The sequence below is a fragment of the Chromobacterium haemolyticum genome (genome assembly GCF_002081825.1).
Lineage (GTDB): Bacteria > Pseudomonadota > Gammaproteobacteria > Burkholderiales > Chromobacteriaceae > Chromobacterium > Chromobacterium fluminis.
On the sequence record NZ_MUKU01000004.1, the window covers coordinates 1 to 57,671 of the forward strand.

General features: G+C 64.2%; 51 protein-coding genes (1 of these 51 running past the window's edge). 29 read left to right on the top strand and 22 right to left on the bottom strand.

Features of this window, described 5'->3' with window-relative positions:
• The 8 genes from B0T39_RS03410 to B0T39_RS03445 all read right to left on the bottom strand — a co-directional run.
• Positions 1-500, bottom strand: a 500-nt coding sequence (locus B0T39_RS03410; protein WP_176219472.1) for a transposase domain-containing protein, incomplete at its 3' end; no start/stop codon positions are given.
• 131 nt (positions 501-631) lie between these two features.
• The gene (locus B0T39_RS03415; protein WP_081544820.1) at positions 632-1,375 is read right to left on the bottom strand and encodes a M48 family metallopeptidase; all 744 of its coding nucleotides are present in this window, start codon (positions 1,373-1,375) and stop codon (positions 632-634) included.
• A 176-nt stretch (positions 1,376-1,551) separates the two neighbouring features.
• Positions 1,552-2,409: a CDP-diacylglycerol diphosphatase gene (locus tag B0T39_RS03420; RefSeq protein WP_081544821.1), complete on the bottom strand. Its 858-nt coding sequence runs from the start codon at positions 2,407-2,409 to the stop codon at positions 1,552-1,554.
• 103 nt (positions 2,410-2,512) lie between these two features.
• Entirely contained in the window at positions 2,513-3,505 is a 993-nt protein-coding gene (gene oppF, locus B0T39_RS03425) for a murein tripeptide/oligopeptide ABC transporter ATP binding protein OppF (protein ID WP_081544822.1), read from the bottom strand.
• Entirely contained in the window at positions 3,498-4,499 is a 1,002-nt protein-coding gene (locus B0T39_RS03430; RefSeq protein WP_081544823.1) for an ABC transporter ATP-binding protein, read from the bottom strand. Before B0T39_RS03430 ends, oppF begins: the two co-directional genes overlap by 8 nt.
• Before the next feature lie 18 nt (positions 4,500-4,517).
• A complete protein-coding gene (locus tag B0T39_RS03435) occupies positions 4,518-5,432 on the bottom strand; it encodes an ABC transporter permease subunit (RefSeq protein ID WP_081544824.1) in 915 nt (304 codons plus the stop codon).
• A gap of 25 nt (positions 5,433-5,457) precedes the next feature.
• Complete coding sequence (oppB, locus tag B0T39_RS03440) at positions 5,458-6,378, bottom strand: oligopeptide ABC transporter permease OppB (RefSeq protein WP_043589643.1); 921 nt, start codon at positions 6,376-6,378, stop codon at positions 5,458-5,460.
• A gap of 234 nt (positions 6,379-6,612) precedes the next feature.
• Positions 6,613-8,229 (bottom strand): peptide ABC transporter substrate-binding protein, encoded by a 1,617-nt coding sequence (locus tag B0T39_RS03445; protein WP_081544825.1) that lies wholly within the window; start codon positions 8,227-8,229, stop codon positions 6,613-6,615.
• Positions 8,230-8,948: 719 nt separating this feature from the next.
• On the opposite strand from B0T39_RS03445, the gene B0T39_RS03450 reads away from it, so the two are divergent.
• Both B0T39_RS03450 and B0T39_RS03455 read left to right on the top strand, forming a co-directional pair.
• The gene (locus tag B0T39_RS03450; RefSeq protein WP_081544826.1) at positions 8,949-10,082 is read left to right on the top strand and encodes an efflux RND transporter periplasmic adaptor subunit; all 1,134 of its coding nucleotides are present in this window, start codon (positions 8,949-8,951) and stop codon (positions 10,080-10,082) included.
• Complete coding sequence (locus tag B0T39_RS03455; RefSeq protein WP_254894481.1) at positions 10,079-13,168, top strand: efflux RND transporter permease subunit; 3,090 nt, start codon at positions 10,079-10,081, stop codon at positions 13,166-13,168. The genes B0T39_RS03450 and B0T39_RS03455 overlap by 4 nt, the downstream gene beginning before the upstream one ends.
• 54 nt (positions 13,169-13,222) lie before the next feature.
• On the opposite strand, the gene B0T39_RS03460 is transcribed toward B0T39_RS03455, so the two are convergent.
• Together B0T39_RS03460 and B0T39_RS03465 are read right to left on the bottom strand one after the other, a co-directional pair.
• The gene (locus B0T39_RS03460) at positions 13,223-13,720 is read right to left on the bottom strand and encodes a CNP1-like family protein (protein WP_081544828.1); all 498 of its coding nucleotides are present in this window, start codon (positions 13,718-13,720) and stop codon (positions 13,223-13,225) included.
• Positions 13,721-13,735: 15 nt separating this feature from the next.
• Positions 13,736-14,515, bottom strand: a complete 780-nt coding sequence (locus tag B0T39_RS03465) for an NRDE family protein (protein ID WP_081544829.1) — start codon at positions 14,513-14,515, stop codon at positions 13,736-13,738.
• A 189-nt stretch (positions 14,516-14,704) separates the two neighbouring features.
• Between B0T39_RS03465 and B0T39_RS03470 the strand changes: the two genes are divergently transcribed.
• Positions 14,705-14,935 (top strand): sulfurtransferase TusA family protein, encoded by a 231-nt coding sequence (locus B0T39_RS03470; RefSeq protein ID WP_043589636.1) that lies wholly within the window; start codon positions 14,705-14,707, stop codon positions 14,933-14,935.
• Positions 14,936-15,134: 199 nt separating this feature from the next.
• Positions 15,135-16,172, top strand: coding sequence for a dihydroorotase (gene pyrC, locus B0T39_RS03475; RefSeq protein WP_081544830.1), 1,038 nt, complete (start codon positions 15,135-15,137; stop codon positions 16,170-16,172).
• Between the two features lie 57 nt (positions 16,173-16,229).
• Here the strand turns inward: pyrC and B0T39_RS03480 are convergent, their stop codons facing one another.
• On the bottom strand, positions 16,230-16,571 hold the full coding sequence (locus B0T39_RS03480; RefSeq protein ID WP_081544831.1) for an FKBP-type peptidyl-prolyl cis-trans isomerase: 342 nt from the start codon (positions 16,569-16,571) through the stop codon (positions 16,230-16,232).
• A 309-nt stretch (positions 16,572-16,880) separates the two neighbouring features.
• On the opposite strand from B0T39_RS03480, the gene B0T39_RS03485 reads away from it, so the two are divergent.
• From B0T39_RS03485 to B0T39_RS03535, 11 genes are all read left to right on the top strand, one after another.
• Complete coding sequence (locus B0T39_RS03485; protein ID WP_081544832.1) at positions 16,881-17,630, top strand: sulfite exporter TauE/SafE family protein; 750 nt, start codon at positions 16,881-16,883, stop codon at positions 17,628-17,630.
• Positions 17,631-17,792: 162 nt separating this feature from the next.
• Positions 17,793-19,319 (top strand): 4-hydroxyphenylacetate 3-hydroxylase family protein, encoded by a 1,527-nt coding sequence (locus B0T39_RS03490; protein ID WP_217806188.1) that lies wholly within the window; start codon positions 17,793-17,795, stop codon positions 19,317-19,319.
• Between the two features lie 23 nt (positions 19,320-19,342).
• Positions 19,343-20,389, top strand: coding sequence for an aromatic ring-hydroxylating dioxygenase subunit alpha (locus tag B0T39_RS03495; RefSeq protein WP_081544834.1), 1,047 nt, complete (start codon positions 19,343-19,345; stop codon positions 20,387-20,389).
• A gap of 13 nt (positions 20,390-20,402) precedes the next feature.
• On the top strand, positions 20,403-21,707 hold the full coding sequence (locus tag B0T39_RS03500) for an aminotransferase class III-fold pyridoxal phosphate-dependent enzyme (protein WP_217806189.1): 1,305 nt from the start codon (positions 20,403-20,405) through the stop codon (positions 21,705-21,707).
• A gap of 85 nt (positions 21,708-21,792) precedes the next feature.
• Positions 21,793-23,109, top strand: a complete 1,317-nt coding sequence (locus B0T39_RS03505; protein ID WP_081544835.1) for a lysine N(6)-hydroxylase/L-ornithine N(5)-oxygenase family protein — start codon at positions 21,793-21,795, stop codon at positions 23,107-23,109.
• Positions 23,090-24,391, top strand: a complete 1,302-nt coding sequence (locus B0T39_RS03510) for an NAD(P)/FAD-dependent oxidoreductase (protein WP_081544836.1) — start codon at positions 23,090-23,092, stop codon at positions 24,389-24,391. The genes B0T39_RS03505 and B0T39_RS03510 overlap by 20 nt, the downstream gene beginning before the upstream one ends.
• A complete protein-coding gene (locus B0T39_RS03515; protein WP_141111066.1) occupies positions 24,388-25,020 on the top strand; it encodes an FMN-binding negative transcriptional regulator in 633 nt (210 codons plus the stop codon). The genes B0T39_RS03510 and B0T39_RS03515 overlap by 4 nt, the downstream gene beginning before the upstream one ends.
• Complete coding sequence (gene zapE / locus B0T39_RS03520) at positions 25,013-26,089, top strand: cell division protein ZapE (RefSeq protein ID WP_176219473.1); 1,077 nt, start codon at positions 25,013-25,015, stop codon at positions 26,087-26,089. Before B0T39_RS03515 ends, zapE begins: the two co-directional genes overlap by 8 nt.
• Entirely contained in the window at positions 26,080-26,469 is a 390-nt protein-coding gene (locus tag B0T39_RS03525) for a tautomerase family protein (protein WP_081544839.1), read from the top strand. The genes zapE and B0T39_RS03525 overlap by 10 nt, the downstream gene beginning before the upstream one ends.
• Entirely contained in the window at positions 26,469-26,660 is a 192-nt protein-coding gene (locus B0T39_RS03530) for a hypothetical protein (RefSeq protein ID WP_081544840.1), read from the top strand. Before B0T39_RS03525 ends, B0T39_RS03530 begins: the two co-directional genes overlap by 1 nt.
• A gap of 19 nt (positions 26,661-26,679) precedes the next feature.
• Positions 26,680-27,561 (top strand): isocitrate lyase/PEP mutase family protein, encoded by an 882-nt coding sequence (locus B0T39_RS03535; RefSeq protein ID WP_081544841.1) that lies wholly within the window; start codon positions 26,680-26,682, stop codon positions 27,559-27,561.
• Positions 27,562-27,597: 36 nt separating this feature from the next.
• On the opposite strand, the gene B0T39_RS03540 is transcribed toward B0T39_RS03535, so the two are convergent.
• Positions 27,598-28,281, bottom strand: coding sequence for a response regulator transcription factor (locus tag B0T39_RS03540; protein WP_081544842.1), 684 nt, complete (start codon positions 28,279-28,281; stop codon positions 27,598-27,600).
• A gap of 602 nt (positions 28,282-28,883) precedes the next feature.
• On the opposite strand from B0T39_RS03540, the gene B0T39_RS03545 reads away from it, so the two are divergent.
• The gene (locus tag B0T39_RS03545; protein ID WP_081544843.1) at positions 28,884-31,346 is read left to right on the top strand and encodes an ATP-binding protein; all 2,463 of its coding nucleotides are present in this window, start codon (positions 28,884-28,886) and stop codon (positions 31,344-31,346) included.
• 447 nt (positions 31,347-31,793) lie between these two features.
• On the opposite strand, the gene B0T39_RS03555 is transcribed toward B0T39_RS03545, so the two are convergent.
• The 6 genes from B0T39_RS03555 to B0T39_RS03580 all read right to left on the bottom strand — a co-directional run bounded on the left by B0T39_RS03555 (position 31,794) and on the right by B0T39_RS03580 (position 42,106).
• The gene (locus B0T39_RS03555) at positions 31,794-32,465 is read right to left on the bottom strand and encodes a fimbria/pilus periplasmic chaperone (RefSeq protein WP_176219474.1); all 672 of its coding nucleotides are present in this window, start codon (positions 32,463-32,465) and stop codon (positions 31,794-31,796) included.
• A gap of 61 nt (positions 32,466-32,526) precedes the next feature.
• On the bottom strand, positions 32,527-37,224 hold the full coding sequence (locus B0T39_RS03560; RefSeq protein ID WP_141111068.1) for a hypothetical protein: 4,698 nt from the start codon (positions 37,222-37,224) through the stop codon (positions 32,527-32,529).
• Between the two features lie 65 nt (positions 37,225-37,289).
• Positions 37,290-39,794, bottom strand: a complete 2,505-nt coding sequence (locus B0T39_RS03565; protein ID WP_141111069.1) for a CS1-pili formation C-terminal domain-containing protein — start codon at positions 39,792-39,794, stop codon at positions 37,290-37,292.
• A gap of 73 nt (positions 39,795-39,867) precedes the next feature.
• Complete coding sequence (locus tag B0T39_RS03570; protein WP_081544848.1) at positions 39,868-40,563, bottom strand: fimbria/pilus periplasmic chaperone; 696 nt, start codon at positions 40,561-40,563, stop codon at positions 39,868-39,870.
• 63 nt (positions 40,564-40,626) lie between these two features.
• Positions 40,627-41,262 carry a hypothetical protein gene (locus tag B0T39_RS03575; RefSeq protein WP_081544849.1) on the bottom strand — a complete coding sequence of 212 codons (636 nt, stop codon included), beginning with the start codon at positions 41,260-41,262 and terminating at the stop codon, positions 40,627-40,629.
• A 319-nt stretch (positions 41,263-41,581) separates the two neighbouring features.
• Entirely contained in the window at positions 41,582-42,106 is a 525-nt protein-coding gene (locus tag B0T39_RS03580; protein WP_081544850.1) for a hypothetical protein, read from the bottom strand.
• A gap of 798 nt (positions 42,107-42,904) precedes the next feature.
• On the opposite strand from B0T39_RS03580, the gene B0T39_RS03585 reads away from it, so the two are divergent.
• Positions 42,905-43,108: a cold-shock protein gene (locus tag B0T39_RS03585; RefSeq protein ID WP_081544851.1), complete on the top strand. Its 204-nt coding sequence runs from the start codon at positions 42,905-42,907 to the stop codon at positions 43,106-43,108.
• A gap of 83 nt (positions 43,109-43,191) precedes the next feature.
• Here the strand turns inward: B0T39_RS03585 and B0T39_RS24795 are convergent, their stop codons facing one another.
• The 4 genes from B0T39_RS24795 to B0T39_RS03600 all read right to left on the bottom strand — a co-directional run bounded on the left by B0T39_RS24795 (position 43,192) and on the right by B0T39_RS03600 (position 48,041).
• The gene (locus B0T39_RS24795) at positions 43,192-43,374 is read right to left on the bottom strand and encodes a hypothetical protein (RefSeq protein WP_141111070.1); all 183 of its coding nucleotides are present in this window, start codon (positions 43,372-43,374) and stop codon (positions 43,192-43,194) included.
• Positions 43,375-44,040: 666 nt separating this feature from the next.
• Positions 44,041-45,870 (bottom strand): glutamine--fructose-6-phosphate transaminase (isomerizing), encoded by a 1,830-nt coding sequence (glmS, locus tag B0T39_RS03590; protein WP_081544852.1) that lies wholly within the window; start codon positions 45,868-45,870, stop codon positions 44,041-44,043.
• Positions 45,870-46,661, bottom strand: coding sequence for a DeoR/GlpR family DNA-binding transcription regulator (locus B0T39_RS03595; protein ID WP_081544983.1), 792 nt, complete (start codon positions 46,659-46,661; stop codon positions 45,870-45,872). Before B0T39_RS03595 ends, glmS begins: the two co-directional genes overlap by 1 nt.
• 45 nt (positions 46,662-46,706) lie before the next feature.
• Positions 46,707-48,041, bottom strand: coding sequence for a sigma-54 interaction domain-containing protein (locus tag B0T39_RS03600; protein WP_254894482.1), 1,335 nt, complete (start codon positions 48,039-48,041; stop codon positions 46,707-46,709).
• A 330-nt stretch (positions 48,042-48,371) separates the two neighbouring features.
• Here B0T39_RS03600 and ddaH point away from each other — a divergent pair, with 330 nt between their 5' ends.
• From ddaH to B0T39_RS03660, 12 genes are all read left to right on the top strand, one after another.
• A complete protein-coding gene (ddaH, locus tag B0T39_RS03605; RefSeq protein ID WP_081544854.1) occupies positions 48,372-49,133 on the top strand; it encodes a dimethylargininase in 762 nt (253 codons plus the stop codon).
• A 63-nt stretch (positions 49,134-49,196) separates the two neighbouring features.
• Positions 49,197-50,606 (top strand): basic amino acid/polyamine antiporter, encoded by a 1,410-nt coding sequence (locus B0T39_RS03610; protein WP_081544855.1) that lies wholly within the window; start codon positions 49,197-49,199, stop codon positions 50,604-50,606.
• Between the two features lie 272 nt (positions 50,607-50,878).
• Positions 50,879-51,214, top strand: coding sequence for an ethanolamine utilization microcompartment protein EutS (gene eutS, locus B0T39_RS03615; RefSeq protein WP_081544856.1), 336 nt, complete (start codon positions 50,879-50,881; stop codon positions 51,212-51,214).
• Between the two features lie 10 nt (positions 51,215-51,224).
• Positions 51,225-51,701, top strand: a complete 477-nt coding sequence (locus B0T39_RS03620; RefSeq protein ID WP_081544857.1) for a EutP/PduV family microcompartment system protein — start codon at positions 51,225-51,227, stop codon at positions 51,699-51,701.
• Between the two features lie 13 nt (positions 51,702-51,714).
• On the top strand, positions 51,715-52,401 hold the full coding sequence (eutQ, locus tag B0T39_RS03625) for an ethanolamine utilization acetate kinase EutQ (protein WP_081544858.1): 687 nt from the start codon (positions 51,715-51,717) through the stop codon (positions 52,399-52,401).
• A 7-nt stretch (positions 52,402-52,408) separates the two neighbouring features.
• Positions 52,409-53,221 (top strand): ethanolamine utilization cob(I)yrinic acid a,c-diamide adenosyltransferase EutT, encoded by an 813-nt coding sequence (gene eutT / locus B0T39_RS03630; protein WP_081544859.1) that lies wholly within the window; start codon positions 52,409-52,411, stop codon positions 53,219-53,221.
• Positions 53,218-54,369, top strand: coding sequence for a phosphate acetyltransferase (gene pta / locus B0T39_RS03635; protein WP_081544860.1), 1,152 nt, complete (start codon positions 53,218-53,220; stop codon positions 54,367-54,369). The genes eutT and pta overlap by 4 nt, the downstream gene beginning before the upstream one ends.
• Positions 54,370-54,419: 50 nt before the next feature.
• Positions 54,420-54,713: an ethanolamine utilization microcompartment protein EutM gene (eutM, locus tag B0T39_RS03640; RefSeq protein ID WP_048410037.1), complete on the top strand. Its 294-nt coding sequence runs from the start codon at positions 54,420-54,422 to the stop codon at positions 54,711-54,713.
• 131 nt (positions 54,714-54,844) lie between these two features.
• Positions 54,845-55,129 carry an ethanolamine utilization microcompartment protein EutN gene (gene eutN / locus B0T39_RS03645; RefSeq protein WP_048413033.1) on the top strand — a complete coding sequence of 95 codons (285 nt, stop codon included), beginning with the start codon at positions 54,845-54,847 and terminating at the stop codon, positions 55,127-55,129.
• A 49-nt stretch (positions 55,130-55,178) separates the two neighbouring features.
• Positions 55,179-56,600: an aldehyde dehydrogenase family protein gene (locus tag B0T39_RS03650; protein WP_081544861.1), complete on the top strand. Its 1,422-nt coding sequence runs from the start codon at positions 55,179-55,181 to the stop codon at positions 56,598-56,600.
• 11 nt (positions 56,601-56,611) lie between these two features.
• Positions 56,612-57,463 carry an ethanolamine utilization protein EutJ gene (gene eutJ, locus B0T39_RS03655; RefSeq protein ID WP_081544862.1) on the top strand — a complete coding sequence of 284 codons (852 nt, stop codon included), beginning with the start codon at positions 56,612-56,614 and terminating at the stop codon, positions 57,461-57,463.
• A protein-coding gene (locus tag B0T39_RS03660; protein WP_081544863.1) for an iron-containing alcohol dehydrogenase family protein crosses the window boundary here: on the top strand, positions 57,450-57,671 show its beginning. Its footprint extends 993 nt past the window's final position; 222 of the gene's 1,215 nt are visible here — the first part of the coding sequence; it begins with the start codon at positions 57,450-57,452; its stop codon lies beyond the right edge, outside the window. The genes eutJ and B0T39_RS03660 overlap by 14 nt, the downstream gene beginning before the upstream one ends.

The window sequence follows — 57,671 nt, forward strand, 5'->3', positions numbered from 1 at the left end:
GCCAATGCCGTTAGCGTCAGCAGCCGCAACTGGGGGTAGCTTGCCACAACGCCCGAGGCATAGACCTGAGCACCAAAGTGCTGGCGATTTTCCGGCGTGTCGGAGGTTCGGAGGGTGCTGCCATCGATGGCATAACGGGCTAACCCACGCCAAGTGCGTCCGCGTCGCTGCCGTTCATCCCAAGCCCCGGCGCAGAGAGTGAAGAGTTGAGCCAATGGTTCTTCTCCGAGCCGCTGTCGTGCCTGGGTCAAGGCGCTTTTGGCGATGTCGGGGTTAGCCTCGTCGGGCAGCACCAAATCGAGATGGGCAGCGACTTCCGGGATGGATTGATGCCGGAACATAGCCAGCGCGATCAGAAGCCAGACGACCTGCTCGGCCGGCAATTTACGCCGTCGCACGCTGGCTTTGCCGGTCACTGCAAGGGCGTGGACGATCCATTGAGGATCAATTTTCTGAGAAAGAGCAGAGAAATCAGGGTGTTTGTGAGCCTTGCCAACCATAGGGACGGAAATGAGTGAGTCAACATGAGCGAAGTATCAGCAGGATTCGCACCATGAAAAATGCCGTTCACTTGCTTAAGTGAACGGCATTACCGCCTCGGCGGTGCTTTTTGCTTGCGAGCGAATGCCGCTTACATGCTCTGGATCTGCTTTTCCAGTTTCACCGCGCGGTCGCCCGGCGCCGGGTGGCTGGACAGCAGGCTGCTGTCGTTGCCGTACAGGTCCGCCAGCTTGCGCAAGGCGGCCGGACCGCCTTGAACGTTGTAGTTGTGGCGCTTGAGGAAGCCCACCGAGTAGCCGTCGGCGTCGCTTTCCTGAGATTGGGAGAACTGCGCGTTCACCACAGCTTCGGCGAAGCCGCCGAGCTCGGACTCGGACAAGCTGCTGGCGACGCTGTTGCCGCTGCCGGCCGCGCCCTTGCGCGCAGCGGAAGTGGCGTAGGCCAGTTGCATGGCTTTCTTGGTGTGGCCCAGTTTCACGTGGCCGATTTCATGGCCGATGACGAAGCGCACTTCATCGTCGTTCATCTTGTCCATCAGGCCGCTGTACACGCGCACGGTGCCGTCGGCCATGGCGAAGGCGTTGACTTCCTTGGTCAGATAAACCTTGAAGTTCAGCTTGGTGCCGTCTTCGCTGTCCAGGCCTTTGACCATCTTGGCCAGGCGCTTGGAATAGGCGTTGGAGGCCGGAGCCACTTTGTTCTTCTTGTCCATCACCACACTGGATTCGGCCGCCATGGCTTTGACGTCGGCGTCGCTGAGCGTGGCGGATTTCACCAGGTCGGAACCGGCGCTGATCATGGAGCCCAGATCGAAAGCGTGCGCCGGAGCGGAGAAGCAAGCAGCAGCCAGAACTGTCAGAGCGAATTTTTTCATGTTATCAGTCTCATTTAATTTACAAATTCAATTTACAAATAAAGCAGACGGATGCTATCCGCTTTGCCTCCGCTTGAAAAGCGATTGGCATAACTACCCGCCATTCCCGATTCACGGCCTCCTAGGCGCTTAAATCGGCAAGCCCTTGCCAGCGCAAAGGTTTTTTCGAAACCACGCTAGGCCGGTGGAGAAGCGGAGTGTGAATGGTTGTCGCGGAGACGCAACGCATAAGAACCATTAACGGACGCGCCTCGCTCGCCGGCGCGCAGCGCCGGACACGCGTGGTCCTGCAACTCCTCGACCGAGGCGCGGTTGGCGCCGATCAGGCTGGCGCGGCTGCTCAGCAGTATGAAACCGTCGCGTCCGTCTGTCAGCCGCGTCGCCACCAAGGCCAGGCCGTAGTGGCCCATTTCCAGGCCGGCTTCCGGCAGCCCGGCCGCCAGCGCCTTGAATGGATCCACTTCGGGCCCGCCGTCGGCCTTGGCCGCCAGAGCCCGCGCCCAGTAGACATGGCCTTGCAGCTCCACCGGCAGTTCCCGCCACTCTTCGTTCAAGCTGTCTTTCAGGTCTTCCAGTTGTTGACGCACGGTGGCGTTGGTGCAGGAGATATGGATGTGCAGCTGGTTTTGCGTACGCCCGTACTGGGAGTTGATCGTCAGCGACAGCAGTTCGCGCGGAATCGGCCGGCCGTAGCGCTGCTCCAAAAAGCCGCGCGCGCGCCAGGCCGCCCCCCAGTAATCCGGCGCTCGCTCGATCAACAGTTCCGGGCTTTCGATGCCGCTGAGGCGGGCGGTGGGGATCAGCAGGTATTGCAGCCAGCCGTTGCGGTCTTTCAGCACCGCGTACCCGCCGGCCTCGCCGCCGCTCAAGTTCACTTCGACGCAGGGCGCCGGCTGACCGGTGGCTTGCTGATTGGGCACGCACTGCCGGTTGACGATGTTCCACAAGGCGTCGGAATCGGCCCACAGCAGCGCCGAGTATCCCAAGGCCAACGCGGCCAGCAGGCCGGTGGCGATTTTGAGCGTGGTTTTCATGTTTGGATTTTTACTTGATGCCACCTCGCCACTATAGCGAAAGCCGGGCCCGGACATGAAAAAACCGCCCCTAGGGGCGGTTTGGCGCGGGACAGGGTCCGGCTCAGGCCAGCAGGCAGGAAGACTGACTCTGCTCGCTGACCCGGCGCAGCGGCGTGGCCTGCTGAGCGCAGCGCGTCTCCGCCTGCGGGCAACGGGTGCGGAACACGCAGCCGGACGGCGGGTTGATCGGGCTAGGCAAGTCGCCTTGCAGGATCTGGATCACCTTGGTCTTTTCCAGCTTCGGATCCGGGATGGGAATCGCCGACAGCAAGGCGCGGGTGTAGGGGTGGGACGGCGCGTCGTACAGCGCGGCCTTTTCCGCCAGCTCCATCTCGCGGCCCAGATACATCACCAGGATGCGGTCGGAGATGTGTTTGACCACGGCCAGATCATGGGCGATGAAAATCAGCGCCAGGCCCATTTCGCGCTGCAACTCCTTGAGCAAATTGATGATCTGCGCCTGGATGGACACGTCCAGCGCCGATACCGGCTCGTCGCAGATGATGAGCTTGGGCTCCAGAATCAGCGCGCGGGCGATGCCGATGCGCTGACACTGGCCGCCGGAGAACTCGTGCGGATAGCGGTTGATCATCTGCTCGCGCAGGCCCACCTTGGCCATCATCGCCTTGACCCGGCGCATCACTTCCTCCGGCCCCAGCTCCGGCTTGTGCACGCGCAGCGGCTCGCCGATGATGTGGGCCACCGTCATCCGCGGATTGAGCGAAGCCAGCGGATCCTGGAAGATCATCTGGATGTCCTTGCGCACCGCCAACCAATCCTTGTCGCTGCCTTTGCGCAAATCCTTGCCCATCCAGACGATTTCGCCGTCGGTGGCGGGAATCAGGTTCAGGATGGCGCGGCTGAGCGTGGATTTGCCGCAGCCGGATTCGCCCACCACGCCCAGCGTTTCCCCGGCGTAGAGGTCGAAGCTGACGCCGTCCACCGCCTTCAGGGTTTTCTTGGCGCTCCACGGCCAGCTGTCGTTGCCCTTGACCTGGAAGTGCACTTTAACGTCGCGCACCGAGAGAATGGCTTGTTTGGCTTGTTCAGACATGGGCCACCTCCTGGGCTGCTTGCGCCAGCTCGACGGCCGGCTTGTGACAGGCGCGTATCACCTGCGGATTGTGGCTGCTGGCCTGCAGCAGCGGCAGTTCGTCGGCGCAACGCTCGGTGCTGTGCTGGCAACGTTCGGAGAACGGGCAGCCCTTGGGCATGTGCGCCATATTGGGCGGATTGCCGGGAATGCTGACCAGCTCGCTGCCGTCGTGGTCCAGCCGCGGCAGCGCGCCCAGCAGGCCGATGGTGTAAGGGTGGCTGGGATGGTAGAAGATGCTGTCGGCGTCGCCGTATTCCATCACCCGGCCGCCGTACATCACCATCACTTTTTCGCACAGGCCCGCCACCACGCCCAAATCGTGGGTGATCATGATGATGGAGGTGCCGAAATCGCGCTGCAGATCCTTCAGCAGCGTCAGGATTTGCGCCTGCACCGTCACGTCCAGCGCGGTGGTGGGTTCGTCGGCGATCAGCACTTCCGGCTCGCACAGCAGCGCCATCGCTATCATCACCCGTTGGCGCATGCCGCCGGAGAACTCATGCGGATACATGTCCACGCGGCGCGCCGCTTCCGGAATGCGCACCGCTTCCAAAAGCTCGATCGCGCGCTTCTTGGCCGCGCGCCGGCTCATGCCCTTGTGCAGTTCCAACACCTCGGTCATCTGCCGCTCCACCGTCAGGTAGGGGTTGAGCGAGGTCATCGGGTCCTGGAAGATCATGGACACGCGGTCGCCACGGATGGCGTTCAGTTCCGGGGCGCCCATGGTCAGCAGGTCTTTGCCGTGAAACAGCACTTCGCCGCTGGTGGAACCGTTGCGGGCCAACAGGCCCATGATGGACAACACGCTCTGGCTCTTGCCGGAGCCGGACTCGCCGACGATGCCCAGGGTCTGACCCTTGTCCAGTTCGAAACTGACGCCGTTGACGGCGTTGACCATGCCGTCGTTGGTCTGGAACTGGACCCCGAGATTGCTGACTTTCAAAATGCTCATAGTGGTTCTACCTCGGGCTCATCGATCTTTCGGGTCCAGCGCGTCGCGCAGGCCGTCGCCGATATAGTTGGCGCAGTACAAGGTCAGCGACAACATGCCGGCGGGGAACAACAGCTGCCAGGGCTGGCTTTCCATGGTCTTGGTGCCGTCGCCGATCAAGACGCCCCAGCTGGTCATCGGCTCTTGCACGCCCAGGCCCAGGAAGGACAGCACCGATTCGGTCAGAATCACCCCCGGCACCGTTACCGTAGTGTAGATCACCACGATGCCCAGCAGATTGGGCACGATGTGGCGGGCGATGATGGTGGCGGTGGACACGCCGATGGCGCGCGCGGCTTCCACGTATTCCTTGGACTTGATCGACAGCGTCTGGCCGCGCACCACGCGCGCCATGTCCATCCAGCCCAGAATGGTGATGGTCAGCACCACCAGATAGAACTCGCGGCCCAACAGAGTCACCATCAGGATGGCGATCAGCAGATAGGGCACCGCGTACATCATGTCCACGATGCGCATCATCAGGTTGTCTATCTTGCCGCCGAGGAAGCCGGCGCTGGCGCCCCACAGCACGCCTATGATCACGGCGGCGACGGTGGCCAACGCGCCCACCATCAGCGAGATGCGGCCGCCTATCAAGGTGCGCACCAGGAGGTCTCGGCCCAAGTCGTCGGTGCCGAACCAGTGCATGCCCTGCCAGGTGGGCGCCAGGCTGATGGCGTCCCAGTCGGTGTCGTCATAGGTATGGGGCAGGAACATCGGCCCGAAAATACAGGCCAGCACGATCAGCGACAGGATGATCAGGCTGACCACGGCCGCGCGGTTGCGGAAAAAGCGGATGCGCGCATCGCGCCACGGGCTGCGGCCTTCAACGGCGGCGTCGTCCAGACGGGTCTCCAGCGCGATCGCCGCTTGCTTCTGTTTGCTTCTCAACATGGGGAATCCTTCGCGGTCACGCGCGTCAATAGCGAATCTTGGGATCGAGGAAGGCGTAAGCCAGGTCGACCAGCAGATTGAGCAGCACGGCAATCACCGTCACCAGCACCACCAGGCCCAGCACCAGCGTGTAGTCGCGGTTGGCCGCGCCGTTGACGATGAGCTTGCCCAGGCCGGGCAGCGAAAAGATGGACTCGGTGACCACGGCGGAGGTGATGGAGGAGATGGTCAGCGGCCCCAGCAGCGTCACCACCGGCATCAAGGCCGGCTTCAATGCGTGGCGGACGATGATGGTGCGCATCGGCAGGCCCTTGGCGCGCGCGGTGCGGATGAAGTTGCTGCCCAGCACCTCAATCAGGCTTCCGCGCATCACCCGGCCTATGGTGGCCACGTTGATGAAGGTCAGCAGCGCCACCGGCAGAATCATGTAGCGCGGATCGAAATCGTTCCAGCCGCCGGACGGCAGCCATTGCAGCGTAACGGCGAAGATCAGCACTAGCACCGGCCCGATGATGAAGGACGGGAAGGCGCTGCCCATATTGCTGATCAGCATCACCAGATAATCCACCACGCTGTTCTGACGCAAGGCGGCGACGATGCCTAGCGCCACGCCTATCACCAACGAGATCAGGATGGCGCTGCCGCCAATGGCCGCCGACACCGGCAACGCCTTGGCCACCAGGTCGTTGACGCTCCAGTCCGAATAACGGAAGGAGGCGCCCAGATCGCCTTGCAGCAGGCTCTTCAGGTAGTACAGATATTGCTGCCACAAGGGCAGGTCGAGATGGTATTTGGCCTGCAAATTGGCCAATACCGCCTCGGAAACTTTGCGCTCCCCGTCAAAGGGGCCGCCAGGGGTCATGTGCAGCAGCAGATAACAGACGGTGATGACGGCCAACACGGTGGGGATCGTCAACAGTACGCGTCGTAAAGTGTAGGACCACATTGCAAATTACTCCGACTCGCCGCGCCCGACGCGAGCCGGCGCGATGCGCGGGCTGCGGACGGACCAACGGCGATTGACACCGACAGTCACGGGCGGGCGCCGTTTGCCACGGCCGCCCGCTCAACACATCGGGGTTGCCCCCGTTTTCAGATCAGAGCCAGACGCGCGACCGCCCGCGCGCCTCCGGTCCCGCGCGGGACTGGAGGCGTTCAGGCGTCGGCGCGGGGCCGGCGATCAATGCTGGATGATGTAGAGATCCTTGCTGCGGTAGCGATCCACCGGGTTCTTCAGCGAGTAGCCGCCCACATACGGTTTCACCAGGCGCGGCAGCGTGTACTGCAACACCGGGATCATCGGGTAGTCGTCCATCACCAGCTTGGTGGCCTGTGTCAGCAATTGGGTGCGCTTGGCCTGATCGGTGCTTTCATTGCCCTGCTTGATCAACTCTTCCGCTTTCTTGTTGCAGTTGAAGTTGTCGTTCTGGGTATTGCCGCACTGAACCAGCGCCAGGAAGGTGGTGGCGTCGTTATAGTCGGCCAGCCAGCCGTTGCGCGCCACCTGGTAGTCGCCGTCGTGGCGTTTCTTCAGGAAGACTTTGAACTCCATGTTTTCCATGGAGGTGTTGAAGCCCAGCTTGCTCTTCCACTCGGAGGCCACGAAGATGGCCATCTTCTTGTGGTAGTCGCTGGTGTTGTAAGACAGCTTGAGCGTGGTGCCCGGCTTCACACCGGCCTGGGCCAGCAGCTTCTTGGCCTCGTCCACGCGCTTGGCCATCGGCCATTGCGCCCAGTCGTAGCTGGTGGGCAGGCCGCCGTGCACGCCCTTGACCATCACGCTGTAGGACGGCAGTTGGCCGTCGCCGGTGATTTTCTTGGCCATCAGATCGCGGTCCACCACCATGGACAGCGCCTTGCGCACGCGCACGTCCTTCAGCAGCGGATCCTTGTTGTTCAGGCTGTAATAGCGCAGGCCCAGGATAGTGGAAGTTTTCAGGTCCTTGGGCATGGAGCTCTTGAGCTTGTCGAAGCTGCCCGGCGGGATCTCATAGGTCATGTCGGTCTGGCCGGACTGATACAGCTTCTGATCCGCGTTCTGGTCTTCGATCGGCAGGAAGCTGACGCGGGTCAGTTGCACGTTCTTGGCGTTCCAGTACTGCGGGTTTTTCTCGATCACCACCTTGCTGTTGACTTGCCAGTCTTTCAGCACGAAGGGGCCGTTGCTGACCATCTTGCCCGGCTTGACCCAGTCTTTGCCGAACTTGTCGATCACCGCCTTGGGCGCGGGGCCCAGTTGGGCGTTGGACATCAGTTCCGGCAGGTAGGACACCGGGAAGGCGGTATCCACTTGCACGGTGTATTTGTCCAGGGCCTTGACGCCGATGGCGGTCACCGGCTTCTTGCCGGCCACGATGGCCTCGCCGTTTTGGAAGAAGATGCCGAAGGTGCCGGCGTAGGGAGCGGCCAGCTTGGGATCCACCAGCCGGCGGATGCCGTAGACGAAATCGTCGGCGGTGACGCCGCTGCCGTCGGACCATTTGGCGTTCTTGCGCAGCTTGAACACCCAGGTAGTGGGCGCGGTCTGTTTCCAGGATTCGGCCACGCCGGGCTGGAGCTTGCCTTCGTTGTCGGTGGCGGTCAGGCCTTCGAACAGGTCATGAGTAATGATGTTGGCGGGCACGCCCTCCACCACCATCGGGTCCAGCGATTCCGGTTCGGAGCCGTTGGAGCGCACCAGTTCCTGCTTGGCGGCCAGTTTGGTGCCCGGCGGCACGATGGCGGCCAGGGCCGCGCCGGAAGTCAAGGCCAACGCCACGGCGGCCGCGATTGTCTGTAGCGATTTCTTATCAGCCATCTCGCCTACTCTCCTAAGTATTGTCGATCCCGTCGATATCGCGGGACGATCAGAATCTTCACTCGATTGTATCCAGAGTGGTTGGCGGCCATTATGCGCTGAGGATTTTGAATACTTCAAGTGCTAAGCACGACGCCACGGCGAGCGATTTAACGTTTTAGTCGCAAATTGACTATCCTTGCCCGCATTAGCTGCCACAGCCTTCTGATTTCGCGATGTTTTTTCACTTTACTCGTCATGGCATTCTAAAAATTATTGGCTCTCATACACATTGCTCATGGCTAGGCAGAATAAGCCTATACAATTAATCCAAAGACATATCAGAGTAATCTAATTTTCTTTTTGGCGGCTTTTTCCAAAATCATTAACGCTTTTGCGCTTGGCGAAAACGGAGGGGCTTGAGTAAGCTCGACCCGACGCATGCCGCGCGCCGCGCCGGCTTCCCGGCCGCAGCCCCAGGCGCCCAGTCCGCGCCGCCAACGCATCTTCCTGATCCGCAAGGCTTATTCAGCCCTATCATTCCAAAGAGCGGACGGAGTCCGGCCCGGTCTTCCGAGCCGCGCGACCGGCGGCGGAGAGACGCCCTGGAACGCGGCCCGTCGCCGGACTAAATGTCCGCGGCAAGCGGCGACGCCGGCATGCGCCGACAGGTATCGATGGGACGACGCCTGGCATCCACACGGCGGGCTAGGCGCCCGCCCCAAGAGCGAGAATAAAAGATGAAGAAACGAGTCGTTGCAAGCGCAGCCGCGCTTGCTCTGGCTGCGGCCAGCCTGGCCGGCTGGTATGGCTCCAGAACAACCGCGGCCGCTGCAAAAACCGCGGCGCGCCCGCCGGTTGCCGTTGGCATCGCCAAAGTGGCGGCGGAGGATCTGCCGATCGAGCTGAACGCCACCGGCAATGTCACCGCCATTGAAAAGGTGGAGGTCAAGCCTCAGGTCTCCGGCGTGGTGGCCAAGGTCCACGTCAAGGAAGGCCAAAACGTGGCTCCGGGCCAATTGCTGTTCACGCTGGACGCGGCGGCGGAAACCGCCCAGTTGAAAAAAGCCCAGGCGCAGACGCTCAGCGATCAGGCCCAACTGAAAAACGCCGAACGCGACCTGGCGCGCAGCCGCGACCTTCTGGCGAAAAACTTCGTCTCGCAAAGCGTGGTGGACGCCAATCAATCCAAAGCAGACGCGCTCAGCGCCACCGTCGCCGCCGACCGCGCCCAAGTGGAAGCGGCGCGGGCGGCGCTGGACTATAAAACGCTGCGGGCATCCATAGGCGGGCGCATCGGCGTCATCAGCGTCTATCCGGGCACCTTGGCGCAGCCGGGCATGGCCGCGCCGATGCTGACCATCACTCGCATTCATCCGATCAACGCCACCTTCACCTTGCCGGAGCGCGAGCTGGGCGCGGTGCGCGCGGCCCAGGCCGCCGGCAAGCTGCTGGTGCGCGCCACGCTGCCGGACAGCGGCGACAGCGTGGACGGCAAGCTAGTCTTCATCGACAGCGCGGTGGACAGCGCCAACGGCACGCTCACGCTGAAAGCCGAGTTTTCCAATCAGGACGGCAAGCTGTGGCCTGGCCAGTTCGTCACCGTCTCGCTCAACGCCGGCCGCTACCAGCAGGCGGCCACCATCCCGGTGGCGGCGCTGCTCACCGGGCCGGAAGGCAAATTCAGCTACGCGGTGCAGGCCGACGGCAGCGTCAAGCGCGCGCCGGTGGAGCTGCTGGCCATTCATAAGGAAAAAGCCGTCGTCAAAGGCCTGCGCGTCGGCGACGCCGTGGTGTCCAACGGCGGCCTCAATCTGCGCCCCGGCGACAAGGTGCGCGCGGCCTCGGCCGGCCCGGCCAGCGGAGGCCAATGATGCAAATCTCCGAGCTCTGCATCCGCCGTCCTGTGATGACGGTGCTGCTGTGCCTGTCCCTGGTGGTGGCCGGCCTGATCGCTTATCAGAAGCTGCCCATCGCCGCGCTGCCCAGCTTCGATACGCCCACCATCAACGTCTCCGCCAGCCTGCCCGGTGCCAGCCCGGACAGCATGGCCTCCTCGGTGGCCGCGCCTCTGGAAAAGCAGTTTTCCACCATTCCCGGCATCTCGGTGATCAGCTCGTCCAGCTCTCTGGGCAGCACCTCCATCACGCTGGAATTCGACAACGACCGCAATATCGACCTGGCGGCGGTGGACGTGCAGGCGGCGCTGCTGCGCGCACAGCGTTCGCTGCCGACGGAAATGACCTCGACCCCGTCCTACCGCAAGGTCAACCCGGCGGATTCGCCGGTGCTGTTGCTAGCGCTCAATTCGCCGTCCATGTCGCTGTCCGACCTCAACGACTACGCCGAGAACTGGATCTCGCCCAATATCGCCACCCTCAAGGGCGTGGCCCAGGTCAACATCTTCGGCCAGAAGCGCTACGCGGTGCGGATCAAGGCCGACCCGGGCAAGCTGGCCTCACGCAATTTGACGCTGGACGACGTGGCCGCCAGCATCCGCGCCGCCAACGTCAACACCCCGGTGGGCACGCTGGAGGGCAAATCGCAACTGATGACGGTGGAAGCCAACCGCCAGCTGCAAAACGCCGCCCAGTTCGCCAAGCTGGTGATCGCCAGCCGCAACGGCCTGCCGGTGAGACTGTCCGACGTGGCCGCGGTGGAAGACAGCGTGGAAAACCTCAAGACCGGCAGTTGGGTCAACGGCGAGCGCTCCATCGTGCTGGCGGTGATGCGTCAGAGCGACGCCAACACCGTGGCCGTGGTGGACGCCATCCGCAAGGAGCTGCCGCAACTGCAGGCGCAATTGCCCGGCTCGGTGCGGCTGAACCTACTCAACGACCGCTCGCAGTCCATCCGCGAAGCCATCCACGACGTCAAGCTGACCCTGTTGCTCACCATCGCGCTGGTGATCATGGTGATCTTCATGTTCCTGCAGCGCATGGCGGCCACGCTGATTCCTGCGCTGTCGCTGCCGATCTCGCTGATCGGCACCATAGGGCTGATGTACTGGCTGGGCTACAGCCTGGACAATATCTCGTTGCTGGGCATCACGCTGGCGGTGGGCCTGGTGGTGGACGACGCCATCGTGATGTTGGAAAACATCGTCCGTTATATCGAAGAGGGCTTGTCCCCGATGGAGGCGGCGCTGAGGGGCTCGCGTGAAATCGCCTTCACCATCGTGTCGATCTCGCTGTCGCTGGTGGCCATCTTCATCCCCATCTTCTTCATGCAGGGCGTGATCGGCCTGCTGTTCCACGAATTCGCCGTGGTGGTGTCGCTGGCGGTGCTGGTGTCGGCGGCGGTGTCGCTAACCCTGATCCCCTTGCTGTCCTCGCGCTTTCTCAGCGCCGACTCGATTGGACACCAAGCCCAGCGCGGCCGGCTGGCCGCAGCGCTGGAGAACGGCTTCGACGCGGTGCTGGCCGGCTATCGCCGCACGCTGGACCTGGCGCTCAAGCATCGCCGCCTGACCCTGGCCGGCGCGCTGTCCACCTTCGTCCTGACCGCATTAATGTTCAACGGCATTCCCAAGGGCTTCTTCCCCACCGAGGACACCGGCCAGATCATGGCCAGCACCGAGGCGGCACAGGACATCTCCTACGACGCCATGCTCAAACTGCAGCAACGCGCCGCCGCCATCACCCAGGCCAACCCCAACGTCGCCTTCGCCACCTCCTCGCTGTCCGGCGGCAACACCGGCCGCATGTTCATCCAGCTCAAACCGCGCGGCGAGCGCGCCAAACTGGACCCGACCATGGAAAGCCTGCGCCGCGACCTGCGAGCGGTGCCGGGGCTCAGCGTCTATCTGAACCCGACGCAGAACCTGCGCCTGGGCGGCCGCCAGAGCAAAAGCCGCTATCAATACACTCTCCAAGGCATACAGGCGGAAAGCCTGAACACCTGGTCCGACAAACTCTTGCAGCGGATGCAGGCCGATCCCATCTTCCGCGACGTCACCAGCGATTCCCAGCTCAAGGGCCTACAAGCCAAGCTGAACATAGACCGCGACAAGGCCAACCTGCTGGGCGTGGACATCCAGAGCATACGCAGCGCGCTGTACAGCGCCTTCGGCGAGCGGCAGATTTCCACCATCTACACCGCCAGCGACAACTATCAGGTGATCCTGCAGGCGGACGACCCGTTCAAGATCAACGAGTTCGACTTCTCGCGGCTGCGCGTGCGCGCCGCCGATGGCCAACTGGTGCCGCTGTCCAGCATCGCCTCGGTGGAGCGCACCGTCGGCCCGATCTCGGTCAACCATCAAGGCCAGTTGCAAGCGGTGACGCTGTCCTTCAACCTGGCGCCCGGCATCCCGCTGAGCCAGGCCGACCAGCACCTGCGCCAGCTCAAAGAGCGCATCGCCCTGCCCGCCTCCATCGCCACCAGCTACAGCGGCGACGCCGCCGCCTTCGAAGAAACCCAGGGCAGCCAAATCCTGCTGCTGGGCATCGCGGTGGCGGTGATCTACGTGCTGCTGGGGGTGCTGTACGAAAGCTATATCCACCCGCTGACCATTCTGTCCGGCCTGCCCTCCGCCGCCATCGGCGCGCTGGGCACGCTGATGCTGTTTGGCCAGGAACTGACCGTCATCGCCAGCATCGGCATCCTGATGTTGATCGGCATCGTCAAAAAGAACGCCATCATGATGATCGACTTCGCGCTGGAAGCGCAGCGCAAGCAGGGCATGTCGCCGGAGCAGGCCATCCACGCCGCCTGTCTGCTGCGTTTCCGGCCCATCATGATGACCACCTTGGCGGCCTTGATGGGCGCTTTGCCCATTGCGCTGGGCCTGGGCGCCGGCGCCGAGTTGCGCCAGCCCCTGGGCCTGGCGGTGGTGGGCGGCCTGGTGTTCTCCCAGGTGGTCACGCTCTACATCACCCCAGTGCTCTATCTGTATTTCGACGCGCTGGCGCAACGCCACGCGGCCTGGCGGGAAAGGCGGCGCGCGCTGCGCGCCTGACGCGAAAAAGCCCGCGCCGGATGTCCGCCGCGGGCCTTTCTGTTTTCAGCGGCCTCAGCCCTGACGCAAACGCTTGATCGCCTCCTCGGCGTCGCGCGGCGCGCGCTTGTCCGGGCAGGCCAGATCGCGCAGCGAACGGCGCAGCTTGTCGTCATGATCAATCTTGCGCCATACCGGCTTGTTGGAGCGGATCCAGTTTTTATCGATGCTGTTGCCGAAGGCGTAGGCGCGATAGCTGCCCTCATTGCACAGCAGGCCCTCGAAGCTCAGGTTTTCCGCGCCGGCCGGGCTCTTCACCCGCACGATCATCCGCACCACCCCGTCCTCGCCCGCACTCAGCGTCTTGGCGTCGACGAAATACTGGTTGACCTGCAGATTATCGGTGCTCACCGCGATCCAATCCGGCTGCGCCGGATACGGCGGCAACTGGTAGTCGCCCTCCTGCCACGGCACATCCGGCGCGAAATCGATGTTCTTCTTGATCTTGTTGTCGGCCAACGCCGGCTGCGCGGCGCACAGGGCCAGCACGATGATGGCGGCAAAGGTCTTCAAATCACTACTCCTCGTTCAGCGCGCCGGAGCCGCGCTTGGCTGGCCCGGACGCAAGGTGAAACGGCGGCGGCCGGTTTCCCTGCCGGCCAGGCCCCAACTTAATTCCGAAAACTGCATGTCGCCGCGCGCCGACACCGTCAGCAGCATGGACGCGCGGGTGCCGTAGTCGCGGCCTTTTATGAAGATGGGCGACAACACCCGCTCCAGCGCGGAACCGATGCGGGTATTGGGCAACTGTCCCAACGGCGCCGGCGTGCCGTCGGACAGGGCGATGAAAGCCTGATCCTCGGTGGGCACGCGCTGAAACTCGCGCAAATATTCCGCCAGCCGCTCGCTCTTGAACCACGGCGTGTCCAGCGTGGCGTTGGACAAGGTGTGGATGCCCGGCGTCACCCGGGCGATCTGGCCGCCGCGGCTGTGGAAATGAAACAGGTCCGAGGCATAGCCGAACAGCAGGTTAAACGGCGCGTAGCGGCCTTGCTCGGCGCGCAGCCAATCGGCGAAGGCGAACGGATCCTCGTCGCCGGCGACGAAGCGCTCCACCAGCTCCCCGCGCGAGCGTTCCGCCTTGACCGGATGGCCGTCGCGGATATTCGTCACCGCGGCGATGCGGCCGCGGCCGTCCACCATCAGCCAACCGCCGCCGGACTCGGCGTCGCGGCCGCCCAGCGTATTCTGATATTGCGGCCACCAATCCAGCGGTTCGGTCGGACGCGCATAGTATTCGTCCCGGTTGGCCAGCAACACCAGTTGGCCCAGTCCGGGGGTCTTGTAGGCAAAAGCGATCACGCACATGATGAAGACCGATTTGAGGATGGCTTGGCGACTCGCGTAAACTTAGGGTTTAGGGAGCAGCCGCGGACAGTTCCGACCAGGCCTGTATTCCGCTCAATGTCCGCCGCGCATCGGCGACGCGGCCTTGAACGGGTTCCAAGCGGCCGGGCTTCTCTCCATTGTAACTGATAAGGCTGAGGAAGCCGGACCATGAATTTCGACAAGACCATAGACCTCTCCGGCCTCAACTGCCCGCTGCCCATCCTGCGCGCCAAGAAGGCGCTGGCGGAAATGGACAGCGGCGCGGTGCTGGAGGTGATCGCCACCGATCCCGGCGCGCCCAAGGACTTCGAAGCCTTCTGCCGCCAAACCGGCAACGCGCTGTTGACCTCGGACACCACGGCGGAAGGCAAATTCCGCATGGTGCTGAAACGGAAATAACCCCGATGGCTCAGAGCCAGTTTACAACCTTGCGAGCAAAGGCGAGACAAGGCGAAAGCGGCTGAAGAAGCGGAATGTACATAGAGTACATGAGGATTCTGAAGACGTACTCGCCGTGTCACTTCTCACGACGCGCAGCAGCTTGTAAACAGGTTCTTTTTGGCCGCCGCCCTTTTCATCGCTACCCGCAGGCAAGACCATGACGCAAACCCTGACCCTGATCCGCCCCGATGACTGGCATCTGCACCTGCGCGACGGCGCGGCGCTGGCCGCCGTATTGCCCGACACCTGTCGTCAGATGGGCCGCGCCATCATCATGCCCAACCTCAAGCCTCCGGTGACCACCGTGGACGCCGCCGCCGCCTACCGCGAGCGCATCCTGGCCGCGCGCCCGTCCGGCAGCCACTTTGAGCCGCTGATGACGCTGTACCTGACCGACAACACCTCGCCGGCGGAAATCCGCAAGGCCAAGGCCAGCGGCTTCGTCCACGCGGTCAAGCTCTACCCGGCCGGCGCCACCACGAATTCCGATTTCGGCGTGTCCGACGTCAACAAGGCCATGCCGGCGCTGGAGGCCATGACCGAAGCCGGCCTGCCGCTGCTGGTGCACGGCGAAGTCACTGATCCGGCCATCGACGTGTTCGACCGCGAAGCGGTGTTCATCGAGCAAGTGTTCCAACCGCTGCTGGCCAAGCTGCCCGCGCTGCGCGTGGTGTTCGAGCACATCACCACCCGCGACGCCGCCGAATACGTGGCCGCCGCGCCGGACAACGTCGCCGCCACCATCACCGCCCACCACCTGCTGATGAACCGCAACGCGCTGTTCGTCGGCGGCATCCGCCCGCATCATTACTGCCTGCCCGTGCTCAAGCGCGAGCTGCACCGCCAGGCGCTGCTCAAGGCCGCCACCAGCGGCTCCGCCAAGTTCTTCCTCGGCACCGACAGCGCGCCGCACGCGCGCCACGCCAAGGAGAGCAGCTGCGGCTGCGCCGGCATGTATACCGCCAACGCCGCCATCGAGCTGTACGCGGAGGCCTTCGAGGCCGCCGGCGCGCTGGACAAGCTGGAAGCCTTCGCCAGCCTCAACGGCCCGGCCTTCTACCGTCTGCCGGTCAACGAGGAGCGCGTGACTCTGGCCAAGCAGATGTGGACCGTGCCAGACGCGTTGCCCTACGACGGCGACGCGCTGGTGCCGCTGCGCGCCGGCGAGAGCATGTCCTGGAAACTGCTGGACTAAAGAGCAATGGCGAACAACACCTGGCCCCAACGCCGGTATGTTGTTCGCCTCGCCGCCTCAATCATCGCGGGTCAGCACTTCCAGCAGCTCGATCTCGAACAAGAGATTGGAATGAGGCTTGATCAGAGCGCCGATCTGGCGCTCGCCGTAAGCCAGGCGCGCCGGTACGTACAGCCGGCGCTTGCCGCCCGCCTTCATGCCCATCAAACCCTGGTCCCAGCCTTTGATCACGCGGCCGGTGCCGATCACGCACTGGAACGGCCGCCCCTTCGCGTAGGACGAATCGAACTCGGTGCCGTCTTCCAGCCAGCCGGTGTACTGCGTGGTGATCAAGGCACCCTTGACCACCTCCTTGCCCGTGCCCTCCACCAGATCGGTGATTTGCAGTTCATCGCTCATCTTGCTTCCTCGCCTTTAATCCGCCGCGGATGATAACGGACTCGCCCCGTCGCGGCGAGCCCGGCTCGCCGACTAGCGCCGTTGTCGCGCGTAAAACTTTTTCTACAAATATATTAATCATTAAATGCAATTCAAATACTACAAGGACAAACTTTCCCATTTGACATACATCATGACAAATCAGTAGGATGCAAACACTTGAGAACGGCTGAGTCGATACAAAATAGCCGTCGGAGAAATAGCAGGAGCCGTCAGGCCAACGCCCGTGAATATATTTCAAGCGTGGCCCGCAGGCCAGGAGCCCCCCCTATGTTGCTGGATTTGCCATGGCAGGACCTGAGCGCCATCTTTGCGGCGGTCACCATTGCTTACGTGATTTTTGGCGTGGCCGGTTTCGGCACCGCCCTGGTCGCCAGCCCCGTGCTGGCCATTTTCATTCCGGTATCCAAGATCGTGCCGTTGCTGGCGCTGATGGACATGTTCGCCGCCTTCAGCAACATCCTGCGCGATGGCCGCAAGGCGGACCTGAGCGAACTGAAGCGGCTGATCCCGCTGATGGTGGCCGGCAGCCTGATCGGCGCCGCCATCCTGCTGAAAACGCGACCGGACGCGCTGCTGCTGGCCTTGGGCGTGTTTGTGGTGGCCTATTCGTTGTATTCGCTCAGCGGCCTCAGCCCCAAGCGGCAGTTCCAGCCACGCGCGGCGGTCCCCTTCGGCCTGGTGGGTGGCGTGTTCAGCGCGCTGTTCGGCAGCGGCGGCTTCATCTACGCCATTTATCTATCCGGCCGCATCGAACAAAAAGAACACCTGCGCATCACCCAGACCACGCTGATTGGCCTGAGCACCCTGACCCGGGTGGTGCTGTTCGCGCTGGCCGGCGTCTATATGGACGCCTCCCTGCTGCTGCTGGCGCTGATTCTGGCGCCGGCCATGTTGTGCGGGGTGTTCGCCGGCCGCCACATCACCCTGCGGCTGACCCGCGAACAATTCATCCGGGTGATCAATACCGTCGTCCTGTTTTCCGGCGTCGTTCTGCTAGGCCGTTACTTCAGCCACTGAGCGGACTCCACTACGCAATACCCGCCGTAGCCATCCGCCGGCCGCGACCGCGCGCGACCACGCCCATGGCGTCGATTCTCTCATCCCTGACGGGAGGGCTCCCTGTCGCCCGCAGTCCGGGAATGTATTTGCTGCTCTTACAACGATGATGAGGAGTGCCAAGTGAATCATGCTGCATTGAACGAAATGATGACGCCGGCGGAGTACCTGGCCAGTCTCAACGACGGCCGCGAGGTCTACATCTACGGCCAGAAGGTGGCGGACGTCAGCCGGCACCCGGCTTTCCGCAACAGCGCCTACTCGATGTCGCGGCTGTACGAGGCGCTGCACCACCCGGACAGCCAGGAGCTGATGACCGACATCGATCCGGAAGGCTACCGCACCCATCGCTATTTCATGCCCAGCCGCTCCTGTGAGGACCTGCTCAAAGCCCGCGACGCCATCGCCCACTGGTCGCGGCTGACTTACGGCTTCATGGGCCGCACCCCGGACTACAAGGCCGGCTTCACCGCCACGCTGAAATCCGACCCCCATCTATACGCGCCCTTCCACGACAACGCGCTGAGCTGGTATCGCCAGAGCGCGCGCAAGGTGCTGTTCCTCAACCATGTGCTGGTGAACCCGCCGGCGGGCCGCGCCCGCGCCGCCTCGGAGATGCGCGATCTTTACCTGCACGTGGAAAAGGAAACCGACGCCGGCATCATCGTGCGCGGCGCCAAGATGGTGGCCACCAGCGCCGCCATCTCCAACGCCACCTTCGTCGCCCAGAACAGCGCCGCCCAATACCAGCCGGGCGGCGAGGAGGACTTCGCGCTCTGCTTCATCCTGCCGATGAACGCGCCCAACCTCAAAATCATCTGCCGCCGCTCCTACGAAGCCGCGGCGCTCAGCCCCTTCGACAACCCGCTGTCCAGCCGCTTCGACGAAAACGACTCGGTGCTGATCTTCGACGGCGTGTTCGTGCCCTGGGAAAACGTGCTGATCTACCGCGACATCGAGCGCGCGCGCAGCTTCTATTCCGCCTCCGGCTTCCTCAACCGCTACCCGCTGCAATCCGGCACCCGGCTGGCGGTGAAGATGGACTTCATCTGCGGCCTGCTGGCCAAGGTGCTGGAGTCCAACGGCAGCGACGGCTTCCGCGGCGTGCGCGCCCGGTTGGCGGATATCGTGGCGCTGCGCAACCTGATGTGGTCGCTGACCGAATCGCTGTGCCACAACCCGGAACCGCGCCGCGACGGCTCGGTGGTGCCGCGGCTGGAAGCCGCCGCCACGGTGCGCTATTTCGGCACCCAGATGATGTCCCAGCTCAAACCGGTGTTCAACACCATACTCGGCGGCTCGCCCATCATGCAGGTGTCCAGCTGGCTGGACCTGGCCAACCCGGAACTCAAGGACCTGATCGGCTGCTACTTCCAGGGCACCGATCAGGAGGCGGTGGACCGGCTCAAACTGATCAAGCTGCTGTGGGACGCGCTGGGCAGCGAGTTCGGCGGCCGCCACGAGCTGTACGAGCACAACTACGCCGGCAACAACGAGCAGGTGCGGCTGGACATGCTGCGCCACTGCGAGAGCAGCGGCGTGCTGGAGCAATGCCGCGCGCTGGTGGACGACTGCATGGCCGACTACACGCCGGACGGCTGGGCGCGTCCGGGCTGGCAGTTCGACGGCGTTTGCCGCGACCGCGTTTGAACCGGACCGGAAAGGAGGCAAGCATGCTGTACGCAGGCAAATGGGACCGCGCCGGTCTGGACTACCAGGCCTTGAAGAACCAATGGCACGTGGTGGCGCGCGCCGACGAAGTCAGCGCCGAACGCCCCAAGGCGGTGCGGCTGCTGGGCGAGGAACTGGTGCTGTGGCGCGACGGCGCCGGCCAGATCCACGCCTGGAAGGACTATTGCGGCCACCGCGGCGCCAAGCTGTCGCTGGGCTGCGTCAAAAAGGGCGAGATCGAATGCCCCTACCACGGCTGGCGCTTTGACGCCGGCGGCCAGTGCACGCGGGTGCCGGCCCACCCGGACCAGGCCACGCCCTCGTCGGCGCGGCTGATCTTCCGTCACCACGCGGCAGAACGCTACGGCCTGATCTGGGCCAGCCTGGACGCGCCGCAGCGGCCGCTGCCGGTGTTCCCGGAATGGGAGGACGACAGTTTCCGCAAAGTCTTCGCCGGCCCCTACCGCTATATGGGCAACGCCTTGCGCTCGGTGGAAAACTTTCTCGACGCTTCGCACTTCCCCTTCGTCCACGCCAATCTCAACGGCGACCCGGACGCGCCGGAACCGCTGCCGGACTATCAGGTGTTCAAGGACGAACACGGGCTGCGCACCTCGGAAATCTCGGTGTTCCAGCCCTACGGCGACCACCGCGGCATCCCGGTCACCGCGCGCTACACCTACTCGGTGTTCAACCCCACCACCGCCTACTTCGTCAAGAAAACCGGCGACACCGAGCGCTTCTGCACTTTCCTCAACGCCACCCCGGTGGACGAGGCCGAGTGCGTGATCTGGCTGATCGTCGCCATCAACTTCGGCGCCGACTTGAGCGAGGAAAAAATCCTCTACCGCCAGGACATGGTGTTCGAGCAGGACCGGCTGATCGTGGAATCGCAGCGCCCGGCGCGGCTGCCGCTGGACATCCAGCAGGAAATGCACGTTCGCAGCGACCGGCTGGGCATCGAATACCGGCGCTGGATCAAGGAACTGGGCCTGCGCGCCGACTCGCCAAACCACGCCGAGCCGCGCGCCGCGGCCTTGCTGAACTGACAGGGAGCAAGCAATGGACGCCTTTGAACCCCGCCGCCTCCAACTGGCCGAGCGCGAATCCAACGCCCGCACCTACGCGCGCGGCATAGATCGCGTGATCAGCCGCGGCGAGTTGGCCCGAGTCTACGACAGCGAAGGCCGCGAATACCTGGACTGCCTGGCCTGCGCCGGCGCGCTGCCGCTGGGCCACAACCACCCCTTCGTCCAACAGCGGGTGACTGCTTTTCTGCAATCCGGCCAGCTGCAGCAGGCGCTGGACATCGCCACCCCAGCCAAGCTCGCCTTCGTCGAACAGCTGTATCAGGCGCTGCCCGCCGGCTTCGCCGAACACGCCAAGGTGCAGTTCTGCGGCCCGTCCGGCTCCGACGCGGTGGAAGCCGCGCTCAAACTGTTCAAGACCGCCACCGGCCGCCGCCCGGTGCTGGCCTTTCAGGGCGCCTACCACGGCATGACCATGGGCGCGCTGGGCATGATGGGCAACCTCGGGCCGAAACAGGCGGTCAGCGGCTACCCGGCGGAAATCCAGTTCCTGCCGTTTCCCTACGCTTACCGCAGCCCCTTCGGCGCCGACGCCGCCGAGACCGAGCGGCTGTCGCTGGCCTATTTGGAAAACCTGCTGTCCGACCCGGAAAGCGGCGTCGGCAAACCGGCCATGCTGCTGGTGGAGCCCATCCAGGGCGAAGGCGGCTGCATCCCGGCCAGCGCGGAATGGCTGCGCGGCCTGCGCGAAATCACCGCGCGCCACGACGTGCCGCTGGTGATGGACGAAGTGCAAACCGGCTTCGGCCGCAGCGGCGACATGTTCGCCCATGAATGGGCCTGCATCGTGCCGGACGCCGTCATCCTGTCCAAGGCGGTGGGCGGCGGCTACCCGCTGGCCCTCGTGGCCTACCACCAAAAATACGACCGCTGGGCCCCAGGCGCCCACGCCGGCACCTTCCGCGGCAATCAGATCGCCCTGGTCAGCGGCGCAGCCACGCTGGAATACCTGCGCCGGCCCGGCGTGCTGGAGCAAGTGCGGGAGTTGGGCCAACTGCTGCGCCAGAGGCTGCAAGCGCTGCAAACGCGCTTCTCCTGCATCGGCGAAGTGCGCGGCCCGCGGCCTGATGCTGGGCGTGGAGCTGATAGACCCCAACGGCACGCCGGACGCACTGGGCCACCCGCCGGCCAACGGCTTGCTGGCCAAGGCGCTCAAGCGCGCCTGCCTGGAACACGGCCTGATCCTGGAGAGCGGCGGCCGTCACGGCGCGGTGATGCGGCTGCTGCCGCCGCTGATCATCAGCGCCGACGACGCGGAAGAAATCGTCCGCCGTTTTGAAACCGCGCTGACCAGCCTGTGGCCCGCCGCCCCGGCCGCCGCGCACGCACCGGCCGCCATGGCCTTCTGAACCTGGAGCGACAGCATGACGCACACCGTACACGACATCATCGGCATCGGCTTCGGCCCCGCCAACATCGCGCTGGCCATCGCGCTGGAAGAACTGGCGCCGCAGCTGTCCGTGCGCTTCCTGGAACGGCGTCCCTCCGCCGTCTGGCAGCCGGGCATGCTGCTGGAAGGCTCGGACATCCAGAACCACCCGCTACGCGACCTGGTCACCCCGCGCAACCCCCGCAGCCGCTACACCTTCACCAACTTCCTGCACGAACACAACCGGCTCTATCAGCACCTGAACCTGCCGCTGCACTACCCGCTGCGGCTGGAATACGCGCAATACGTCAGTTGGGTCGCCGGCTGCTTCCAGCACTTGGTGGAATACCAGCGCGAAGTCATCGACATCCTGCCGGTCAACGACAATGCCGGCGAGCTCAGCCATTACCGCGTGCTGTGCGCCGACGGCCGCGAATACCTGGCGCTCAGCGTGGTGCTGGCGCCGGGCCGCACCCCCAACATCCCGGAACCGTTCCAGCGCGCGCCGGACCCTCGCGTGGTCCACCTCAACCACTACCTGCCGGCGCTGGAACAATTGAAGGCCAAGGGCGGCGGCCGGGTGGCGGTGATAGGCGGCAGCCAGAGCGCGGTGGAAATCCTGCTGCACGCCAGCGCCGAGCCGGCGCTGACGCGCGTGGTCGGCGTCACCCGCAACTTCGGCTACCGTCAGAAAGACACCAGCCCCTTCTCCGACGAGGTCTATTTCCCCGCCTTCGTCGACGCCTTCTTCGCCGCCAGCCCGGAACACAAGGCCAGGCTGCGTCAGGAGCTGGTTTTCACCAATTACTCGGCCGCCGACATCGACGTGCTCAACCAGCTCTACGTCAAACAGTACGCCAATCGGCTGCAGGACAAGAACAGCCTGGCCCTGCTCACCTGCATGGAGACCGAGGCCTGCGAGCCGGGCGCCGACGGCGTCACGCTGCGGCTGCGCCACTTCCTGGGCGGCGACGCGGTGAGCGAAACCGTGGACCTAGTGGTGCTGGCCACCGGCTTCCTCGACCTGGGCCGCGGCCCCAAGCGCGAACCCTGGCCGCGCGTGCTGGAAACGCTGTCGCCGCAGCTGTGCGCCGAGCGCGACACCGTGGACATCGCGCTGGACTACCGCGTGCGGCTGCAAGGCGCGGCCGACCGCGGCGCGCCGCTATACCTGAACGGCCTGTGCGAATCCTCTCACGGCATGGGCGACGCCGGCTCCTTCAGCCTGCTGGCGCTGCGCTCGCAAGCCATCGTGCAATCGCTGACGGAGCGGCTGGAACAAGGATCGCGACATGACGGCGTCCGCGCTTGACGCTCTGCTGAGCGCCGCCACCGGCTGGCAGGCGCGCGCGCCGCGGCTGCTGGCGGCCAAAGCCGACGCGCTGCCGGTCAGTTGCGAACTGGCGGTGATAGGCGCCGGCCTCACCGGGCTGTCGGCGGCGCTGGCCGCCGCCGAGGCCGGCTGCTCGGTGGTGGTGCTGGAAGCCGACACCGTCGGCGGCGGCGCCACCGGCCGCAACTCCGGCTTCGTCGTGCCGGTGCCCGCGCGCTGCGGCCCGTCGGAGCTCCGCGCCTGGCTGGGCCCGCAGGCCGAGAGCTATCTGGCCGGCCTAAGCGAAGCCGCTGCCGAACTGCTGGCGCTGCCGGAAGCCAGCCCGGTCCGCAAAGGCTGGATGCAATTGTTCTCCGCCCCCGGCTCCGCGCAGGCCTCCGCCCTGGCCTGGCGACGGCTGGGCGTGCGCGCCCGCGCGCTGGACGCCGAACAGGCTCAAACCCTGACCGCCGCCGCCGGCTACCACGGCGGCCTGCTGTTCGAGGACGGCGGCCAGATCGACCCGCTGGCGCTGGCGCGCGGCCTGGCCGAACGCTGCCGCCAACGCGGCGTGATCCTGCTGGAACGCTGCCCGGCCAAGCTGGTGGAACGGGAAAGCCGGGACGGCATGCACGTGATCCGCACCCCGCGCGGCAGCCTGCGCGCGGGCCGCGTGCTCATGGCCGGCAACGCCTACAGCCGCGACGGCGTCGCCGCCGTCGCCCGCCACAGCGTGCCGCTGACGCTGGCGCTCGGGCAGTTCGAACTGAGCGCGGAACAACAGGCGCGGGTGCTGCCCGCCGACATCCCCTTTTCCGACAATCGCCGCGATATGTGGTTTTTCCGCAAAATGCCGGAAGGCCAATTGCTGACCGGCCTGTTCGCGCTGAGGCCAGACGCCGAAGCGGAGCAGTACGCCGCCGCCTTGCGCCAGCGCGTCCGCGCCGTCTTCGGCCTGGAGCTCGACGCCGCCCCGCGGCTATGGGCCGGACAAGTCGGCCTCACCCCGTCCGGCCTGCCCAGCCTGCGGCGCGTCGGCGACGGCGTCCTGGCCTGGACCGGCTGCAACGGCCGCGGTCTGGCGCTCTCCTTCATGCTGGGCCGAACCCTGGCGCGCCAACTGATAGGCGCCGGCCCGGCCCTATTGCCATTCAATCCGCGTCCGCTGCGCGGCCGCGCGCTGCTAAAGTGGATGGCCGAAGCGCTCATCGCCCACGACCGGCGCCGGCGCGCCCGGCTCACGCCGGCCGAACCTCGCTCGCCAAAGGAAGCTACCCCGTGAGTTCATGCGCTTTCCATTACCAGGAATACTGCTGTAGCCGCCCCGAGCTGATCGACCGGATGATCGCCCGCTACCCGCTGGCGCTGATCAGCAGCGAACACCAGGGCCAGCCGCACGCCAGCCACATCCCGCTGTTCCGCGTCGCCGACCGCAGCCTGTTCGGCCACGTAGACCGCCGCAACCCCCAATTCCAGGGCCGCGGCCGCTTTCCCGCGCGCTTGGTGTTCATGGGGCCGCAAAGCTATATCCCGCCGGAGGCCTACCGCAGCCGCTTGCTGCCCACCTGGAATTACATTGCGGTGCACATGGACGTCGAGATCGAAATCCTCGACGACCTCGAATCGGCCCGCCGCGCGCTGCGCGACACCTGCGAGCGGCTGCAGCCGCCCCAGGCGCCGTTCCAGTACGCCGCCGCCGATCCCCGAGTCATCGCCAACGCGCCGCACATCCTCGGCCTGCGCGTTCATGTGCTGCGCGAGGAAGGCCGCTTCAAACTCTCGCAAGACAAGAAACCGGAGGATCAGCAAGCGGCGCTGGATCATCTGCTGCGTCGCGACGAAGCCGGAGAGCGCGCGCTCTTGGAGGAGCTGCTGCGATTTGCCGAAACCGCGGAGCCCGCGCATGGCTGAACCCTCCGAGCTGGCTCAGCGCTTCATCGATCAAGGCATCGCGCTTGACCCCGGCCAGCGCCGCGCCGCCGACGCGCTGGGCGCGCTGCGCCTCCAAACGCGGACCGCCCCCGCCTGGCCGCTGCGCCGGCCGGCGCCGCAAACCGGCGCCTATCTATGGGGCGAACCCGGCCGCGGCAAAACCATGCTGATGGACGGCCTGTTCGCCTTGTCCACCACGCCGGCGCAACGCATCCACTACCACCAGTTCCTGCGCGACCTGCACCGCGGCCTGGCCCAGGCCGGCGGCGAGCAAGCCAACTACCTGCCCGCGCTGGCGCGGCGCGTGGCCGCCCAAAGCCGCTTGTTCTGCCTGGACGAATTCCATCTGCACGACATCGCCGACGCCATCCTGATGGAGCGCTTCCTGACCGTGCTGCTGGAAGAACGGGTACTGGTGATCCTGACCTCCAATTACGCGCCGGAGCAACTGCTGCCGGACCCGCAACTGCACCGCTACGCGCTGCGGGTCATCGCGCTGATCCAGCGCCACATGCAGGTGCTGCACCTGGACGGCGACCGCGACTACCGCTACCGCGAAGCCGCCGCCGGCGAACACTATCTGCACCCTTGCGGCGCGGACGCCGAACAACGCCTGCGCCGCCGGTTGCAAGAGCAGGGCAGGACCGTCGGCCCCGCCGCCGCCGTCTCGCTGTCCGGCCGGCCGCTGTCCGCGCGGGCGCAAAGCCCGGACTGCGTCTGGTTCGACTTCGAAGCCCTCTGCCTGGGCCCGCGCTCGCATCTGGATTACCTGGAGATGTCGGAACGCTGGCACACTGTCGTCGTCTCCGACATTGCCCAGGCCCAGTTGAACAAGGCGGACGGCCTGCGCCGCTTCATCTGGCTGGTGGACGTGCTCTACGACCGCCGCCAGCGTCTATTGCTGATTTCAGAACGCCCTATCGAAACCATGCTGCGCGAAGCCACGCTGTCGGCGGACACCCACCGCACACTGAGCCGGCTCGCCGAAATGCAATCCGCCTCCTTCGCCGCCGCCGCCGCCATCGAAATGAGCCCGCTATGCCAATAGTCAGAATCGAAGACGCCGCCACTCGCACGCCGGCCCAACGCCAAGCCATCGTCCACTGCGTCTACGACGCGCTGCGCGCCGTGTTCGGCGTCAGCGACGAAGAGCTGCAGGCGCGCTACCAGCGCTTCGCGCCGGAAGATCTGCTGCCGCCGGGCGGCGACCCGGACTACCTGCACATCGAGATCACCGTCTTCGCCGGCCGCAAACCGGAGACCAAGAAAAAACTCTACGCCAAGCTGGCCGCCGACCTGGCCGCGCTGCTGGACATCCCACCCGCCTCGGTGCTGATCCTGCTGCGCGAAGAGCCGGCCGAAAACTGGGGCATGCGCGGCGGCCAGTCCGCCAGCGACATCGACTTCGGCTACGCCATCGCCGTCTGATGAGCCAGGACCCGCAGGCCCTGCGCCAGACCCTGGGCAGCTTCGCCACCGGCGCCGCCGTCGCCTCGGGACTAGAGCCTCAAGCAAGAGCGAGACAAGGCGAAAACGCGCGCAAGCGCGCACCGTTCACGCAGGAACGCCACGGCGCGCCGCTGATCGGCGCGGCCAGTACCATCAAACCCATCCCCTAGCCACTCTGGAACCGCAAACATGACGCAAAACAGCAAACACGTCCTGCGCAGCCTGATAGCAAGCCGCTCCGGCCTGCTGGTGCCCGGCGCCTACAACGCGCTGAGCGCTCGCATCGTTGAAGACCTCGGCTTCGGCGCGCTTTACCTGACCGGCGCCGGCCTGACCAATATGCAGCTGGGCCTGCCCGATCTGGGCTTCGTCGGCCTGAAAGAAGTGGCGGACCAGGTGTCCGCAATCCGCGACGCAGTGTCCATCCCCGTCATCGTCGACGCCGACACCGGCTTCGGCAACGCGCTCAATGTGCGCCGCGCCGTGCGCGTGCTCGAACGCGCCGGCGCCGACGCCATCCAGTTGGAGGATCAGGTACTTCCCAAGAAATGCGGCCATTTCGCCGGCCAGAACCTGATCAGCGCCGCCGAGATGTGCGGCAAGCTGCAGGCGGCCGCGGACGCGCGCCAGGATGAAAACCTGCTGATCATCGCCCGCACCGACGCCTGCGCGGTGGACGGCATAGACGCCGCCATCGAACGCGCCGGCCGCTACGCCGAGGCCGGCGCCGACGTGCTGTTCATCGAAGCGGTTCGCGAACTGGACGATATCCGCCGCCTGCCGGCGCTGTTCGACCGCCCCCTGCTGATGAATATCGTCATCGGCGGCAAAACCCCGGCGCTGAGCGCCGCCGACCTGAAGGAACTGGGCTACGGCCTGGTGCTTTACGCCAACGCCGCGCTGCAAGGCGCGGTGCTGGGCATGCAGCGAGCGCTGGGCTCGCTGGCCCGCAACGGCATCCTGCAGGAAGATCCGCAACTGGTGACCCCGTTCGCCGAACGTCAGCGCCTGGTCAACAAGCCGCTCTACGACGAACTGGACGCGCGCTACGGCGCGGCCGGGCGGTATTGAACGCGGGCAGGCCGCGACGAAGGGCGACCCGCCCTTCTATTTGATTTCGTCTTTGATGAAATACAGCTCGTGGTCCGATTTCAAACCCAGCTTCTTGATTGCGGCCTGCTTTTGCCCGCTGATGGTCTTGATGCTTTTCGAAAATTTATCGGCGATTTCGCTGACCGTCATCCCGTCCAAAAAGCAACGCAGCACCTCCATCTCCCGCGGCGACAAAGCGGACAGGCGGACCACCCGGTCCATCGCGTCCGGCGCATGCGTGGAACTGTCGGCCGGCACGCTGTCCGCCTGCTGGGCCTGCGCCAGTTCCAAGGCCATTTCCGCCGTCAGATAGACGCGCCCGGTGACCGCCACCCGGACCGCCCTCACCAGTTCGTCCAGGTCCTGCTGCTTGCCGACAAAACCGCGCGCGCCGGCCCTCAAGGCCAAGGACACCGTGGCGGTGTTGTAATAAGAGGACATGATCAAGATCGCCACCTCAGGAAAACGCGCGCGGATGGCGCGGATGAGGTTCAAACCATCCATGTCCTGAGGCTGCAAGGCATAATCCAGTACCAGCACATCCGGCCTGTCATGGTTCAACGCCGCCAGAAAAGAGCGGCTGTCGCCAAAACAGCCCGCCAAGACGATATCGCTCTCCTGCGACAATCTAAAGCCCAAGCCCTGCCTGACCACCTCATGATCATCCAACAACATCACGTTGATTTTTCTTTTCTTCATTCCCCCTCCATGGCAATAAAAATCATTTCAGCATCAATTAAAACGTCCGCCCTTTTAAAAATACACTCAAACACAGCATGCGCAATCTTCGCGCCGCGGCTACGTCGATCTCCATTCCTTCAAAACTCGGCACAACATTTCAAGCACCACCCTTTATAAATGGCAAAACATGGCAAAACGATGGACTCTTGGCAACAAACGTCATGAAAAATAACAATCAGGCAAAATGGGTATTTTTCAAAAAACAAAAAAGACAAATCCATACCCGCTTGCACATCTGTTTCTCAAAAAACTAAATGCCTCGACAAATTCTCGCCAACAAGATCACTTTCACGTCTATGGCGTTCGCTAAAACCTGCTGGCAATCTGCTACGCGTCGACAATACCGCGTTAAAAACCGCATCTGAATCTCCATGCGCCGCAATGACACTCCGCTTTCTCAGCCGTTTTGCCCTATCTCGCGTGATCACAAACACGCTCTTAACGCTTATTTACCAGGTAGACTAACCGTATTGTAATCCATTGTTTTCGAGAGCGCCGCATCGCCAAAATGGCCAGACCGACTATAATGTCCAAGCAAACACATTCAATATGGCGGTCGCATGGCAAAAAATTCAGCTAAACGATTTAATCTACCCTTTATCGCCACGATTCTGCGCCATGTCATTAATACTACGCTCTATGCCATCACGGGGCCGGCGCTGCTTATTTTCTGTTTGTACGCTTCCAGCGCGACCAGCCAGGCGAAATCACCTCCCTATACCGCGGAAGAAGCCGCCTGGATCAAACAACACTCCACCATATACTATTCCATCGATCCTTACTGGCCATTGGAATACATTGAAAACGGCAGTCACAAGGGACTGAGTTGCGCCTACCTGAAAGCTATTGCCAAGAAGAGCGGCCTGCGATTTCAATTAGTCTCGACGAAAAACACTCAGGACATGATAGGTAAATTGAAAAGCGGCCAGATCTATCTGGCCACTATGGGCGCGACGCAGCTGATTCCCAAGGAATACGGCATCCCGCTGCTGAATAGCCAGCCCTATGCCTCCACCGCCACCATCATCATCACCAAAGCCGGCGCCGAGGGCTTGTTCAATCCGTCCCAATTGGAGCACAAAGCCGTAGCGGTCAAGGGAGGGGGCGGCTACGAGCAGTATCTGCGCGCGCACTACCCGTATTTGAAGTTGGTGCTGATCAACGACCCAGTGGCGGCTTTGAAAGCCGTCGCAGACGACAAGGTGTTCGCCGCCATCGGCGCGGAGATCGTCTTTCGCCCGGTGCTGCAAGGGCGCTTCCCCAAAACGCTGCAAATCTCCGGCACCATGCCGGAAATGTTCACCGGCCTGAACATCAAAGTGGCGCAGCAATACCCGGAGCTGCGCTCCATCATCGATAAAGCCCTATTGCAACTCAGCCCATCCGAAACCGACGAGATTTTTGACGATTGGGTAGCCGACATCGACTTCGGCAAACCCTCCATGCATCAGATCAGCCGCTACTACCTGCCGGAAATCCTGCTGGTGCTCTGCGTGCTGTCGGTCATGCTCTTCCTGTTCACGCAGGCACGTTGGGCCAAGCGCCGGGCCGTGGCCAGCGAAGAGGCGAAATCGAAATTCATCGCCATGATGAGCCACGAAATCAGGACGCCGATGAATGCGATTCTCGCCGCTATCGAACTCTTGCAACAAACCCGGCAAAGCAGGCAGCAACAAGAGCTCGCCGCGCTGGCCGGCTCCTCCGCCCTCAACCTGCTGGAACTGCTGGACGATGTGCTGGACACCGCCAAGCTGGAAGCGCGGCACTTGGCGCTGGAAAAACTGCCCACCGATCTGCTGGAGCTGGCCAGAGGAATCAGCGACAGCCAGCGCCTGAGCGCCAGCCGCAAAGGGCTGGCACTGACCCTGGCGGCGGACGGACTGGAAAACCGCCTGTTGATTCTGGATCCGATGCGCATGCGTCAGATCATGACCAATCTGCTCTCCAACGCCATCAAATTCACCGATCGCGGCGAGGTGACGCTCTTGATGCAATTCAATCTGCAAAGCGCGAAATCCGGGAAGCTCCTGGTCACCGTGCGCGATACTGGCGTCGGCATCGCCAAGGCTCAACAGGAAAAACTCTTCCGCGCCTATAGCCAGGCGGAGCGCTCCACCAGCCGCCGCTACGGCGGCAGCGGCCTGGGCCTGAGCATCTGCAAACAGCTGATCGAACTGATGGGCGGCAGCATTCTGCTGGAAAGCGCCGAGGGCAAAGGCACCGCCATCAGCTTTGTCCTGCACGTCGATATTGCGGAGCCCGACGCCGCCGACGCGACGGCACTCCCCTCCCGTTCCGCGCCCGACGCCTTGCCGTCTCATCGGCTGCTGGTGGTGGAGGACATGGAGATGAATCAGCAGGCCATCCGTCGGCAGCTCGCGCAACTGGGCTGTGTCGCCATCATCGCGGAAGACGGCCAAACCGCCTTGCAGCGGCTGCGACAAGGCGAAACCTTCGCGATGATCCTGATGGACTGCAATCTGCCCGGCATCGACGGCTACGAAACCGCCAGACGGATCCGGCAGTTGGAGTCGGAACGGGACCTGCCCTTCACCCCCATCATCGCCGTCTCCGCGATCAGCGACCTGGCGCACAAGAACCGCTGCATCGCCAGCGGCATGGACGGCATGCTGTCCAAGCCGCTCAGCTTGCAGGATCTTGAGGACATTTTACGTCTGTGGTTCATGACGGAAGACATCGCGCCGACACCGCTGCCCTTGCCCGCTTCGGCGCTGGACCTTGCCCGGCTGTATAGTCAGAGCGCGCAGCGGGATTTGCTCCAGTTCCGGCAAGCCGTCGCCGACCAACTGCCAGAAATCATGCTCCACCACGTGCACCGGCTCAAGGGCGGCGCGTTGACGGTGGGCGCGGAGCCTTTGACGCGGCTGGCCGCCTGGATGGAACAAACGCTGCAAGCGGAAGACGAACCTCCTAGCGAGGAGGCATTGCTGGCCTGGCATCGTGAATTCGAGCAGGCGCTGGCGCAATGGCAAAGCCGGGACGCCTCCGCCGGCGGCGACTGAGCCGGAACGCAGCGTCTAGAAGCAGTTTTCAACGCCGTATCGCCGACACGCAGCAGATCGTAAACAGGTTATTAGAACCAGTTCACGATCTTTTGTCTGTGCTTTGAAACACGGTTTGGTGCACAGGAAGCCGCGTATCCGACGCGCCCCGGGTCCCTTCAAGCCTGCCGTCGGGTGGCAGGCCCGAGGTCTTAAGCGGCGGCCTGTTCGAGCAGCGCGACGTTAGCGCGCTGCGAGTTCAGCCGCGCCTCGCGGCCTGACGGGACCCGGCGGGAAGCCGCAGGCCAGGCTTGCAGGGCGGCCTTTGGGGTGAAGGGGAATTTGGCCGAGCAAATTCCCCTTCCTGCCCGCCGGGCAGCCCCGGCAATCAAAATCATCATCCGCACAGCGGATTCAATGCCTTGCCTTGAGCGACATCCTCGGTCTGAAAAGATCGTAAACAGGCTCTTAGCCCTGCCGGCCTGCGCACTGATCCAACACCACCCGAATCTCATCCCCCAGGCCCACCCGCACCAGCGAGCGTCCCGTCAGCGGCGCCAACCGCGCCGCGCTACCCGGCGCCTGTATCTTGGTGCTGCCGGCTTTGCCGCCGCAGGCCTCGTCCTGCAACAGCCAGAAAGCCGCGTTGCCGGTATTGCGCAGAACGCCGCCTTCCAAATGGAAATCCAGATAGGCCGCGCGCGGCCGGACAATCAACACGCTTCCCAACGAGACCGGGTAATCCGTCCATGCCCCGGTTCCGCGCACGTTCCGCGCGGCGGCGGCCGTCGCCTCCTCCTCCACGAGCAAGCGGTAATAGCGTTCCCGCGTCTCCATCGCCGCGCCGCGATAGCGCAGCTTGATCGCGCCGCTGGCCCCGGCTCGCAGCGTCAGCCTCGCCGGCGCCACGGTCAGCGCCACGGTGGAGGCGTCTTCCGCCTCTGCGGCGGCGCCCCCCAGGCTGGCCAGCGGTCGCAAGCCAATACGGTAGCGGTGCGGTTGGCGGGAATCGTTCTTCAACTCAACGCTCATTTCATTGTTGTCCGCATCCAGTTCGATCACCGGCGCCATCTGCAAGGACCAGGCCGACATGGCCGGCAAAGCGCACAGCCACGCCAGCAAGGCCTTTCGTATACTCATAACCATCTTTGTTTCCTTCCGCCGATGCGCCGGACCATGACGGCCGCGCGCATCCGCCTGCTTATTTGGCCAGTTCCAGGCTCATCTCCACCCGCACCGCGCCCGCGCCGAGCGCTCGGCCGTACCACGGCGCGCCCTGCATCGTCTGCAACGACACCGGGTCATCCAACGGGAACAAGACGCTGAACGGCAGCTTGCGCTTCTCCAACCCCTGGGCGGGATCGCTGCCGTCGTCCAGCCAGGCCCCCGCGCTCAGATCGTGTTGCACCGTGCCGGAACAATTGTCCGCTTCGAGCCGGCTGCCGCCGCCGGCGGCGTCGAACGCGACCCAGGCCGGGAACAGCACGCCCTGCCGCTCATCGTCCTTCAAGGCGAAGCGGCACATCCCTTCCCGCTGGCTGGCGCCGTGCTGGTTGTCCAGCGACAGCACCGCCTTGACCGCGCCCAGGCTGCGTTGGCTCAAATAGCGCCGCGCCGCGCCGCGTTCCAATGTGCCCGACGGCGGCAAATTGGCCATTTGCGCGCTCACCAGATAATCCAGCCGGATCCGGCCATTGGGCTCGCCCACCCGGCCGCCGCCATGATTCGAACCCTCGCTGGCCGGCAGCACCGAAACGCTGGGCTTGGGCTGATAGATCCGGCCCACGGCGAACCTGGCCTCGGCGGGCGGCTCCGCGCCCGGCTTGCTTTCGCTCAAGACCGCGCCCAGCTCCAGCGCGCGCGTATTGCGCCGGCTATCGTCAAAGCCCTGAGTCGGCACCTCCACCACCAGGGTATCGCTGCCCTGCGGCTGGATCACCGCGCCCCAGTCGCCGGTATTCAGCGCGGAAGTCAGCACCTTGTCCCCATCCTTCACCGTCACCCTGCCACCTTGATAACCATCGTCCGCGGCTTCGCCATCCTGCGGCCGGGTCCGCAGCCACAAGGTCAGCGCCTGGGGCGCCGGCGCGTTCAAGCGCAGTCGGTAGCGCAGCGGCGTGTTGACCACCACATCGCCGCTGGACTCCAGCGACTCCAGCGCCCAGTTCGGCACAATGGAAAAATCCTTGTCCAGGGTCTTGTCCCCCTCCAGACTGACCGCGATATGGTAGGCGTCGCGGCTGCCGCTGACCGATTTGGCCTTGATGTCCAGCGCCAGCGACACCCGGTCGCCCTTGGCGGGCTGGAAAGAGAACACGCAATCCTTGTCGCACTGGGGCTTGATCTCGCCGTCAGCAGTCCGCAGCCTGGGTGTCTCCAGCCCCCAAGGCACACCCTTGCCCGCCACGGTGACAGTCAGATCGTGGCCGCCGAGGGACACCCCTTTGGTGAAAATCTTGTATTTCAAATCGTCCCCAACCCGGCCTTCTTCCGGGCCATCGATGGAGACCAGCTTCAGCTCCTCCGTGACGGCATTCACCGCGGCATAAGACCAGCCGGAATAGTTGTATTCGCAGGAAACGGTTTTAAGGCCTGGATTGCCCCCGGTCTGGGTTCGGAGCTTGAATCTCACCGGGAACGGATGCTGGGCGGGAAGAATGTGCAAGGTTTGGCGTCCCTTCAAAGGCAACATGCCAATATATTGGCCATTATTATCTCTAAGCTCGACGGCGTCGGGATCGCCAAACAGCTGGTCGGTAAGGTGCAGATCACACTCCAACTTGTGGTCATTCATCCCTGCGCCAGGCCCATCGATGATATCGATAGCAAACTCGACCTCGGTCTTCAAAGCCGTGCTCACCATATCCGGGTTGACGCTGACATTCGTGATCCTCGCTTCATTCTTCTCAAACCAGCGGAACCAGTCCGGTGGTTTTTGACCGTTGAAACTCACATCGACACTCTTGGTGTTGGCGTTTTGATCGATGGTGCAGCCTGGCTTGCCAAAGCAGGCATGCTTGAACTCGAAGTTCAGCGCCTGGGTGCCCACCGGCAGCATCAAGGGCTCAAGCAGATTGATGTCTTTTTCGCCTAGAATCGCCGGCGAAAACCGCACATGCGCTTTTTTCTCCAACACCGAGTCGCTGACGTCGCCGAAGCGGATCTCGTCCGGACCGCCCGCCACCACCTGCTCATTCAACACCAGCGTAATCGACGCCGGCACCGTCTTCATCACCCCCTCGTGGCGGGTGCCAAAAACGAAACCCACCTCGCCGCCCCGCTGCGTCGGCTGGGGCACCTCCAGTGGCAGCGTCAGAACATCGTCGCGCTCCCCGGAGTAAAACACCGCCTCCATCGCCTCTGCTCGGCGGCCGCGGCCGGCCGGCGGCAAAAACAACTCCACCGCCTTGGCGCCGGCGAACTGCGCCACCTCCACGCTCTCGCCCAGCCGATGCCAAGGCTGCGTTCCCACCCGGAAGCGCGCCTTGGGCAGCGCTTGCCGACTGCGAATGCTGAAGCGGACAGCGCCGCCGCTCTTGGCCTGGGACTCGCCCTCCACCGAGCGCAGCGCGCAGACCCGTCCCTCGATCCCGTCCACCGTCTCCGGACGACAGCCGGACAACGGCGGCCCCAGCCTCAAGGCCGCGCTTTTTTCCGCCTGCGCCCGCACCGTCACCGGCTGACCGCCGCGCTCCGCCTCCAGCGTCAGCAACTGCCGGCCGCCCAAGGGCTGGCGCAGCCATTCGGCAAAGGCGCGCTCATTGAACACCGGGTGGACTTGTCCCGTTTGCCGCATCGCGCGGCCAAGGCTGACCCGCCCCTCGCGATCGGAGAAACCGGCGATGAAGGCCAGCGGCAGCGCCTGTTTGGCTTGCAGCTCGCCGCCGCGCGCGCTAGCCGTCCCCGCGTCCACATACCAGGTGGCGGCGCGCTGGCCCGCCCGCGGCCGCCGCGCACCGTATAGGCTTTGTCCGGGTTCGGCTTGCAAGGTAGTGAGGTAGTGCTGCTGGCTGGGCTGATCCTCTATCGTCAGCAGCTTGAGCGAGCCGACGCCGGCGACCGGCGTCGGCAAATAGCTTTGCGGCAGGCTCAGCGGGAAGCGATCTCCCTGCTGCTGGCGGCCGCTGGAATAGAAATAGGCGTCCACCAGGGTGGACAAAGGCTGCCCCCCGACGGGCGCCGACGCCCCGCGCAGCAAGCCGTCGGCGGCCGGCAAAAACAACTCCAGCCGACTGGCGCCGGCCAACTCGGCCACCGCCACGCTTTCGCCCAAGTTATGCCATGGCCCGCCCGCGCGAAAACGGCCTCCCGGCAGCGGGCGCTTGGCGCGGACCAGCAGACGGATATCGCCGCCCGCCCGGCTCCGCATCTCCAGCCGGCGCAGCACGCAGCGCTGGCCAGCCACGCCGTCCACCAAGTCCGGCCGGCATGCTGTTTCTACCGGCGCGGCCAACGTCAGCCTGGCCTGCTGGCTCGCATTCACTTGATAGGCCACCGTCTCCCCGCCGCTGCGCAGGCCTTCCACCGTCAGCCGCCGCTGCCCGCCCAAGGGCTGATGCAGCAAAACGGCGAACGCGCTCTCGCTGAACACCGGATTGAGAAAAGGCGCCGCGGCGCTGACCCCGCTCTGTATCTGGCCCTGCGCGTCGGCAAAACCGGCGAAGCCGCCGATGGGGCTGGCATGGCCCAGTTGTTGCAGCGCGAACAAGGGCGGCCGCGCGCCGCTTTCCAGATACCAAGCGGCGGCGCGGCTGCCGTTTTGCGGATGGCGCTCGCCATAAATGGCCTGGTCCTGGCTGCCGTTGACGGTGGTGACGTACTGGCGGCCGCTGGACTGATCATCGATCAGCAGCAGGCCCAGCCGCGAATAGCGCTTATGCACGAACGGCCGCTCCCCGCCCATCGCTGGCAGTTGCAGATTGAAGCGGTCGCCGTTGAACAAACGCGAGCGCGAGTAAAAACCGGCCTCCACCAAGGTGTCCAGACGGATTTTGGGATGCGCCGCGATAAACGCCTGGCGCTGCTCCGCCGGCGGCGGCACAAAAAAGACCTCCACCGTCCTGGCGCGGGCGAAAGCGGCGATGGGCACGCTGTCGTTGATATGGCGCCACTCGCCGCCCACCCTGAAGCGGGCCTTGGGCGTTTCCACCATTTTGGCGCGCACGGTGAACATCAGATCGCCGCCGCTGCTGGCATTGCTTTGACCCGCAATGGTTCGCAACACGCACAGCTTGCCGGCGGCGCCCTCCACCGTTTCATTGCGGCAGCTATTGACCGGCGCGGGATTGAGGATCAGGTGAGCGCGCTTGCTCACCTGCGTGACGAAGCGGCGCTCGTCGCCGCCGGCCAGCGTTTCCACGAAAGACAACTCGCGCGACGCGCCGGGCGCTGCCTTCGCGATGGTGTCAAACGCCAGCTCGCTCAGCACCGGGTTGACCTGACGGCCCTGCGCCGGCCGAAAGACGTCCCCGCTCAGGCCAACGGCCGCGCCATGCGCATCCGCCATGCCGCGAAAAGCCGGCAAGGGCTGCAACTGGCTGATTTCCCGCACCTGGGCATCCGACTTGTGCGTATACCAGGTGGCGACTTTCTTGGCGCCGCCTCGTGGCGCGCGCGCGCCGAAAATGGCCTGAGGCTGGCTGCCGGGCAGGATGCCGCCGCTGCTGCCCAAGGTGCTCAGGTACTGCGTGCCGGCCAGCCGGTCTTCAATCAGGATCACATCCTGCTGGCTGCGCCATTCCTGCCGGCCCAAGGACGCCGGCGGCTGCGCCGGAATCGGCGCCGGCCGCATGCCGATCACCGGCAGGAGCGGAAGCCGCGGCACGCTGGCCGGCGACATCTGCGCCAATCCCGCGCCGATGCCGGCCATCAATATCAGGGGGGAAATCCATGGTTTCATTTTGATCCGTCTATCCTGCTGGAATAGGGGTAAAAGCCTGTGCAAAGTCTCGCGATCAAGCCGGTTCAGCCTTCGTCTTCGCGCAAGGGCGCGTAGACCCGCTGCGGGTCCCGGCCATAGACAATCTTGCCCAGCCAGGCGGTGGCGCCGGCGTGCTTCAAGTCCAGGCTGACCCGGAAACGTTCCGCCGCGTCGGGCTCCACGCTGACCTCCGGATGGTGCTGGTCCACGTCGATGGCGAAGTTGCCCTGCTCGTCGGTCTGAGCCTGGCCGATATGATTGCGCACCGTGACATGCCGCAGCGGGCTCCCGTCGGCGGCGGCCAGCTGGCCGAACACCGTCACCATCTGTTTGACCTTGGGCGTCACCCGCACCACATTGCCCGGATAGAGCGTGTATTCGTGGTCCGTCTCGGAAACGTCGTAGCTGGCCTTGCCGCTTTCCGCGTCGCGCACATAGAAGTGGTAAGTGTTGTAGGCCGGCAGCGCGATCCAGTTGCGGCCCTGGCGCAAGCCGTAAGTCTGCTCGTTCAGCACCGCCTCCAGCGCGCCGTCCGGCGTCTCCGGCACATCAACGACGATGCCGGCCTCGTCCTGCCCGCCGCCAGCGGCGAGGGCCCCGGCGCCCCAGGCCAGGCCGCCCTGCATATTGACGCTGGCGCTGCGACTGTCCTGCTCGGCGTCCACGGACACATTGCCCTGGCCATAACGGCCGTTGAAACCGACATAGGCGCCGAAGCTGGAGGATTGGCCCTCGGCCCCCTCCCGGCTGATGCTGGCATTGACGCCGGCATCGTCGATCACACTGTCTTCAAACGATTTGCTGGCCGATAGGTCCAGAGTGTCGCCGCCGTCCCGATGCGACATGCCCACGCTGAAATTCCCGTCGATGGCCAGGTTGAAGGTCATCATCGCGTAGTACTGCTGATCCCTCGTCTTGCCGTTCAGGTTGCGGCTGGCGCCAAGCTGCAGTTGGGCGCTGCCCCATTTGCCGTTGTACATCTGCCGCGAATAATCGCTGCGCATGTATCGGTAGCCGGTACCCAAACCCCTGTCGTGGCTGAGATTGAGCGAGCCGGCGTCGACGCCCCAGCCGCGCAAATTGAAGTTGGCGCCCACGGAGTCGTAATCCCGGGCGTAGAAATTCAGCCGCCGGCCCTGCTCGCCGCGCTCGCTGGTCAGCCACACCCCGCCGATACCGCGGGGCAGCGCCAGATTGAGCGTACCCACTCGCCGCCGGGTGCCGTCGCTGGCGAACAGGTTTTGCAGGCTGGCGCGCACCGCGTCGGACAACTGCCAGGAGGCGAAGCCTTCTTCCACCGTGGTCTTGTCGTTCTGATACAGCGTCAGATTCCAGTCCATCCCATGCCAGAGCGCGCCCACTGACAGGCCGAACAAGGAGCGGTAAGCTCCGCCCTCGTCCGCCTGAGCGCCATTGCCCTCGTAGCGGGACATCGCCTCGCTGGCGCCGCCCCAGACCTGCCAATTCAAACCGTCGCGCAGGCTGGAGCCGCCCACCGGCTTGTTGACGCGATACACGCGGCGGCTCTGCACCTGGCCCGCGATCAGGACTTCAACCTCCACATCGTAGACACCGGCCTGCAAGAGCGAAGTGTCCAGCCGATGATTGCCCATGCCCAGCCGTTGCGTGTTCAACAAACGGCCTTCGCGCTTGATGCGCACCTCGCCGGTGGCCGGCAGATAAACGTCGATGGGATTCAATGACTGGCTGGCGTCCAGCTTCAGGGTCTGGCTGGCATTGCCGTAGGAAAAGCCGTACATCCGCTTGCCGTCCAGCGTGGAAACATTACCCAGGCTTTGCAGATTCCAGCCGTCCACCATGCCCAGCGCCAGCCGCTTGCCGTCGATATCCCGCTCATACATCAAGCGATCCAGCGTCACGCTCTGGTCCGACGCCGCGTCGTCCAGATAAGCGGACCCCATCACATTGACATGATCGACCCCCAGGGACGTGGTGTCGTCGAAAGTGAGATAGGCAGAGGAATGGCCGCGGCCCTGATTACGCGAGCTATAGCCGTTGAACGAATACTTCAGCACGCTGGACAAGGCCGCCGAGGACGGCGCCTGCAACACCGACTCCCGCAGATGGGCCTGATCGATGGCGAAGCCGGCCGGATCCAGAAACAGATCCACTCGCATCGCCATCATATCCAGCTGCAGATGCTCGTCGGCGCTGATGCTCAACTCGCCGCTGGGCGAAAACACCCACCCCGCCGCCTGCCGCAAGGCCTGGATCGCCGCCGGGCTCAACACGCTTTTCTTCTGGGCGACCAACGGTTTGACGCTTTCCAGCCGCATCGAGCCATCCGCCAGCAACTTCACCGTCAATGTCGCCGAGACCACGCCCTCGTCCGAGCTTTGCGCCGCCGAGCGCGCCACCAACGGCATGGAGACGCCCTCGCGCAACATGTCCTTGATCTCCGGCGACAAGGCAAGCTTGTTTAACTGCACTTTCTGCGCCAAGGGCCGGCGCACCGCGTCCGCCGCCGTGGCCGGAACGCCATCGGCGACCGCCATCTCCGCCAACGCCAGCGCACTTAAAAAAGCCATCCCGTTTATTAGATCGATATGCCTCGCCAACTTCATTCCGCCTCACCCAACCGCTTTGAATCCATCGCCGCCATCACGCATCGCCTGCCAACGTCTCTTTTTCCGCTTCCAGGAATTTGCCATCCCGTTGCAGCATCACTTTGTCTTGGTGCTTGCTGACATCGATGGTCTTGAAATTCACCGCGTAACCCGGGCCGATCCAATAACGCTCCTTGCAGACCTCGCCCAGCTGCTTATCCCTGCACGGCCCGTAAGCAATCGCCTGAAACGAGACATTGCCCTGGTTTGCCAAACGGCCACGCTGATAGGCATAAGAAAAATGCTGGCGCTTGGGAAAAACCAGCAGATTGGTCTTGATCCCGGTCAGGAATTCGACATCTCCGCTTTTCTCCGAGCCGGCGCTGTCATCCGCCAAACCCAGCAAGGTGTTTTTCCAGGTCACTTTGTAATAACGCTCCCGGTCATCTCGGGGGCCGCTGTAAATAAAACGGACCGGCTGATCCTGCCCCGCCGCCAGCAAAATCCGGGCTGGGGTGAATTGAATGCTGGCGCCATCGGTATTCACCTCGTGCGCGCCCTCATAGGGCGAATCCACCTGAGTCACGCTCACCGTCAACAAGGACGCCCGCTTCTCTGTGTTTCTGACATGAATCGCGATCTCCCCCTTATCGGACGGAATCGCAGAAGTCATATCGGAAACCTGAATCGCCCCAGCCCATGCCGGCAGCAGCAAACAAGCCAAAACGTGAAACCTCAACCACCATGACATCAATAAAATTCCTCAAAATAAAAAGGGAGCTAGGCTCCCTTTTCTTGGCGCTACGATTAGAAATCAGAGCGCGACGCGTTTACCATTCCCGTCTTCGTCTTTTAGCGTTTTCTCCCAGGAGGCGTCCAGAATCAGGTCGAATTTGCCGACATACTGGCCATCGCTCAGCTTGGAAGCGTCGGTCACAATGGCGCCATTGGCGTCCTTGCCGCTGACAAATTCCGCTTTCAACTGCGAAGTGCCCTTACTCTCGCCGGCAATAGCCGCCACTTTCACAAATTCGCCAAACCCGGCCAAACCGTCCAGGTCCTGCGGCTCGGCCTTCAGTTTCACCTGTTTGCCGGCATGATCCGTCACGCTCAGATCAAAATCCATTTCACCGATGGAGGCGGTATGGCTCAGTTGATGCTGTACCGAGGAGGCTTTTACCTTATAACCGCTGATGGTGTATTCATCCGAATTCAGCATGCGGATATCAAAATCCAGATCCTTGGATTCAATGGTTTTAGAAATCGGGCTGTACAAGAAATGCACATTCGGATTTTTAGCCGTGATCTCAATAGCGTGCGAGCTATCCTTGTCGGCAGTAACATTCCATTCAGCGGAAGTGCGGGTAGAACCGGGGGTGGGAATACCGTCGGCTTGGGCCCCGACGCTGAATACCGCAGCCAGCAAAGCAGGCAGCACGACTTTATTCATAATTTCGCTTTCAATGACAATTCGGAAAATAAAAGCTGTAAATACAGTCAACAGCTGTATCTGGCCTGTCATTATCGAAAAGCCACCGGTCAAACGCTATAAGAGCACTCTCAAAATATCCGGCGGCCTGGAAGCTGAGAGCCTGTTCAAAGTCTCGCGAGCAAGGGCGAGACAAGGCGAAAACCGTGGAGAAAGTGAAATGTAGAAGTGGGATATGAGCACGTCGAAGTGGCGCTGACCGTGCCGCGTCTCACAAAACACAGCAGGCCGTACAACAGCCAGCCCCGCACACGAGGCCGGCTGCCTCCTCCTCCCCGGCTTAGCTCCTCTTCTTCTTCCGACCCAACTTGCGCGGCAAGGCTTCCAACTCATCCAGGCTGAGATGGAGGCGGTTCACCGCCTCCACATGCCTCGGCAGGTCCACCTGCTCCACCCCCAGGTTCAACAACAACTCCAGATAGTTGAAGAAGCTCTTGCACATACGGCGGCGGTGGCCGCGTTGGCTGAAATCCATATCGCTGGCGATGCGGAACAGCAAGCCACGCGCGGAGTGCTGGCGGTTGAGTTTCAGCATCTGCGCCAGATGGGCGGCGTACTGATGGCCCAAGGCGCGGGCTTCACATTCATCCTTGGCCTCGGCCGGCTGCCAGTAATGCGGATAGGTGCGGCCTTTGATGCGGCGGATGAAGGGCAGGCTGAGGTCTTTGGCGTGGGGGCCGGCAAACCGGTAACGGGAGCGCGGCCCTAGCGGCGGGAGTGGAGAGGCGTCCTGATGGACGTCTTGAGTTTCAGTAGCGGACGGAGAGAGTTCGATGCCTAGCACCGGACGGACAAGCTTTACCATTTGCAACCTCCTGAGCAGAAGGGCCCGGCCGCAAGGCGGCAGGGCGGGCACATGACAAGAGTTAGTCTACCGGTGGACTCCTACTAAAACCGGCGCACCCGTGAGGGCGCCACTTGCCACGGCCCGCCCGGATAGGCAAAGCGATAGCAACGGTTGCACTGTGAAACAGCGCATCCGCGATAGGAGTCCAAGTCGGGAGACTAAGCCCGAGCGCCGCGATTGCTGTGGCGCGGGGGCTATTGTTGGGGAGGCGCGGGAGAGCGTCAAGCCAGCGGCATCCGGAGGGATAGGAATGGGCGCGCCTGGCGCGCTGCGCGTGGCGGATTCAGTCCATCACTTAAATTCTATAGCGCCCGTCCAAAATCTCGCGAGCAAGGGCGAGACAAGGCGGGAACGGCCGAGAAAACGGGGGGTACAAGGGGGTACATGAGCATTTCGAAGTTGGTTTCAACACCGTATCGCCGACGCACAGTAGATCGTAAACAGGTTCTGAGCGTTGCGCCTCCTCGCCGTACTACTGCTACCGCCTGCGTCGGCACGCCTCGGCTCAGGTTCTTCACGAAGTGTTGTGTGAGCCGCTCTTCTTGGTGTTTTTTCGGCTGTCTTGCGGGGAATTTTAAAAATTACCGTTGACCTCTAAGCGGCTTTCCTGTACAAAGTCCGGGCACGATCTTCAAGCGTCATACTATCGATACCTCGTTGCCCATCAAAGTGGGTCTTCATTGTTTCCTTATTTATTCCTTGATTATCATGCCATACGATAATTTTATTGTCCTTAACTGACACATGGAGTGCATTATGGAAACCGGTACCGTTAAATTTTTCAATGACGCAAAAGGCTTTGGCTTTATCACCCCGGACAATGGCGGCGACGACCTGTTCGCTCACTTCTCCGAAATTCGCGCAGATGGCTTCAAGTCCCTGCGTGAAGGTCAAAAAGTAAGCTTCACCCGCGCAATGGGCCAAAAAGGTCCGGCAGCGTCCGCGATTCAGCCGCTCTAAGCATTACAGCGTCTAAATGACAAAGCCCCTTAACGGGGCTTTTTATATTTTAAAAATAAAACCTGCCGTGAGGCAGGTTTTATTTATTGGATGGCCGTAATGTATGCATCACCCTGATAGCTCGCAGTCTCTACACCACATGCGGAACTAAACGTAACCATAAAACGGCGACCAATCTGCGTAATAGATATGACTTCAAATGCAATTGCAACATTTTTAATATGCTGAATGATTTTATCGCCTATTTTTAATTCATTTATTTTCAATTATTTTCCTTATAACCTGCACTCTGTACATAGCTGTTAACATCTTTGTCTTCTTTGCGTTGAATGCTCTGGCTTAACTGTTTTGGATCAGAAATTGATTCGCCCTTTAGTTATAGCACTATTTCAACAGCAGCATAGTCCTCTTCAAGCACACGGATATTGTGCAGCTTCATTTCGCCAGAAACATAAGTAAGAACTTCCGCACTATTTATTATCTATCCGAATGCGAAAATTGGATTCCAGCCACATCTCAATAACCATGCCTTCCCGTTCAACCATGCCTTCTTCTGGCATCGCAGATCCAATCTGGAAAAACACCCGACCAAGCGTATAAACACACGTCGGCATAATCGATAACTTTGGCAAACCTAGGCAGAAAATGCTGCGCGAAACGACAGCAGCTAAGGCGAGGCGGGCAACGGTTGCGGAGAGCCACCGTTGAAGAGATTGGTCGCATTATGCATGCTATATCATTGATTTGTCAAATTTTTCTAAATCCATCCAACACGACTGGCACAAGATACTCCCTAGACGGCCCCCCTCTCCGGTAAACATGCCTGCAAGCGGGAATAAGCCCGGCAAGCTAACTTACCAGGCTTTGTTACATCTTTATTGATTATGCGAGATATTTATTGTCTGTAAATACATCGGCCTGACAACCCCATCTCACTCCACCGTCACGCTCTTGGCCAGATTGCGCGGCTTATCTACATCGGTGCCGCGCGCCAGCGCCACGTGGTAGGCCAGCATCTGCACCGGGATGGCGTGCACCACCGGGCTGAGCACGCCGACATGGCGCGGGGTGCGGATCACGTGCACGCCGTCGGATTCGCTAAAATGGCTGTCCAGGTCCGCGAACACAAACAGCTCGCCGCCGCGCGCGCGCACTTCCTGCATATTGGATTTCACCTTTTCCAGCAGCGCGTCGTTGGGGGCGATCACCACCACCGGCATGTCTTCGTCCACCAGCGCCAGCGGGCCGTGCTTGAGCTCGCCGGCCGGGTAGGCTTCGGCGTGGATGTAGGAGATTTCCTTCAGCTTGAGCGCGCCTTCCAGCGCAATGGGGAAATGCAGGCCGCGGCCCAGGAACAGCGCATTGTCCTTGGCGGCGAACTTGTCGGCCCAGGCCTTGATCTGCGGTTCCAGGTTCAGCGCGTGCTGCACGCTGCCCGGCAGGTGGCGCAGTTCGTCCAGGTAGCGCGCCTCGTCGGCCGCGCTGACTTTGCCGCGCATCTTGCCCAGGGTCACCGCCAAGGCGAACAGGCCCACCAATTGGGTGGTAAAGGCCTTGGTGGAGGCCACGCCAATCTCCGCGCCGGCGCGGGTGAAGAACACCAGTTCGCTGGCACGCGGGATCGCGGATTCGCGCACATTGCAGATCGACAGCGCGTAGCGGTGGCCTAGTTCCTTGGCGTATTTCAGCGCTTCCATGGTGTCCAGCGTCTCGCCGGATTGGGAGATGGTGGTCACCAGGTAGTTGGGGTTGGCCCAGGCGCTGCGGTAGCGGTATTCACTGGCGATTTCCACGTCGCACTGCACGCCGGCTATGGTCTCGATCCAGTATTTGGCGGTCAGGCCGGCGTAATAGCTGGTGCCGCAGGCCAGGATCTTCACGCCTTCCAGCTGCGGCAGTACTTCGCCGGCGCGCTCGCCGAACAGCTCGGGATTGAAGCCGTAGTCCTGCACCGCGTCTATGGTGTCGGACAGCGCCTTGGGCTGCTCGTGGATTTCCTTCTGCATGAAGTGGCTGTACGGACCCAGCTCCAGAGAGGCCAGCGACACGTCGGACACATGCACCGGGCGTTGCGCCGGCTGGTCGTCTTTGTCCAGCAGCTCCACGCCGTCGCGGGTCAGCCGGCCGATGTCGCCCTCTTCCAGGAAGATCACGCGGCGGGTGGCGGACACGATGGCGGAAACGTCGGAGGCGATGAAGTTCTCGCCGTCGCCCAGGCCCACCAGCAGCGGGCAGCCCATGCGCGCGCACACCAGTTCGTCCGGGCGGTCCACCGCGATCACGCCGATGGCGTAAGCGCCGGTCAGCTCGCGGCTGGCGCGCTTGACCGCGTCGAACAGGCTGTCGCCGGCCTGGTAGTAGTGATGCACCAGGTGGGCGATGACTTCGGTGTCGGTCTGCGATTCGAAGGCGTAGCCCAGGCCTTTCAGGCGCTCACGCTGCTCTTCATGGTTTTCGATGATGCCGTTGTGCACCACGGCGATCTTGCCGAAGGATACGTGCGGGTGGGCGTTGGGCTCGGTGACCCCGCCGTGGGTGGCCCAGCGGGTATGGCCAATGCCCACCTGTCCTTGCAGGCTCTCTTCCGCGGCGGCGTTTTCCATCTCCGCAACGCGGCCGACGCGGCGCACGCGACGGATGGCGTCGCCGGCCAACACCGCCACGCCCGCGGAGTCGTAGCCTCGATATTCCAGCCGCTTCAGGCCCTCCACCAACACCGGAACCACATTACGCGCCGCGATGGCGCCAACAATGCCGCACATTACTTTCTCCTTGGACTATCAGTGGGCGAGGACGCGCAGATCAGCGCAATGCCCTTCGCCTGAATTTGGGTTCTGGCCTCCGCCGACAAGGCATCGTCGGTCACCAGGGTATGGATGCGCTCCCACGGCAATTCCAGATTGGGGATGCGCCGGCCTATCTTTTCCGACTCCACCATCACGATGACTTCGCGCGCCACTTCGGCCATCACGCGCGACAGACCCACCAGTTCGTTGAAGGTGGTGGTGCCCCGCTCGAGATCGATGCCGTCGGCGCCGATGAACAGCTGATCAAAATCATAGGAACGCAGCACCTGTTCCGCCACCTGGCCCTGGAAGGATTCGGAATGCGGGTCCCAGGTGCCGCCGGTCATCAGCAGCGTGGGTTCGTTCTCCAGCTCGCGCAGCGCGCCGGCCACGTTAAGGGAATTGGTCATCACCACCAGGCCGCGCTTATTGCCCAACAGCGGAATCATCGCGCTGGTGGTGGTGCCGCTGTCTATGATTACGCGGTTGTGGTCGCGAAGGCGTTCGGCGGCGGTGCGGGCGATGGCGATCTTTCGTTTTGAAACCTGTTCCGCGTCTTCCTCAACCACCATCTCCGACGGCAAGGACACCGCGCCGCCGTAGCGGCGCAGCAGCAGGCCGCCGGTTTCCAGCAGGGCCAGGTCTTTGCGTATGGTCACTTCGGAGGTGGAGAAGCGCTTGGTCAGCTCGTCCACGCTGACCTCGCCGCGTTCCTGCACCAGGGCGGCAATGGCGTGACGGCGTTGCTGAGTGTTTCGCTTGGTCATTTTATGTTTCGTTTCGAAAGTTTTGCGATGATAGCAGCGCAATTTCTACCGCGCAAGCGGACCCATCAGCCCCAGCCGCCGCATCCGCGACACAAACGTGCTGCGCGCCAGCCCCAGTTGCCGCGCGGCGGCGGATACATTGCCCTGATGCGCGGCCAGCGCGGCCTGGACCTGCTCGGCTTCGCGCGCGCGCAGCTGGCCGCGCAGGCCGCCGTCGGCGCGCGGCGTGACGTCCGGCACGCCCGCGTGCAGCGCGATCCGTTCCAGCCGCGCGCCGCCGTCGTGCAGCAGCAGGCTGCGGCGCAAGATGTTTTCCAGCTCGCGCACATTGCCGCGCCAGTCCTGAGCCAGCAGCACGGCCTCGGCCTCCGGCCCCAGTTGCGTCACCTGCGGCTTGAGCTCCGGCGCGTGGCGGGCCAGCAGCTCGCGGGCCAGCAGCGGCACGTCGCCGCGCCGGTCGCGCAGCGCCGGGATGTGCACGTAGCCGACGTTGAGCCGGTAGTACAGGTCTTCGCGCAAGCGCCCCTGCTCCACCGCGGCCAGAGGTTCCTGGTTCAGCGCCGCGATCAGCCGCACATTGGCCAGCAGCGATTGATGGCTGCCCAGCGGCTGGTAGCTGCCGTCCTGCAGCACGCGCAGCAGCTTGCCCTGTAGCTGAATCGGCATGGAGTTGAGTTCGTCCAGGAATAGCGTGCCGCCGTCGGCCTGGCTCAGCAGGCCCTTGCGGTTTTCCGCGCCGGTGAACGCGCCGCGGACGGTGCCGAACAATGTGCTTTCCAGCAGGGTGTCGGGAATGGCCGCGCAGTTGACAGCGAACAGCGGCCGGCTGCCGCGCGGGCTCAGCGCGTGCGCGCGGCGGGCGAACAGCTCCTTGCCGGTGCCGGTTTCGCCGTAGATCAGGATCGGCAGCTCGCTGGCGGCGAAGGCGTCCAGCCAGGCGATCTGCCGGCGCATCTGCGGGTCGGCGGTGGCGATGCGGGGCACGTCCACGTCCTCACCGCGATGATTGGGCATATGCCGCAGTTGGCGGCCGATCTCGATCGCGCCCAGCAGGTTGCCGCCGCGGCCCGTCAGCGGCACGGCGGTGTGCAGATAGGGTATGGCCTGACCGTCGGGGCCGATATAGGACTGGCACACATCGGTGAAGCGCGCGCCGCGCTCCAGGCATTGCAGCAGGGTGCTGTCCTCCCGCGTCAGCCAGGGGTTTTGCTCCAGCACCTGCTTGCCAATCACCTCGTCCGCGTCCACGCCGTCCATGCGCGCGCTGGCCGGGTTGTAGTAGACGAAACGGCAGTCGGCGTCGACCACGGTGGCCGGCCGGTCCAGCGTGTCCAGCACCGGCCGCAGGCAGGCCACCAGCCAATCCAGTTCTTCGTTCACGCCCATCCTCCTTTCGCGCCTCTCGCCCAGCGCTCCGCCCGAGCGGATTCGCCGTTGTTATTGACCAATATTCGCCATATTGCGCCAGCTTCCTTGCCATGTCTCGCCAACCTGGACACCAAAAATCGTCAATTAACCAAACTGGCTGCTACTCACCCTGGCCTCCAACGCAAAAACCCCGCGCACTCACGCCGCTGCGGCCGATTTCGGCACGTCGGCGGCGCACAAGCTTGACCGTGGTCAAACAAAAACGGCGGCCGAAGCGCCGCGGCTGGCACGCTAGTTGCAGTTAAACAGGCGATATCCCCAACCAAGCATCAGGAGATCGCAATGTTCAAGCACATCATCGCCCGCACCCCTTGCCGCGGACTGGTCAACGGCATTTCCTCCAGCAATCTGGGCAAGCCCGACTATGAAAAGGCGCTGGAACAGCACAACGCCTACATCCGCGCACTGCAGACTTGCGGCGTGGACATCACCATCCTGCCGCCGGCCGAGGACTTTCCGGATTCGGTGTTCGTGGAAGATCCGGCGCTGTGCACGCCGCACTGCGCCATCGTCACCCGGCCGGGCGCGGACAGCCGCCGCGACGAGGCCAGCCTGATGGAGCCGGTGCTGCGCCGCTTCTATCAGCATGTCGAGCGCATCCAGGCGCCCGGCACGCTGGATGCCGGCGATGTGATGATGGTGGGCAGCCATTTCTATATCGGCGAATCCGCCCGCACCAACGCGGAAGGCGCGCGCCAGTTGATCGCCATTCTGGAAAAGCACGGCATGAGCGGTTCGGTGGTGCCGCTGGAGGAAGTGCTGCACCTGAAGACCGGCCTCGCCTATCTGGAGAACAACAATCTGCTGGCCGCCGGCGAATTCATCACCAAGCCGGAGTTCCAGAAATTCAACATCATCGCCATCCCGGAAGAAGAGTCCTACGCCGCCAACTGCATCTGGGTGAACGGCAAGGTCATCATGCCCTCCGGCTACCCGCGCACCCGCGACCGCATCGCCGCGCTGGGCTATGCGGTGATCGAGGTGGACACCTCCGAATACCGCAAGGTGGACGGCGGCGTCAGTTGCATGTCGCTGCGTTTCTGAAGGCATTGAGCGCGTGAAACCCGGGGCGCGTCCGCGCGCCCCGTTTCGGGAGAGGAATCAGGAATGACACAAGCCGCAGACAAAAAGCTGGGCGTGGTGCCGCTCACCGCGCTGGTGGTGGGCGCCATCGTCGGCAGCGGCATCTTCAGCTTGCCGCAAAACATGGCGGAGGGCGCCGGCGCCGGGGCCATCCTGATCGCCTGGGTCATCACCTTCATCGGCATGCTGGCGCTGACGCGCATTTTTCAATGGCTGTCCATCAACCGGCCGGACATCGGCGACGGGGTCTACGGCTACGCCCGCAACGGCTTTGGCGACTACCTGGGCTTCAACGCCGCCTGGGGCTACTGGATCTCGGTGTGGGTGGGCAACGTCGGCTATCTGGTGGTGATGTTCAGCGCGCTGGGTTCGTTCCAGGCGTTGGGCTTCTTCGGCGACGGCAGCACGCTGCCGGCGCTGCTGTGCGGCCTGCTGTTGCTGTGGACGCTGCACGGCTTCGTGCTGCGCGGCGTGCAGTCCGCCAGCTTGCTCAATGTGATCGTCACCATCGCCAAGATCGTGCCCATTGTCCTGTTCGTGCTGTGCGTGGCGCTGGCGTTCAAGGTCCAGACCTTCCGACTGGATTTCTGGGGCGGCGCTTCGCTGGGCGGCGTTGGCCAGCAAGTGAAGAACACCATGCTGTACACCGTGTGGGTATTCCTGGGCATAGAGTGCGCGACGGTCTACGCCAGCCGCGCCAAGAATATGCGCACGGTCAGCCTGGCCACGGTGCTGGGCTTCGGCATCACCATGCTGCTGCTGGTCTGCGTGTCGGTGCTGTCGCTGGGGGTATTGCCGCAGGCGGAACTGGCGGCGATGAAGAACCCGTCAATGGCGGCGGTGCTGGAAAAGGTGGTAGGACCGTGGGGTGGCGCGCTGATCAATATCGGGCTGATCCTGTCGGTGGCCGGCGCCTTGCTGGCCTGGACGCTGATTTCGTCCGAAATGCTCTACCTGGCCGCCCGCGGCGAAGGCCACACCGCGCCCGCCTGCTTCGGCAAGCTTAATGCCAGCGGCGCGCCCGCCAACGCGCTGTGGCTGACCAATGGGCTGATCTCGTTGTTCCTAGTCATCAACCACCTGAACAACGCCGGCTACAACCTGCTGATCCAGCTGGCGTCCGCGATGGCGCTGATCCCCTATCTGCTGTGCGCGGCGTTCAGCCTGAAGCTGGCGTGCTCCGCGCCGGCGAAACAGGCCGGCTTGCTGGCGCTGACCTTGCTGGGCACGGTCTACGGCGCCTGGCTGATCTACGCCGGCGGAATGAAATTCCTGCTGCTGTCGATGATTCTCTACGCCTTGGGCCTGCCGTTCTACCTGCGCGCACGGCGCGAGCGCGGGCTGCCGGCGTTTTCCCGCCGTCGAGACGCCGCGCTCGCCGCCGGCGTGGCCGCGCTGGGCGGGCTGGCCATCTGGTCGCTGGCGGCGGGGTAGCTCGTCAACTCATCGGAGCCGCGCCTTTGTCGCGCGGCTCCGATCCGCATTCGTAGCACCATTCCCCCACGCAGGCGCTTCCCCGCGCCCAGCGTTCCGGCGCCGGAGCCGTGAAACAGGCGTCGCCGCGGGCTGTCTCCATGCCCTTTTCCACCCTGGCTCGCCAAACGTTTGACCCAAGCCTCTGCCTCGCAAGATTTTCCGATTTTTGATACAGGCCGCCGAGCAGTCTGGACTAGCATCGTCTCAATCCGAAAAACCATGGTGACGTTATGGAAAAGGAACGCATCATTCAGGAGTTCGTGCCCGGCAAGCAGGTGACGCTGGCGCATCTGATCTCCCATCCCACCGAAGAGCTGTCGCGCAAGATCGGCGTGGCTCAGGCCGAAGCCATCGGCATCATGACGCTGACGCCCGGCGAGACCGCGATGATAGCCGGCGACCTGGCCTGCAAGGCCGCCGCCATTGAAATCGGCTTCCTGGACCGCTTTTCCGGCGCGCTGGTGATCACCGGCAGCAGCGGCGCGGTGGAGGAAGCGCTACACCAAACCATAGCCGGCCTGCAACGACTGCTGGGCTATGCCGTGTGCCAGCTGACGCGCTCCTGAGGGCCGCCCCATGCAAGTTCCTATCCGATATGCGCTGCTGGGACCGGTCGAGGCCGGCAAATCCACTCTGTTCCACGCCCTGGGCGGCGGCGGCGCGGTGCGCAAAACCCAAGCGCTGGAATACGACGCGCAAGGCTGCATCGACACCCCGGGCGAATTTTTCAGCCATCCGCGGCTGTTCCACGCGCTGATCAACAGCACCGCCGAGTGCGAGCTGCTGATCTACGTTCACCCCGCCAACGATCTGGAATGCCGGCTGCCGCCGGGCCTGTTGGACGTGCATGGCCACCAGCGCGTGGCGGTGGTGATCAGCAAGACCGACCTGCCCGACGCCAGGCCCGACGCGGTGGAGGCCATGCTGCGCGAACGTGGCTTTGGCGGCGACATCCTGCGCGTGTGCGGCCTGCGGCCGGACAGCGTGGCCGAACTCAAGGCCCGGCTGGGGCTGAATTCCGAATCCGCCGCCTCGTCGCGGCAAACAGCATGAGGCGAGTAGCAAGATGAAAAAGCTGATCAGTGCCGAAACCGTGCGCGCGGCCCATGCCGCCGGAGAACACGCGCTTTGTGTCAGCCCGCGCGAACACATCGTCACCCCGGAAGCGCGGGTGGTGGCGGAGCGCCTGGGCCTGGCCCTGACCGAGGGCGACAACGCAGCGACGGCCGCAGGCCCCGCGCCCGCCGCCGAAACTCCGGCCGCGCCAAGCAGCGAGGCCGAGGCGCTGGCCGAAATCCGCGCCCAGGTCTTGTCGCGGCTGCCGCCGGGCTCGGTGGCGCCCGAGTTGGTGGAACAACTGGTGCGCAAGGCCGCCGCCGAGCTCCAGGGCGCGACCGAACGAGAGCCCGCCATCAAATGCGTCCGCGCTCAGGATGTGCGCATGGGCATATTCGACGGCGCCGGCCCCGGACAACAGGTAGGCATCGCCGATGTGATCACCGCCGCCGACGGCAGTTCGATGGCCGCCGGTTTCATGCAGTGGGAACAGGCCTTCTTCCCGTGGACGCTCAATTACGACGAGGTGGATCTGGTGCTGGAAGGCGAACTCCACATCCGCCGCGACGAGCAGACCACGGTGGCCAAGGCCGGCGACGTGGTGTTCATTCCCAAGGGTTCCAGCATCGAGTTCGGCACCCCGAGCCGGGTTCGTTTCTTGTACGTGGCCTACCCGGCCAACTGGCAAAGTTGCTGAGGCCGCCATGGGCAACTTCATCACCGAAGACTGGCTGCGCTCCCGCTACTCGCTGGCTCGGCATACCGAAATCCATCTGCCGCGCGACGCCAGGTTGACGCCGTCGGCCGAGGAGTTGCTGAAAAGCCGCGCCATCGTCGTCCGTTACCTGGACCCGCAGGGCAGCGTCTTCGACGCCGGCGCCGACGGCGAGCGCCGCGCGGTGCACGCGCTGACCGGCGACAGCGCGCAGCGGCAGGAATGCCGCTGCCTGCTATGCCGCCAGCCGGTGGCGCGCAAGACCGAGGCGCTGACCCATCTGGACGCCAACACCCTGGTCCCCAAAAACCATCCCCGCATCGCCCTGCGCGGCAAGCTGGACAGCGCCATCGCCCAGGCGGTGTGGCTGCAGGCCGAATGGGACGAGCGCCAGGCGCCCGCGGCGCTGGCGCGCTGCCTGGCCGATATCCGCTCGGCGCTGGGCAACGCGTTGCGCGCCGAGGTCAGCGGCGAACCCATGCCGCCCATCGCCATGGGCGAGGCCAACGAGGCGCGCCTCCACGCGCTGTCGCACCAGCCGCTGGCCCTGCTTGGCCACGACCACATCGTGCCCGCCGTCGAGCACGGCGCGGAAGTGGCGCGGCTCAATCTGCTGCGCGCCGCGATACGCGAGTGCGAAACCATGGCCGCCGGCCTGTATCTGGACGCGGATTTCCAACTAAGCCGGCCGGACATCCTGCAAGGACTCAACCGCCTGAGCAGCGCGGTATACGTGCTGATGCTGCTGGCCTTGCTGGCCAAGCGCGGCCAGCCGCTGCCCGGGCTGGGAGAAACAAGATGAACCTTCTGCTCCAGCAATGCCGCCTCGACGCGCATGAGCGCCCAGCCCGCATCGTGTTCCCCGACAGCCTGGACCCGCGCTGCGTGCGCGCCGCGCACCAGCTGGCGCTGGCCGGCCTGGCTCGGCCCATCCTGCTGGCCAACCCATTCGAGCTGCGCCATTTTTGCCATCTTCAAGGCCTGCCGCTCACCGGTTTCACCGTCCATGACCCGGCCGTCTCGCCACGGCTGCCCGCCTACCAGGCGGCGCTGGCCGCGCGCCTGCCCAAGGAAGGCGCGGATGCGCTGCTCGCCTCGCTGCGGCGGCCGCTGTGGTTCGGCGCGGCCATGCTGGCGGCCGGCGACGCCGATCTGTGCATCGCCGGCAACCATTCCTCCACCTCGGACGTGCTGCGCGCCGCGCTCAAGGTGATAGGCCTCGCGCCCGGCAACCGCACGGTGTCGTCCATCTTTTTCATGTTGCCGGCGGATGGCGACGAGCCGCTGGGCTTCGCCGACTGCGGCGTGGTGCCGCAGCCCACCGCCGAGCAGCTGGCCGACATCGCGCTGGCCAGCGCGGACAGCTACCGCCAGGTCACCGGCCGGGAGCCGCGCGTGGCCATGCTGTCCTTTTCCAGCCACGGCAGCGCCCGCCACCCTGACGCGGAAAAAGTGCGCGCCGCCGTGGCGCTGGCGCGCGGCCGCAGGCCGGAACTGATCCTGGACGGCGAGCTGCAATTCGACGCGGCGATGGTGCCGGACGTGGCCGCCGGCAAGGCGCCGGACAGCCCGCTGGCCGGGCGCGCCAATGTGCTGGTCTTCCCGTCGCTGGAGGCCGGCAACATCGGCTACAAGATCGCGCAGCGGCTGGCCGGCTACCAGGCGCTAGGCCCAATGGTGCAGGGCCTGGCCCGCCCGCTGCACGATTTGTCGCGCGGCTGCAGCGTGGAAGACATGGTCAACGTCAGCCTGCTGGCGATGAAGATGAGCCGCGCCAGCGGCGCGGAGGAGATCCGGGGCCAGGGCGCCGCGCGCCTCCCGGCCGCCGACAGCGCGCTTCATGGCGCGGCCCCGGCATGGAACGCCCCCGCCCTTGCCCGGCAAGGGAGCCTCGCCTTAGAGCAGGCGAGCCGGGGCAGGCAAGCCGAGAACGCTCCGCGTTCCCGTTAGAGACAGACAGATATTCGTGTTGAACCCCCAACCCCTCAAGGAGTGTGCAAATGGAAGCTCTTGGCATGATTGAAACCCGCGGCATGGTGGCCCTGATCGAAGCGTCGGACGCCATGGTCAAGGCGGCCCGGGTCAAGCTGGTCGGCGTCAAGCAGATCGGCGGCGGCCTGGTGACCGCGATGGTGCGCGGCGACGTGGCCGCCTGCAAGGCCGCCACCGACGCCGGCGCGGCCGCCGCGCAGCGCATCGGCGAACTGGTGTCGGTGCATGTGATCCCGCGCCCGCATGCCGATCTGGAAGAAGTGTTTCCGATCAAGATGTCGGCCGACAAGAACCTGGACTGAGCATCAGCTGATCCTGGCCGGCGGCTGACGCCAAGCCGACCGGCCGCTTCTCCCCCCGCAAACCGCATGTCGCCCGCGCGCGACAGGGGGAGGTTTTGCCCGCCGCCAGGCGGGACACGGGAGCCAGACACATGAAATTGGGCATCGTGGTGGGACAAGTAGTGTCCACCGTCAAACACGGCGGCTTGCAGAAAGACCGCCTGCTGCTGGTGGAGATGCTGACGGCGGACGGCCAGCCCAGCGGCGACGCCCAGGTGGCGGCCGACAGCCTGGGCGCCGGCGACGGCGAATGGGTGCTGCTGGTGGCCGGCAGCTCGGCGCGGCGGATGCAGGACGAGGACGCGCCGGTGGACCTGGCCGTGGTCGGCATCGTCGACGAGGTGGTGCGCCGGCAGCGGGTGGTTTTCCACAAGTGATCCGGCGCGCCGGAGCACTTGGCAATTCCAGTTTCAGAAGGAGTGGGTTGTGGAACTCAAGGCAAGCGATATCGAACAAGTGGTGAAGGCGGTGCTGGCGTCGATTGGACAAGCGGCGCCGGCAAACGGCGCGGCGGCCGAAAGCGCGCTGCCGGCCGGCGTTTTCGCCGAGCTGGACCAGGCGGTGGCGGCGGCGAAGCAAGCGCAGACGGCGCTGGCCAGCGTGGCGCTGCGCGAACGCGTCATCGCCGCCATCCGCGCGGCGGGCGAGGCCCACGCCCGCGAGCTGGCCGAATTGGCCGTGACCGAAACCGGCATGGGCCGGGTGGACGACAAGATCGCCAAGAACCTGGCGCAAGCCCGGCACACCCCCGGCGTCGAATGCCTGCAAGCGCAAGTGCTCACCGGCGACCGGGGCCTGACGCTGATAGAAAACGCGGCCTGGGGCGTGATCGCCTCGGTGACCCCGTCCACCAATCCGGCGGCCACCGTCATCAACAACGCCATCAGCATGATAGCCGCCGGCAACAGCGTGGTGTTCGCGCCGCATCCGGCGGCCAGAAAGACCTCGCAACGCGCGATCACGCTGCTGAACCAGGCCATCGTCGCCGCCGGCGGCCCGGCCGATCTGCTGACCACGGTGGCCAAGCCCGACATCGAAACCGCCCAGCGCCTGTTCCGCTACCCCGGCATCCATTTGCTGGTGGTCACCGGCGGCGAAGCGGTGGTGGACGCCGCGCGCAAGGTCACCGACAAGCGGCTGATCGCCGCCGGCGCCGGCAATCCGCCGGTGGTGGTGGACGAGACCGCCGACATCGCCCGCGCCGCGCGCGACATCGTCTGGGGCGCCTCCTTCGACAACAACATCATCTGCGCCGACGAGAAGGCGCTGATCGCGGTGGACGCGATCTGCGACGACTTGAAGGTGGAGATGGAAAAACACCGCGCGGTGGAGCTGACCGCCGACGAAGCCGCCCAACTGTTGCCCATCCTGCTCACCAAGGTGGACGAGCATGGCCGCGGCGCGGTCAGCCGCGACTGGGTGGGCCGCGACGCGGCGAAGATCGCCGCCGCCATCGGCCTGCAAGTGCCGGACGACACCCGCCTGCTGTTCGTGGAAACGCCGGCCGATCATCCGTTCGCGGTCACCGAGCTGATGATGCCGCTCTTGCCGGTGCTGCGCGTCGCCAACGCGGACCAGGCCATAGACCTGGCGGTGCGGCTGGAAGGCGGCTGCCGCCACACCGCGGCCATGCACTCGCGCAATCTGGACAATCTGGACCGGATGGCCAACGCCATCAACACCAGCATCTTCGTCAAGAACGGCCCCTGCCTGGCCGGCCTGGGCTTCGGCGGCGAGGGCTGGACCACGATGACCATCTCCACCCCCACCGGCGAAGGCGTCACCTCGGCCCGCAGCTTCGTGCGCTTGCGCCGCTGCGTGCTGGTCGACCACTTCCGCATCGTGTGAGGAGCCGCGCCATGCCGTCCCCGTCCCTCTCCCCCGACCAGCTGCAGCAGCGGCTCAACGCCGCGCGCGCCCTGCATCGCGGCGAGGCCCGCCGCGCGGCCGTGGCCGGCATGCGCCTGGGCATAGACCTGGGCACCAGCGACGTGGTGTCGGTGGCGATGGCGCCGGACGGCGAACCGCTGGCGCTGCGGCTGGATTGGGCCGATGTGGTGCGCGACGGCGTGGTGTGGAATTTCTTCGGCGCGGTGGACATCGTCCGCCGCCAGCTGGACGCGCTGGAGCAGGCGCTGGGACATCGCTTCGCCGCCGCCGCCACCTCCTACCCGCCGGGCACCGACCCGCGCATCTCGGTCAATGTGCTGGAAGCGGCCGGGCTGGAAGTCAGCGGCGTCATCGACGAACCCTCGGCGGTGGTGGGGCTGCTGGGGCTCAGCCGCGCCGCCGTGGTGGACATCGGCGGCGGCACCACCGGCATCGCCATCGTCGAGAACGGCCGGGTCAGCCATAGCGCCGACGAGGCCACCGGCGGTCATCACGTGTCGCTGGCGCTGGCGGGCCACAGCGGGCTGCCGCTGGCCGAGGCGGAGATCCTGAAGCGCGAGCGCGGCGCGGAGGTCTGGCCGGTGGTGCGGCCGGTGTTCGAGAAGATGTGCGACATCGTGCGCCGCCATCTAACGCGCCTGCCCGACGGCGATCTCTACCTGTCCGGCGGCTCCTGCTCGCTGCCGGGGGTGCGCGAGCTGTTCCAGCGCGAATTTCCCGCCCACCGCGTTCATCTACCCGAGCATCCCCTCTACCTGACCCCGCTCGCCATCGCCCACCACGCGCTGGCCGCGCAAGGAGCCAACCATGCCAGCCGCTAATCTGGGCCAGGCGCTCTATCACGCCATCGATCTGTTCAACGCCCGCGAGGTGCAAACCTTCGCGGTGCCGCCGACCACCTTCATCGGCGCCGGCGCCATCGCCCGGCTGGGCCAGTCCGCGGCCGAGCGCGGCTATCGCCGCGTCTTCATCGCCATCGACGGCTTCCTGCTGGAACAGGGGCTGGCCGACAATCTGTTCCGCTCGCTG

Bases quoted from the DNA above. Each gene is read 5' to 3' on its own strand.
- B0T39_RS03455 (WP_254894481.1), top strand. From the start codon at position 10,079: ATGATGCAAATCTCCGAGCTCTGCATCCGCCGTCCTGTGATGACGGTG.
- eutN (WP_048413033.1), top strand. From the start codon at position 54,845: ATGAAATTGGGCATCGTGGTGGGACAAGTAGTGTCCACCGTCAAACAC.
- B0T39_RS03585 (WP_081544851.1), top strand. From the start codon at position 42,905: ATGGAAACCGGTACCGTTAAATTTTTCAATGACGCAAAAGGCTTTGGC.
- eutQ (WP_081544858.1), top strand. From the start codon at position 51,715: ATGAAAAAGCTGATCAGTGCCGAAACCGTGCGCGCGGCCCATGCCGCC.
- B0T39_RS03480 (WP_081544831.1), bottom strand. From the start codon at position 16,571: ATGAGCGATGAACTGCAAATCACCGATCTGGTGGAGGGCACGGGCAAG.
- zapE (WP_176219473.1), top strand. From the start codon at position 25,013: ATGGCTGAACCCTCCGAGCTGGCTCAGCGCTTCATCGATCAAGGCATC.
- oppF (WP_081544822.1), bottom strand. From the start codon at position 3,505: ATGTCTGAACAAGCCAAACAAGCCATTCTCTCGGTGCGCGACGTTAAA.
- B0T39_RS03415 (WP_081544820.1), bottom strand. From the start codon at position 1,375: ATGAAAAAATTCGCTCTGACAGTTCTGGCTGCTGCTTGCTTCTCCGCT.
- B0T39_RS03620 (WP_081544857.1), top strand. From the start codon at position 51,225: ATGCAAGTTCCTATCCGATATGCGCTGCTGGGACCGGTCGAGGCCGGC.
- B0T39_RS03430 (WP_081544823.1), bottom strand. From the start codon at position 4,499: ATGAGCATTTTGAAAGTCAGCAATCTCGGGGTCCAGTTCCAGACCAAC.
- B0T39_RS03495 (WP_081544834.1), top strand. From the start codon at position 19,343: ATGCTGTACGCAGGCAAATGGGACCGCGCCGGTCTGGACTACCAGGCC.
- B0T39_RS03445 (WP_081544825.1), bottom strand. From the start codon at position 8,229: ATGGCTGATAAGAAATCGCTACAGACAATCGCGGCCGCCGTGGCGTTG.
- B0T39_RS03420 (WP_081544821.1), bottom strand. From the start codon at position 2,409: ATGAAAACCACGCTCAAAATCGCCACCGGCCTGCTGGCCGCGTTGGCC.
- pyrC (WP_081544830.1), top strand. From the start codon at position 15,135: ATGACGCAAACCCTGACCCTGATCCGCCCCGATGACTGGCATCTGCAC.
- eutM (WP_048410037.1), top strand. From the start codon at position 54,420: ATGGAAGCTCTTGGCATGATTGAAACCCGCGGCATGGTGGCCCTGATC.
- B0T39_RS03510 (WP_081544836.1), top strand. From the start codon at position 23,090: ATGACGGCGTCCGCGCTTGACGCTCTGCTGAGCGCCGCCACCGGCTGG.
- glmS (WP_081544852.1), bottom strand. From the start codon at position 45,870: ATGTGCGGCATTGTTGGCGCCATCGCGGCGCGTAATGTGGTTCCGGTG.
- ddaH (WP_081544854.1), top strand. From the start codon at position 48,372: ATGTTCAAGCACATCATCGCCCGCACCCCTTGCCGCGGACTGGTCAAC.
- B0T39_RS03580 (WP_081544850.1), bottom strand. From the start codon at position 42,106: ATGGTAAAGCTTGTCCGTCCGGTGCTAGGCATCGAACTCTCTCCGTCC.
- B0T39_RS03505 (WP_081544835.1), top strand. From the start codon at position 21,793: ATGACGCACACCGTACACGACATCATCGGCATCGGCTTCGGCCCCGCC.
- B0T39_RS03575 (WP_081544849.1), bottom strand. From the start codon at position 41,262: ATGAATAAAGTCGTGCTGCCTGCTTTGCTGGCTGCGGTATTCAGCGTC.
- B0T39_RS03465 (WP_081544829.1), bottom strand. From the start codon at position 14,515: ATGTGCGTGATCGCTTTTGCCTACAAGACCCCCGGACTGGGCCAACTG.
- B0T39_RS03545 (WP_081544843.1), top strand. From the start codon at position 28,884: ATGGCAAAAAATTCAGCTAAACGATTTAATCTACCCTTTATCGCCACG.
- B0T39_RS03565 (WP_141111069.1), bottom strand. From the start codon at position 39,794: ATGGCTTTTTTAAGTGCGCTGGCGTTGGCGGAGATGGCGGTCGCCGAT.
- B0T39_RS03555 (WP_176219474.1), bottom strand. From the start codon at position 32,465: ATGAGTATACGAAAGGCCTTGCTGGCGTGGCTGTGCGCTTTGCCGGCC.
- B0T39_RS03570 (WP_081544848.1), bottom strand. From the start codon at position 40,563: ATGTCATGGTGGTTGAGGTTTCACGTTTTGGCTTGTTTGCTGCTGCCG.
- B0T39_RS03530 (WP_081544840.1), top strand. From the start codon at position 26,469: ATGAGCCAGGACCCGCAGGCCCTGCGCCAGACCCTGGGCAGCTTCGCC.
- oppB (WP_043589643.1), bottom strand. From the start codon at position 6,378: ATGTGGTCCTACACTTTACGACGCGTACTGTTGACGATCCCCACCGTG.
- B0T39_RS03525 (WP_081544839.1), top strand. From the start codon at position 26,080: ATGCCAATAGTCAGAATCGAAGACGCCGCCACTCGCACGCCGGCCCAA.
- B0T39_RS03470 (WP_043589636.1), top strand. From the start codon at position 14,705: ATGAATTTCGACAAGACCATAGACCTCTCCGGCCTCAACTGCCCGCTG.
- B0T39_RS03435 (WP_081544824.1), bottom strand. From the start codon at position 5,432: ATGTTGAGAAGCAAACAGAAGCAAGCGGCGATCGCGCTGGAGACCCGT.
- eutT (WP_081544859.1), top strand. From the start codon at position 52,409: ATGGGCAACTTCATCACCGAAGACTGGCTGCGCTCCCGCTACTCGCTG.
- B0T39_RS03485 (WP_081544832.1), top strand. From the start codon at position 16,881: ATGTTGCTGGATTTGCCATGGCAGGACCTGAGCGCCATCTTTGCGGCG.
- B0T39_RS03535 (WP_081544841.1), top strand. From the start codon at position 26,680: ATGACGCAAAACAGCAAACACGTCCTGCGCAGCCTGATAGCAAGCCGC.
- B0T39_RS03595 (WP_081544983.1), bottom strand. From the start codon at position 46,661: ATGACCAAGCGAAACACTCAGCAACGCCGTCACGCCATTGCCGCCCTG.
- B0T39_RS03610 (WP_081544855.1), top strand. From the start codon at position 49,197: ATGACACAAGCCGCAGACAAAAAGCTGGGCGTGGTGCCGCTCACCGCG.
- pta (WP_081544860.1), top strand. From the start codon at position 53,218: ATGAACCTTCTGCTCCAGCAATGCCGCCTCGACGCGCATGAGCGCCCA.
- eutS (WP_081544856.1), top strand. From the start codon at position 50,879: ATGGAAAAGGAACGCATCATTCAGGAGTTCGTGCCCGGCAAGCAGGTG.
- eutJ (WP_081544862.1), top strand. From the start codon at position 56,612: ATGCCGTCCCCGTCCCTCTCCCCCGACCAGCTGCAGCAGCGGCTCAAC.
- B0T39_RS03500 (WP_217806189.1), top strand. From the start codon at position 20,403: ATGGACGCCTTTGAACCCCGCCGCCTCCAACTGGCCGAGCGCGAATCC.
- B0T39_RS03560 (WP_141111068.1), bottom strand. From the start codon at position 37,224: ATGAAACCATGGATTTCCCCCCTGATATTGATGGCCGGCATCGGCGCG.
- B0T39_RS03450 (WP_081544826.1), top strand. From the start codon at position 8,949: ATGAAGAAACGAGTCGTTGCAAGCGCAGCCGCGCTTGCTCTGGCTGCG.
- B0T39_RS03540 (WP_081544842.1), bottom strand. From the start codon at position 28,281: ATGAAGAAAAGAAAAATCAACGTGATGTTGTTGGATGATCATGAGGTG.